Below are 56,519 nucleotides of genomic sequence, written 5' to 3' on the forward strand. Positions count from 1 at the left end.
CCCTGGCTTGGTCGGGCAGCAGGTCACCGGCGGCCAGGGCGTCGCGGACGGGGGTGTGTCCGTGGGTGAGGTTGGTGGCGAGGCGGGTCTTGCGGTGGGCTTCGGTGCGGGTCATCTGGGTGGCGTGTGCCCACCAGTTCGCGACCGAGGTGGCGCCGACCTGCTCGGCGACCCCCACGGTGTCGGCGTGGGCGGCGACCCGGGCCTCGAGCTCGGTGATCCGGGAGGCGATCCGGGTGAGGCGGACCAGCACGTCGGCGGTCTCGTCGGTCGGCATGGACCACAGGGAGGCGTCGGTGACCTGGTCGAGGGCGGCTTCGAGCTGGGTGACGGCGTGCGTGACCTGGTGGTGGGGGTTCGCTTGTGCGGTCATCGCCACTCCCGAGAAGCAGGGTCGTGGCGACAGTCTATCGAACAGGTGTTCGAGATATCAAGACGTTGGTGGGCCCGAGTTGTCGGGGCGTCGGTAGGGGAGCCGGCAGCGGCGGGCGACCCGTGGCGGACCTTCACCGCTTTGCTGCCAGGGACCGCAACCGTGAGCGGGCCTGAAGGCCGAGGATCACCGGCCCGGTGGTTTCGAGGCTCGCTGCGCTCGCACCTCAACCACCGGCGGAGGTGGCGGTCGGGGAGCCGGCAGTGGCGGGCGACCCGTGGCGGATCTTCACCGCTTTGCTGCCAGGGACCGCAACCACCGAGAATCTGAAGGCCGAAGGAGACCGGCTCGGTGGCGTCGAGGCGCCGTGGTCTCGACAGGTTCGACCACCGGACGTCGCTCGACCACCGACCTCAGCTCGGGCACCGGGCCCTGGTGGTTTCGCGACGGTTGCTGCGCAACCTCCTCAACCACCGGGCGGGGTGGCGGTCGGGAAGCCGGCCGTCGACGGCGACCAGAAGCGCGCCGTACCCGTCTTCGCTGCCAGGGACCGCAACCGCGAGCGAGCTGACGGCCGAAGATCACCGGCTCGGTGGTTTCGAGACGGTTGCTGCGCAACCTCCTCAACCACCGGGCGGGGTGGCGATCGGGAAGCCGGCCGTCGACGGCGACCCGAGGCGCGCCGTACCCGTCTTCGCTGCCAGCGACCGCAACCACCGAAGAACCTGAAGGCCGAAGGAGGCCGGCTCGGTGCTGCCGAGGCGCCGTGGTCTCGACAGGCTCGACCACCGACCTCTCCTCGGGCGCCGTACCCGGGTAGCCGCCAAGGAACCGAAACCACGGACTACCTGAAGGACGAAGAGCAACCAGCCGGTCCAGACCGGCGTATCAGCGCCGCCGACCACGCCTCCTGCCCGATGTCCGACCCCGACCTCAGCCTGGAGCGTGTGCCGCATGAGTCCCCTGACCGTGACCCCCGCCATCGCCATCGCGCACGTCCGCGACCGCGCCCGCGAGGAGGACGCGCGTCGGTGCTCGGGGCGCGTCGACCGGGCGATCCACGCGGCGCGGTCGGCCCGCTCGGCCTTGCAGCGCGCCGGAGCCTGACCGACCGAGCCCGGCCGGCCCGAGTAGGGCAGTCTTCTCCTCATGCACTACGTCGGCGTGGACCTCGCGTGGGGCGAGCGACGGCCGACTGGGCTGGCCGTGCTCGACGACGAGGCGCGGCTGCTGCACGTGTCGACCGTGCACTCCGACGACGAGATCGAGGCGCACCTCGCGCCGTACCTCGACGGGCCCTGCCTGGTCGCCTTCGACGCCCCGCTGATCGTCACCAACGCGACCGGCTCCCGGCCCGCCGAGCAGGAGCTGAGCCGGGACTTCCGCCGCTTCGAGGCCGCGACGCACCCGTCGAACACCAGCAAGCCGGAGTTCGTCGCCGGGTCCCGCGGCGCCCGGCTGTGCAAGCGGCTTCAGCTCGACATGGATCCGCGCTCGGGCCGCGACCGGCGCGCGATCGAGGTCTACCCGCACCCGGCGACGATCGTGCTCTTCGGCCTCGGGCGCACGCTGAAGTACAAGGACAAGCGCGGCCGCGACCTCGAGCTGCTGCGTGCCGAGCTGCTCACGCTGATGAGCCACGTCGAGCGGATCGTGACCACCGACCGCACCTGGCAGGCACTGCGCACCCAGGTCGAGGCGGCCACCCGCAAGAGCCACCTGCGTGAGGTCGAGGACCAGGTGGACGCCGTGATCTGCGCCTACGTGGCGCTGTTCGCGCAGCGCTGGCCCGAGCGGACCACGACCTACGGCTCCTTCGAGCAGGGCTACATCGTGACGCCGACGCTGCCCGACGCGCACGCCACGATCCGCAAGGCGGTGGAGGAGTACGCCGCCCGCCACCCCCAGCTCGTCGCCGCCGCGAAGGAGTACGTCGCGCTGGTGACCTCGATCCTCGACGAGGCCGGCATCAACTACCTGACCGTGACCGGCCGGGCCAAGACCGTGGACTCCTTCGCTGCCAAGGCCGGCCGGGCCGTCGACGGGGTCCCCGTCTACAGCGACCCGCTGCGCGACATCGGCGACCAGATCGGGCTGCGGGTGATCACCTACGTCCGCAGCGACGTGGCCGCGGTCGCCGACGTGCTGGGCAGCCAGCTGCGGGTCCTCGACGACCGCGACCTCGGGCAGGAGACCGCCAGCGAGGGCCGCTTCGGCTACGCCAGCCGGCACCTCCAGGTGGCCCGCGAGGACGGGCTCACCGCCCAGGTGCAGGTGCGCACCGTGCTGCAGCACGCGTGGGCGGAGTTCGAGCACGACATCCGCTACAAGGGCACGGTGCCCGAGGAGCATGCCCGCGACTTCGACCGCCGGTTCACGCTGGCCGCCGGGCTGCTCGAGCTCGCCGACCAGGAGTTCACCACGATCCGCGACCGCCTCCGCGGCAGCGCCCCCGAGGAGCCCGACACCGAGGCCGTCGGCGTGACCCCCCGCGAGCTGGCGGCGTACCTCGCCGGCCAGTACGCCGACGCCGAGTGGTCGCGCACCGACCACTACGGCTGGATCGCGAGCCTGCTGCCCGACCTGGGCGTCACCACGCTCGCGGAGCTCGGCCACGTGCTCGCCGAGGTCGACGACGACCAGATCGCGGCGCGCATGGACTACCGCTACCCGCCCGGCGCGGTCCGCCGCCTCGACGACGCGCTGCTCGCGGCGTTCGGGGAGCGGTACGTCGAGCTCCCCGGCAACGCCCACCGCGTCGCCGCGCTGCACGCGCGGCTGGAGAAGATGCGCGGCTGACCGGGTTCAGGGCACGTACGGCGGTGCCACGCCCCAGCCCCAGCGCGGCACCGATGCGTGCTCGACCGGCGTGGCCCGGGGCTGGGAGTTCTCCGCCGCCAGCCGCGTGCCCCACTCGAGGTAGCCGATGATCGCCGCCCGGAACTCCGGGTCGGCCGGCAGCTCCACCTCGTCGGCCGCCAGGCTCATCGTGCTGGCGAAGCGGTGCCGCTGCTCGGGCGTGATCGCGAGGCCGCGGTGGTGGGCGAGCATCGCCTCGTAGCCGCCGTGCCGCTCGGTGTAGGTCGCCGGCCCGCCGAGCACCTCGGCCCACCAGTCGGTGACGTGCGCGCGGTGGCGCTCGCTGACGCCGCCGGGGAAGAAGCCGGTGAGGAGCTCGTCGGCCTCGACCCGGTCGTAGAACGCGTCGATCATGCGGCGGAGCGGGTCGTAGCCGCCCGCCCACGAGAACAGCGTCGGCAGCCCGGGCTCGTCAACGCCCATGGGGGCCCTGCCCGATCGTCATGCGGCCGACGCTACCGATCTCAGGGCGCGGTGTCGCGGAGCTTTTCCAGCAGCGGTCCGGCGGCCTCGGCGAGGAACCGGTCCTGGCCGTCGTCGCCGATCTGCACGAGCGCGATGTCGGTGAAGCCGGCCTCCCAGTAGGCGCTCACCGCCTCGACGATCGCGTCGAGGTCCGGCCCGCAGGGGATGGAGCCGGCGACGTCCTCGGGACGGACGAACTGGGTGGCGCCCGCGAAGCCGGCCGGCGTCGGCAGGTCGGCGTTGACGCTCCACCCGCCCCCGAACCACCGGAACTGCTCGTGCGCCCGCGCCACCGCCGCGTCCTCGGAGGCGTCCCAGCAGATCGGAATCTGGCCGATCGCGCGGGCCTGCTCCCCGATCCGGGGCGCGCCGTCGACGGCGTTCCAGTTCTCGACCAGGGACGGATCGGGCTCCACCCCGATCAGGTGCTCGCCCAGTGGTGCGAAGGTCTCGATCGCCCGGTCGCCGGCGACGGCGAGCGCGACCTCGATGCCCTCGTCGGGCACGTCCCACAGCCGAGCCGAGTCGACCTCGAAGTAGTCGCCGCGGTAGTCGACGAGCTCTCCGGTGCGCAGCTCCTGGATGATCTCGACGGCCTCGCGCAGCATCGCCTGGCGGGTCTGGATGGCCGGCCACCCGTCGCCGACGACATGCTCGTTGAGGTTCTCCCCGCTGCCCAGCCCGAGCGTGAACCGGCCCTCGGAGAGGAGCTGCAGGGTCGCGGCCTTCTGCGCGACGACCGCCGGGTGGTAGCGCATCGTCGGGCAGGTCACGTAGGTCATCAGCCCGACCCGCGAGGTGGCCTGCGCGACGGCGCCCAGCGTGGCCCAGGCGTACGGCGCGTGTCCCTGCTCGGTCAGCCACGGCGAGTAGTGGTCGCTCATCACCTCGAAGTCGAACCCGAGGTCCTCGGCGGTCGCGGCGTACCGCACCAGCTCGCGCGGCCCGCTCTGCTCGGTCATCAGCGTGTATCCGAAGCGCGTCATGGGGGCCGAGTACCCGTCGGCGCTCGGGCGTAACGTCGGCGGCATGACCCCTGCGGACATCTTCATCGACTTCTTCGAGCGCATCCTCGAGAACGGCGTCGCCGCGGTCGAGGGCCTCGACAAGGACCAGCTCGCCCACCGTCCCGCGCCCGACACCAACTCGATCGCCTGGCTGATCTGGCACACCGCGCGGGTGCAGGACGCGCAGATCGCGCACCTCGCCGGCACCGAGCAGGTGTGGTTCACCGGCGGCTGGGTGGACCGCTTCGGGCTGCAGATCGACCCGGCGGACCACGGCTACGGCCACAGCAGCGACCAGGTGGGCAAGGTCCGGGCCCGCGCCGAGCTGCTCACCGGCTATCTCCGCGCCACCCATGAGGCGACCGTCGCCTACCTCCGCGGCCTGAGCGAGGCCGACCTCGACGAGGTGATCGACACCGACTGGGACCCGCCGGTCACCCGCGGTGTCCGGCTGGTGAGCATCGCCGACGACGACGCCCAGCACGTCGGCCAGGCGGCCTACCTACGCGGGCTCCTCCTCGCCCGATGACGACCGGCTGAGCCGGTAGCGGACGAACGACGGCACCACGATCGCCGCGACGACGGTGCCGACGACGACCAGCACGCCGCCACCGGCGGCGGCTGCGGCCGTGCCGACCGCGGCGGCGCTCGCGCCGTGGGCGACGTCCGCGATCCGCGGCCCGCCCGCGACCACGACGATGAACACGCCCTGCAGCCGGCCGCGGACCGCGTCGGCCGCCGCGGTCTGGAGCATGCTCGTGCGGAACGCGGCGGACGCCATGTCGGCGGCGCCGCCGACGACGAGCATCAGCACCGCCGCGACCAGCATCGGGCCCCGCCACCGGTCGGCGAGCGCGACGGACAGGCCGAAGCCGGTCATCGCGGCGCCCCACACGAGGATGCACACGACGACGGCGTACCCCTGCCGGTCGATCCGCGAGACCCACCCCGAGAACACCCCGCCGACGACGGCGCCGGCGGGGATCGCCGCGAACAGCGCCGCGAACACCAGCCCGCCCTCGTCGGGGCCGCCGAAGGAGACGTGCGCGATCTCGGGGAACAGCGCCCGCGGCATGCCGAACACCATCGCGATCAGATCGACGACGAACGACATCAGCAGCACGGGGTGGCCACGCAGGTAGGCGAAGCCCTCCACCACCGACCGCAGGCCGGGCGTCGTGGTGACCCCGGTGTCGACGGGCAGCCGGGGCAGCCGGGCCACGGCGCTGAGCGTCGCGAAGAGCGTGACGGTGTCGATGGCGTAGAGCCAGGGAAAGCCCAGCACCGGGATCAGCACGCCGGCGACGAGCGGGCCGGCGATCGCGCCGGCCTGGAACACCGTCATCGACAGCGAGTTGGCGGCCGGCAGCAGCTCGGGGGAGAGCAGCTTGGGCAGCACCGCACTGCGGGTGGGCTGGTTGACCGCGAAGAACGCCTGCTGCACCGAGAACAGCCCGAGCAGCAGCCACACGTCGGTGTTGCCGAGGGCGGCCTGCAGCCAGAACAGCGCGCTGGTGCCGATCAGGCCGGCGGTCGTCACCAGCAGCAGCGTGCGCCGGTCGAAGACGTCGGCGAGCGCCCCGCCCCACAGCCCGAACACCACCAGCGGCACCAGGCCGAACAGCCCGGTGAGTCCGACGTACGCCGAGGAGCCGGTGATCTGGTAGATCTGCGCCGGCACCGCGACGACCGTCAGCTGGGCACCGACGACCGTGATGATGTTGGCCAGCCAGAGCCGGCGGAAGTGCTCGTTGCGCAGCGGCCGGGTGTCGGCCACCAGGCCGCCGAGGCCGTCGCGGATGCTGCGCACGGTTGCCGAACCTACGGGGCCGATGAGTTCTTCCCGTCGCTAGGGTCTGAGCCGTCATGAGCGAGAGCGTGAAGGGCCCGGCGTCGTACTTCCCGTCGATCGAGCAGAAGTACGGGCAGCCGATCGAGCACTGGAAGCAGGTCGTGCGGGCTGCGCCCGGCTACGGCACGACCGCCAAGCACATGGACCTGGTGGCGCTCCTCAAGGAGCAGGGCCTGGGCCACGGCCACGCCAACGCGGTCGTCGCGCACACCCTCGCCGAGGACCGCTGAGCCGTTGGTTTCGAGGCTCAGGCCTGGCGGCCTTCACACCTCAACCAACGTCGAGTGCGGTCCTCGCCGAGGACGGTTGAACGGTGGTTTCGAGGCTCGCTCCGCTCGCACCTCAACCACCGTGCGGGCTCGCTCCGCTCGCACCTCAACCACCGTGCGGGCTCGCTCCGCTCGCACCTCAACCGCCGTCACGGTGGTTGAGGTGCGAAGGCCCCCTGGGGGCCTGAGCCTCGAAACCACCGCAGCCTGAGGTCAGCAGCTGGATGACTCGGGCTGTCCCAGCAGCCGGTCGGCGAGGAAGTCGCACCACTGGCCCGAGGGAGGCCCACCGTTGACCGTCCCGTCGGACTCGCCGGGATGCTTGACCCACAGCCTGCCGTCGAATGCGCGGTCGAACACCAGGCGCGGCCCCGGGCCGACCCTGGCCCAGGTCGGGTTGATGACGTCGTAGCCGTCGCTGCTCGGGGTCGCGCCATTGCGCGAGGTGTCGATCACGTAGCGCTTGCCGGTGATGCCCAGCCTGCGCAGCCCGGCGAGCATCTTCGCGGCGTAGGCCCTCTCGTCCGCGGTGGGGCGGAAGTTCGAGACGTTGGTGCTGAATCCGCGGGCGAAGCCGATGCCGGCGGCCTTGAGGTACGCCGGGCGGTCGTCGTACGGCGTCCAGTTGGAGTGGCCGGCGTCGAGGTAGACCCAGGCGCCGGCGTTGCTCAGCACCCGGCTCGCGAAGCGCAGCATGCCCTGCCAGCCATGGGGCTTCTCGGGGCAGTTGTGGAGGTCGCTGCTGAACAGTGGGAGGGCGTCCGGCTCCAGCACGAGCAGCACCTTCTGGTCACGCACGCCGTTCGCGACCTGCCGGATCCAGCTCCGGTACTGCGCGGCGGTCGTGAGCGGGTTGCCCGAGGAGTACATGCCGCAGTCGCGCCCAGGGATGCCGTAGACCGACAGCACGGGTGTCTTGCGCGCGGCCGCGGCGTCGCCGGTGTACTCGCGGATCTTGTCGCGCACGTGTGCGGTGTCGTACGCCTCCGGGATCACCCAGAACGCCTGGGCCTTGCTGCCGATCCGGTCGCGGTAGACGCCACCCTGCTGGTACGCCGGCATCTTCGGGTCGACGTACAGCCCCCGGGTCCGGCGCGGGTCGGCGGCCTTCGCCGCGGCCGTGGCGTGCCGTGATCCCGGGTCGGCGACGACCGGGGCCGCGAGGGCAGCACCGCCGAGCGCCAAGGCGACCACCAGCGTGGCGACGCGCAGGAGCTGGGACCGACAGGGCACCCGCTCAGGCTACGGGCTGGCCGTCCTCCCCGAGGCCGAAGCGGCGCGGTAGGCAGAGTGAGCCGTTTGCGGAAGGGTGTCGTATCGCGGCCCTCGCGTTCGTGGACAGGGTGACGGGGCCGGACGAGGCCCCCCGAACCAGGAGGTATCCCATGTCGCAGTACCTGCTCTCCGTGATCCACAACGCCGAGGACATGGCAGCGATGGACGCGATGACGCCCGAGGAGCTGCAGACCGTGTTCGCCGCGGTCGACACCTTCAACGAGAGGCTCCAGCGGGAGGGCGCGTGGGTGTTCGCCGGCGGGCTGCAGACCCACGAGGCCACCACCACGGTCGACAACACCGGGGCGGAGACGGTCGTGACCGACGGCCCGTTCGCGGAGACCAAGGAGTACCTCGGCGGGTTCTGGATCATCGAGGCGCCCGACCTCGACGCCGCGCTCCGGTGGGCCGCCGAGGGCTCCAAGGCCTGCGCCAACCGGGTCGAGGTGCGGCCGTTCCAGGAGGAGCCGGGCGCGTGAGCGACGCGCACGCGGCGATCGAGCGGATCTATCGCGAGGAGTACGGCCGGGTGGTCGCCTCGCTCGTACGACGGTTCGGCGACATCGACATCGCCGAGGAGGCCGCCGGCGAGGCACTGCTCGTCGCGATGGAGAAGTGGCCCCAGGACGGCGTACCGCCCAACCCCGGGGGCTGGCTCACCACCACCGCGGGCAACCGCGCCATCGACCGGATCCGCCGCGAGTCGCACCGCGACGCCAAGCACCAGGCGGCCCTCATGATCAGTGACGACACCCCCCACGAGCCCACCGGTCCCGTCGAGGACGACCGGCTGCGGCTGATCTTCACCTGCTGCCACCCCGCGCTCGCTCCCGAGGCGCGGGTGGCCCTCACCCTGCGGCTCCTCGGCGGGCTCACCGTCCCCGAGATCGCGCAGGCGTTCCTGGTCCCCGAGACCACCATGGCCCAGAGGATCACCCGCGCGAAGAAGAAGATCAAGGGCGCGCACATCCCCTACCGGGTGCCGGAGGCCGACGACCTGACCGCCCGGCTGCCGGGCGTGCTGGCGGTGATCTACCTGGTCTTCAACGAGGGCTACCTCGCCAGCTCCGGCGAGGCGGCGATCCGCGAGGACCTGACCGCCGAGGCGATCCGCCTCGGCCGGATCCTGCACGCGCTGCTGCCCGACGAGCCCGAGGTCACCGGGCTGCTCGCGCTGATGCTGCTCACCGAGGCGCGGCGTACGACGCGGGTCGCCGGCGGCGAGCTGGTCACGCTGCTGGAGCAGGACCGCGGCGGCTGGGACCGTGCCCTGATCGCCGAGGGGCACGAGCTGGTGCGCAGCTGCCTGGCCCGTGCCGCGCACACGGGCCGGCGCCCGGGGCAGTACCAGCTGCTCGCGGCGATCAACGCCGTGCACACCGACGCCCCCTCGGCGGCGGACACGCAGTGGGACCAGATCGCGGCGCTGTACGACCAGCTCTACGCGGTCGCGCCGAGCCCGGTCGTGGCCCTCAACCGGGCGGTCGCGGTCGCCGAGCTCGACGGGCCGGAGGTGGCGCTCGCGCAGGTCGATCGACTGCCGCTGAGCGGCTACCACGCCTGGCACGCGACCCGGGCCGACCTGCTGCGCCGGCTCGGTCGCAGCGGCGAGGCGCGGGCGGCGTACGACGCGGCGATCGCGGCCACGGACAACCCGGCCGAGCGGGCCTACCTCGCCCGGCGGCGCGGCAGCCTGGCGCCCACCGAACCCGGCTGATCCTCGGATGAACGGCGGGTGAACGTGGAACGATCAGCGGGTGGACGGGATCGCGGTCGTGGCTTGGCGCCTGGGGGTCTCCGGGTGCGCTGCGACCGGGGTCGTGCTCGCCGCGCTGCAGTACGACGTGTGGTGGACCGCGCTCAGCCAGCTCGTCAACCTGGCCGTGGCCGTGGGGTTCCTGGTGCTCGCGTTCGCGGAGCCCCGGTCGCCGTGGCTGCGGGGGGCGCTGACCACCGCGAGCACGCTCGTGTGCCTGGCCTACCTGCCGATGGCGAACGGCAACCTGGCCGCGCCGTGGTCGGTGCTCGAGCACATGGTGACGCCGGCGCTGGTGCTGGTCGACTTCCTGCTGGTCGGCACCAACCAGGCCGACGTGCGCTGGTGGCACCCGCCGACCTGGCTGGTGCCGCTCGCGGCGTACCTGGCCTGGTACGTCGGCGGTGACCTCGGCGTCTACGCGGCGCTCGACCCGGCCGGCGGTGCGGTCTTCGCGACCCGCCTGGCGGTGCTGGCCTCGGTCGCGCTCGCCGCCGGCTACCTGCTCTACGCCCACGGCCGGGCTCGACGGGCGCTCCTACCCTTGGCGGCATGACGACCGGACCCCTTGTCCTGCCCCCGGCCGAGGACGCCCAGCAGTGGGTGGAGACGCGCGCCCGCGACGGCCTGGCCGCTGCTCGGGCCCGCGCCGACGGGCTGCGCGACGCGCCGCCGCCCGGCGCGCTCGCCGTGCTGCGTGAGTGGGACGAGGTGGCCCGCGCGCTGTCCGACGTCGCCGCGGTCGCGTCGCTGCTCGCCAACGTGCACCCGCTCGAGGAGGTGCGCACGACGTGCGAGGCCGCCGAGGCCGAGGTCGACCGGCTGGTCACCGAGCTGCGCCAGGACCCGGGTCTGTACGGCGTCTTCGCGGGGCTCGACCCGGCCGGCCTGGACCCGGTGGCGGCGCGGCTCCTGGACAAGACGCTCGAGGACTTCCGGCGCGCCGGCGTCGACCTCGACGACGCCTCCCGGGCCCGGCTCACCGAGATCAACGCCCGGCTCACCGACCTCGGTCAGGAGTTCGGCCGCACCATCCGCGACGACGTGCGCACCGTCCGGGTGCCGCCCGGGCGGCTCGCCGGCCTGCCCCAGGACTGGCTCGACGCCCATCCTGCCGGGGACGACGGCCTCGTCACGGTCACCACCGACTACCCCGACGCTGTGCCGGTCCGGATGTTCGCCCACGACGCCGAGGTGCGCCGCGAGGTGACCGTCGCGTTCCTCGAGCGGGGCTGGCCGCACAACGAGCCGTTGCTGCGTGAGATGTTCGCGCTCCGCCACGAGCTCGCGACGCTGGTCGGCTACGCCGACTGGGCGTCGTACGACGCCGCCGTGAAGATGATCGGGGAAGGGCCGGCGATCCCGGCGTTCATCGACCGGATCGCCAGCGCGGCCGAGGGGCCGATGCGGCGCGACCTGGACCTCCTGCTCGAGCGCTTCCGGCGCGACGTGCCTGACGCGGCGGCGATCGACACGGCCGACTCGCTGTACTACGAGGAGCTGGTCCGCCAGGAGCGTCACGACGTGGACGCCCAGCAGGTGCGGGCCTACTTCGACTTCGCCCGCGTGCGCCAGGGGCTGCTCGAGGTGACCGGACGGCTCTTCGGGCTGGAGTACCGGCCGGTGTCCGACGCGCCGGTGTGGCACCCGGACGTCGCGGCGTACGACGTGGTCCGCGACGTGGGCTCCGGACCCGAGGCGATCGGCCGCATCTACCTCGACCTGCACCCGCGCGAGGGCAAGTACAAGCACGCCGCGCAGTTCACGCTGGTCGACGGCCTCGCCGGCCGGCAGCTGCCCGAGGGCGTGCTGGTCTGCAACTTCTCACGCGGCCTGATGGAGCACGACCACGTGGTCACGCTCTTCCACGAGTTCGGTCACCTGGTGCACCACGTGCTCGGCGGGCACGGTGAGTGGACCCGCTTCTCCGGAGTCGCCACCGAGTGGGACTTCGTCGAGGCGCCGAGCCAGCTGCTCGAGGAGTGGGCCTGGGACCCCGACGTGCTGCGCACCTTCGCGGTCTCCAGCGGCGGCGAGCCGATCCCGGCCGACCTGGTGGAGCGGATGCGGGCCGCCGACGAGTTCGGCAAGGGCTACCAGGCCCGGACGCAGATGTTCTACGCGGCGATGTCGTACTGGTTCCACACCGACCGGCCCGCGGACCTGACCACCGCGATGCGCGAGCTGCAGGCGCGCTACTCGCCGTTCCCCTACATCGACGGCACCCACATGTTCGCGAGCTTCGGCCACCTCGGCGGCTACTCCTCGGCGTACTACACCTACATGTGGTCGCTGGTGATCGCGAAGGACCTGTTCTCCGCGTTCGACCCCGCCGACCTGTTCGCCCCCGGCGTCGCCGGCCGCTACCGCGACCGGGTGCTCGCCCCCGGCGGCTCCCGCGACGCCGCCGACCTGGTCGCCGACTTCCTCGGTCGGCCGTACACGTTCGACTCCTACGCCGCCTGGCTGGCGCGCTAGGGGGCCGACCGCAGTTTCCCCGGTTCACCGGGGATGTTGGCGCTTGTCGGCTGTTGCAACCCCCGAGAAGCGGGAACTTACCCGGTACACCGGGGAAACCTGCTTGTCCCCGCCGACCCATCGACGTACGCTCACGATATATCGCGAGCCATCGGCGACAGTACGCCGGACGCGGTACCCGAACTGAGAGGAGTCCGGTCATGGGATACAGGGGATTCAGCCGGCAGTGGGCCGGCCATGTGGATCAGGAGTGGCAGCAGCACGGCGGGCGCCGCGGGGGTGGACCCTGGGGCGGGCCGTGGGGCGGTCCGGGCGGCTTCGGCCGGCCGGGGCACCCGGGACCGCCGCCGTGGGTGGCCGGCCTCTTCGGCCTCGCCCAGGGCGAGCGCCAGCGGGGCCCGCGGGTCCGGCGCGGCGACGTACGCACCGCGATCCTGGACGTCGTCCGGACCGCGCAGTGGAACGGCGAGCCCGTCAACGGCTACCAGGTCATCCAGCAGATCGCCGAGCGCAGCAACGGCGCCTGGCGACCGAGCCCGGGCTCGGTCTACCCGACGATCCAGCAGCTCGAGGACGAGGGGCTGCTCGTGACCGACGACAGCAGCGGCCGGCGCAGCCTCAAGCTCACCGAGGAGGGCGAGACGTACGCCGCCGAGCACGCCGATGAGCTGACCGCGGTCTGGGCGCCGTTCGAGGAGCCCGAGCGCGACGAGGAGGTCGGGTTCGCCGACCTCAAGCCCGAGATCGGCCAGGTCATGGGCGCGGTCTGGCAGATCGTCACCAACGGCAGCGAGCAGCAGCGGCGCGCGGCCGTCGAGATCCTGGTCGACACCCGGCGCCGGCTGTACGGCGTGCTCGCCGACGGCGACCCGGAGCAGGACCAGGAGACGGGAGGCGAGGCATGAACGACGACCAGCTCCGCATCGGCGACGCCGAGCGCGAGCAGGCCGCGGCCGCCCTGGGCGATCACTACGCCCAGGGCCGGCTGAGCGTCGAGGAGCACGCCGAGCGGCTCGACCGGATCTGGGCGGCGCGCACGCGCGCGGACCTCCGGCCGATCTTCCGCGACCTGCCGGGTTGGTACGGACCGGCGGCCCCGGCGCGGCCCGCGACGGCGCGCCGCTCGGGCTACTGGAGCACCGGGATGGCACCCTTCCACCGCGGTCTGCCCTCGCCGGTGCTGCTGATCCTGGCGGTCCTGCTGGTGCTGACGGTGCTGACCCACCTGCCGCTGATCCTGGCCGGCGCCCTGGTCATGTTCTTCGTCCTGGGCCGCCGCCGCAGACCGGCCCGCGCCCGGCACTGGTCCAGATGAGAGCGGTAGACCACCGTCGTAGACCACTGTCGTAGACCAGCTTCGCGCTGTGACGAGACCGACCTAGCCTGTGCCGAACCGGGCTGGGGGGGCCGGAAGAACGCTCTCGGGAAACGTGCTCACGCCCATTTCCTGTCTCAGCAAGGAGATCGTCATCATGGCGGCTCATTCCCGGCTTCGAAGTCTCGTGATCAGCGCCGCTGCCGCCGCGCTGGTCGCTCCGCTGGCCATCGTGGCCGCGCTCGCGAGCCCCGCCTCCGCCGCCGTGGGTCCGCGGCCGCACGAGGTCTACCTGTACAAGGTCGAGGCTCAGGTCGATCTCAGCGGCGAGTTCCCCGACAACTACGCCCACGAGCACCTCTACTGCAACGACGGTGACGACGCGCTCGACGGCATGTGGCGCGTCGACCACGTCGACCAGGCCAACCCGCAGCTCGACATGTACGGCGACGAGCGCGACGTGGTGTTCCACGCGTCCTACTCGGACTACAACGACCCGTCGATGTGGCACTTCCGGTTCGAGAACTTCGCCGACGGCAACGCCCAGGTGAAGCTCTTCCTGACCTGCATCCGCAAGCAGACGGAGCAGAACGCCGGGCACAAGCACGGGATCGGCTTCGACCCGCTGTACCGGACGTTCAGCGTGGAGCACGTCGCGTCGGGCGACACCATGGGCACGGTGGGCTTCCACGGCGACTCGCCGGCGGCGCAGCCCTGCCCGACCGGCTTCTACGCCGTCGCGCCCGGCTTCAACTTCACCGACGTCAACGAGGACCACGGCAACCGCCTGGTGGGCAGCTGGCCGAACGCGACCGGCACCTCCTGGCAGTGGCGGTTCCTCATCGGACACGACGACACGAAGGTCGACCTGGCCTTCCGGTGCCTGAGCTCCAAGGTCCTGCCGTTCGGCGGTCACCGGCACCTGCTGCCGATGAAGTGGCGCCCGAACGCGGCCAGTGGCGGCTTCCAGGACAACCTGTGGAGCAACGGCATCCAGGAGAAGCGCTACTCCTGCGACGACGGGGCCGACGGCGCGGCGTACCAGGCCTACAAGGCCATGGTGGGCGCGTTCTGGATCTACGACCCGTTCCACGTGTGGTTCCTCGGCATGGACCCGCGACCGAAGACCAGGGCCTACAAGTTCTGGTACGAGAGCGGCTCGCGTCAGATCGCCCTGGCCACGTTCTGCGTGAGGTCCCGGACGGGCAAGCAGATCGCTCCCTCCGCCTGAGCCTCCCCGTGAACCCGAGCCCGCCCCGCATCCGGGGCGGGCTCGGGCAGCCTGGGGCCGACCGTCCCCGACCGGGCGCGCGTGCCTGACAGGAGCACGCTCGCCCGGCGAGGTCTGATCCGCGGTCCATGCGTCGACGCCGACCAAAGTGGGTATGTGACCGCTGTCACGGTCGTTCGTCCATTTCGGGAGGTATCGCCATGGCGTCACGACGCCGTTGGATCCTGGTCTCTGCCTTGCTGACGCCTGCGGTGGTGCTGCCGCTCGCGGTGCCGCTCTACGACCGCGAGGACCCGGCGTTCCTCGGGTTCCCCTACTACTACTGGTTCCAGTTCCTGCTGATCGTGGTCGCGGTCGCGCTCACCGTGCCGGCGTACGTCGTCGCCACCGGCGCCGACCGGGCCCAGCGGGTCGCCCACGGCCTCCCGCCGGAGCCCGACGGCACCGGGGCCCACCGCGACGAGGGACGGCGGTGACGGGCCGATGATCGACAACGTGAACGGCGTCGTCCTCGGCGTCTTCGTGTTCCTGTTCCTGCTCGTCACCGTCCTCGGCTTCGCCGCCGCCCGGTGGCGCCGCGCCAAGACCCTGGACAGCCTCGACGAGTGGGGCCTGGGCGGGCGCGGGTTCGGCACGTTCATCGCCTGGTTCCTCATCGGCGGCGACATCTACACGGCGTACACCTTCATCGCGGTGCCCGCGACGCTGTACGCCGGCAGCGCGGTCGGGTTCTTCGCGGTGCCGTACACGATCGTGGTCTACCCGCTGATCTTCGTGTTCCTGCCCCGGCTGTGGTCGGTGAGCCACCGGCACGGCTACGTCACCCCGGCCGACTTCGTGCAGGGGCGCTACGACAGCCGACCCCTGGCGCTCGCCGTTGCGCTCACCGGGATCCTCGCGACGATGCCCTACATCGCGCTGCAGCTGGTCGGCATGCAGGTGGTGCTCGAGGTGATGGGCATCGGCACCGACAGCGACAACTGGCTGGTCAAGGACTTCCCGCTGCTGCTCGCGTTCGTGGTGCTCGCGGCCTACACCTGGTCCAGCGGCCTGCGGGCCCCGGCGCTGATCGCCTTCGTCAAGGACACGCTGATCTACCTGGTGATCATCGTCGCCGTGCTGTACCTGCCCACCCAGCTCGGCGGGTGGAGCCACATCTTCTCGACCGTGGGCGACAGCTTCACGACGTTCAACACCGAGAACGCCGACGCCATCGCCGCGGGTGAGAAGGCGCCCAAGGCGATGATGCCGCCCGGGCCGGCCCAGTGGGCCTACGCCTCGCTCGCGCTGGGCTCGGCGTTGGCGCTGTTCATGTACCCGCACTCGGTGACCGGGGTCCTGTCCACCCGCAGCCGCTCGGTGATCCGGCGCAACGCGGCGCTGCTGCCGGCGTACTCCTTCCTCCTCGGCCTGCTGGCACTGCTCGGCTTCGTGGCCATCGCGGCCGGGGTCAAGGTAGAGAACCCGCAGCAGTCGGTGCCGCAGCTGTTCGAGAACGAGTTCAGCCCGTGGTTCGCCGGCGTCGCGTTCGCGGCCATCGTGATCGGCGCGCTGGTGCCGGCGGCGATCATGTCGATCGCCGCGGCCAACCTGTGGACCCGCAACATCTACCGGGCCTTCATCAACCGCGACGCCACCCACGCGCAGGAGGCCCGGCAGAGCAGGATCGCCTCGCTGTTCGTGAAGTTCGGCGCGCTGGTCTTCGTGCTCGCGCTGTCGAAGGAGTTCGCGATCAACCTCCAGCTGCTCGGCGGCGTCTGGATCCTGCAGACCCTCCCGGCGATCGTGATCGGGCTCTACACGCGCTGGCTGCACCGGTGGGGGCTGTTCGCGGGGTGGGCGGTCGGCATGGCGTGGGGCACCTGGCTCGCGTACGGCGTCGCCTCGCCGCTCCAGCAGCACTTCGGCGGACCTCTCGTGAACTTCCCCGGCACCGAGACCAAGGTCTACATCGCGATGATCGCGTTCCTGGCCAACCTGCTCGTCGCGGTCGTGCTCACGGTCGTGTTCCGTGCGATGGGGCTCGCCGAGGGGGTCGACCAGACTCGGCCGCAGGACTACCACGCGGACGCCGGGGACCCGGGCGTCGAGGCGGAGCTGGAGCCGCACGAGCGGGCCCACGCGTAGGCCCGCCGTGGGTAGTGTCGGAGCGTGACGCCGTCGTTCGAGCTCGACCAGGACCACCTCGACGTGCGCGCCTGGGTCCACGACTTCGCCGCGGAGGTGGTCCGGCCCGCGGCCGCGGAGTGGGACGAGCGGGAGGAGTTCCCCTGGCCGGTGGTCGAGGAGGCCGCGAAGGTCGGTCTGTACTCGGTCGACTTCATCGTCACCCAGGCCCTCGACGAGACCGGCCTCGGATTCCCGATCACGATGGAGGAGCTGTTCTGGGGCGACGCCGGCATCGGGCTCTCGATCGTGGGCACCTCGCTGGCGGCCGCGGGGGTCCGCGCCAACGGCACCGACGAGCAGGTCGCCGAGTGGGTCCCGGCGATGTACGGCGCTCCCGGCGACCTCAAGCTCGGCGCGTTCTGCTCCTCCGAGCCCGACGCGGGCTCGGACGTCGGCGCGATGCGCACCCGCGCGACGTACGACGAGGCCACCGACGAGTGGGTGCTCAACGGGACGAAGACCTGGGCGACCAACGGCGGCATCGCCGACGTCCACGTGGTGACCGCGGTGGTCGACCCCGACCTGCGCACCCGCGGCCAGGCCAGCTTCGTGGTGCCACCCGGCACGAAGGGGCTCAGCCAGGGGCAGAAGTTCCACAAGCACGGCATCCGGGCCTCGCACACCGCCGAGGTCGTGCTCGACCGGGTGCGCGTGCCCGGCCGCTGCCTGCTCGGCGGCAAGGAGAAGCTCGACGCCCGGCTGGCGCGCGCCCGTGAGGGCACCCGGGCCGGCGGCAACGCGTCGATGGCGACGTTCGAGCGCACCCGGCCCGCGGTCGGCGCCCAGGCCATCGGCATCGCCCGGGCGGCGTACGAGGTCGCGCTGGACTACGCGAAGACCCGCGAGCAGTTCGGCAAGGCGATCATCGAGAACCAGGCGATCGCGTTCACCCTCGCCGACATGGCCACCTCGATCGAGGCCTCCCGGCTGCTGGTGTGGCGCGCGGCCTGGATGGCTCGCCAGGGCAAGCGGTTCGAGCAGGCCGAGGGGTCGATGTCCAAGCTGTTCGCCGGCGAGACCGCCGTCCGGGTCACCGGCCAGGCGATGCAGATCCTCGGCGGCAACGGCTTCACCCGCGAGTACCCCGTCGAGCGGATGGCGCGCGACGCGAAGATCTACACGATCTTCGAGGGCACCTCCGAGATCCAGCGCCTCGTCATCGCGCGGTCGATCTCGGGCGCGCCGATCCGGTGAGACGACGGTTCCGGGGCGCGATCGCCGGCGTCGGCACCACCAGCGGCGTTCGGGTCGTCCTGGGCCGCTGGGACCGGTCGCCCTACGGCGCGTTCGCGGACGCGATGGTCGAGACGGCTGCGGGTCACCGGGTGCTGCTCGCGCCGACGACCGAGGTTGCGGACTTCGTGGCGTCGACGTACTCCTTCGACGAGGTCCGCATCGAGCCGATCACGGTCGACGCCTGGGAGGTGAGCTCCCCCTCCCTCGGGCTGCGGCTCGAGGTCGGCCGGCGCACCGCCCTGGGGCGGCTGCTGAGGATCGTGCCCGGACCGCTCGCGCAGAGCCCCGCGTGGTGCTCGCTCACCGATCCTGCCGCGCGCCTGCTGCTGCGCGGGGTGCGTACCCGCGGCTCGGCCGGCAACGCCCGTCGCGAGTGGTACGGCGCCACCGACCACCACGCGGTCACCGCCGTCGCCGGGGCCTTCGACGGGGCCGACCTCGGCCGCCTCGCCCCCGTGAGCCCGTCGCCCCGGTTCGGCTTCTCGTCCACGCCGTCGCGGCCCTCGGTCACCACGGTGGTGACGACGGTCGCGAGCTGACCTCATCCCGGGTGGTCGACGGTTGCCAGCAGCGCGCGCGTCTCCGCCACGACCCGGTCGCTGAACGCCGGGTCGCGCACCTGCGCCGAGCCGAGCATCGGCCGGCCGCGCTCGTCGTAGTAGACGCCGGTCGCGCCCGACTCGGAGGTCAGCACCTCGGTGAGTACCCGAGCTGCGCGCCCGGGCGTGCTCCAGTACCTGACGAGCGGCGCGATCGGGGAGAGGACGTACCTCGACACGAAGCTGACGACGGGACCGGCGTCGCGACCCAGCCGGCTGCCGGGGGTGAAACCGGGCTCGACCGCGTTGAAGCGCAGCCGGGGCGTCTCCCGCGCGAGCGCCAGCACCGTGGCGAGGTTGCCCTGCTTGGAGGTCGCGTAGGCGTCGTACCCGGGCTTGGCCGAGCCGCCGGGTGCCCACTCGCCGCGGGCGCTCGCCTCGGCCGAGAGGTAGCGCGCCCCCCGGAAGCCGGCGACGACGGCCGGCCGGCGCTCGGGGTCCTCGACCCCGGAGCAGACGAACACCACGTGCGCGCCGTCGGGCAGGTGCGGGACCAGCGCCTCGGTGATCGCGAACGGGCCGAGATGGTTGGTCGTGTACGCCAGGTCCCAGCCCTGCGCGGTGGTGCGGGGGCCGAGCGGGAAGACGCCGGCGTTGTTGAGTAGGCCTGCGAGCGGCAGGCCGAGCTCGACGATCCGCTCGGCGGCCCGCCGTACCGATGCGAGGTCGGAGAAGTCCGCGACCACCGACACCGCCCGGCCGCCGAGCGACCCGATCTCGCGCTCGAGCTCGGCCAGCCGCTCCGGGTCGCGCCCGACGAGGACGACGGTGCCGTGCGCGGCAAGCTCCAGGGCGGTTCGCCGGCCGATGCCCGAGGTCGGGCCGGTGACGATCCATGTGCGGTCGGCCGGAGGCCGGGGTGAGTGGTGCTCGGTCATGCGGGCCAGTCTCTGTCGGCCCGCACCGCGCAGGCAGTGGTCCGATCGTCCTGGGACCGGCAGGGCCAGGGAGAGGTGGTCAGCCCCGCACCGCGGGCAGCACGGTCTCGCACACCAGCCGCAGGCTCTCCCACGACGGCTCGGCCGGCAGCCCGCCGCAGGCGGGGTGGCTGGTCACCAGCCGGATCTCGCCGGAGCGGCACCGGTCGACCAGCTCGTCGGCCGTGAGCACGACGTACACCCCGGCCGCCCGCATCTCCTCGACGGTCCGCGAGCGGTCGACGACGTACGACCCCGCCTCGCCGTGCCACTCCTGGTAGGCGACCGCGTCGGCGAGCAGGTGGTGGCCGTAGCGCTCCCAGAACTCCTCGGGCCGCTCGGCGCAGAAGACGTTGGCGGGTCCACCAGATGGCGCCTGCAGCACGAAGCCGGGCTCGCGGCCGGCGGCCTGGCAGGTCTCGTCGTAGAGCGCCTTGAGTGCCGGGTCCCCGTGCTGGGGCTGGAAGTTCAGGCCCAGCCGCGCGGCCCGGCGAGCGGCCGCCGGCGAGCCGCCGCCGTAGAAGAGGAACGGGTGGGGCCGGGAGTACGGCGCCGGCGTGACCGCGGCCGATGCCCACGCCTCGAGCACCCGGCCGATGCGCTCCTCGACGTCGCGCCCGCGGGTCTCCCACGACCGCCCGTGGAGGGCGTACTCGACCGGGCGGTAGCCCAGCCCGAAGGTGTAGCTGACCCGGCCCTTGCTGAGGTGGTCGAGCACCGCGATGTCCTCGGCGAGCCGCACCGGCTCGTACAGGTTGACCAGCAGCGCCGAGACCGTGATCGGGATCCGCGTGGTCACGGCGGCGAACGCCGACGCGACGAGCATCGGGCTGGGCAGGTAGCCGTCGTCCGCGGCGTGGTGCTCCGACACCATCAGCGCGTCCTGCCCGTGCCGGTCGACGTACGCCGCCTGCTCGACCGCCCGCGCATAGATCTCCTGCCGCGTCTCGGCGTCCGCGCCCGGCGCGCGGAAGTCGTAGCGGGTGGCGAACCGGGTCGTGGGCGGCATGGGCCCACCCAACCAGAGACCTGGAACGTGTTCTAGACGGTCGTCACGTCGATCGCACGGTTCACCCACCCAGGAGATGGCCGACGGGGCCGCCGGCTATCCGGCGGCCCCGTCAGGAGGAGCAGTACTGGTCGAGACCAGTGGTGGGGATCAGGCGTTGCGGATCGCGGAGACGTCGAACTCGAGCTTGACCTTCTCGGAGACCAGCACGCCGCCGGTCTCGAGCGCGGCGTTCCAGGTCAGGCCCCAGTCCTTGCGGTTGATGGTGGTGCCGCCCTCGAAGCCGATGCGCAGGTTGCCGAACGGGTCGCGCGCCGAGCCGGTGGGCTCGAAGGTGATCGTCACGGGCTGGGTCGCGCCCTTGATCGTGAGGTCGCCGGTGACGACCCAGTCGTCCCCGTCGCGCTCGACCTTGGTCGAGGTGAAGGTGAGCTCCTTGTTGATCTCGGCGTCGAAGAAGTCGGCCGAGCGGAGGTGGGCGTCGCGGTCCGCGACACCGGTGTCGATGCTGGCCGTCTGGATGGTGAGCTGCACGTGGGACGCGGCCGGGTTGGCGGTGTCGACGTGCGCGGTGCCGGCGAAGTCGGTGAACTGGCCGCGGACGGTGGTGACCATCGCGTGCCGGGTGCTGAAGCCGAGGCGGGTGTGCGTCGGGTCGATCGTGTAGTCGCCGGAGATGTCCTCGACGGCGGCGGTGGGGGCGTCGAAGGTCTCGGTGGACTTGCGGTTGAGGAAGGACATGGGTGGCTCCTGGTGGTCGTCGGGTTGTTGAACCTTTGATCACCGTAACCGGACCCTGGTCCGATTCATTCCCAGCAGCTCGCGAACTCCTGGAGAAATGCCGACGACCCGCCCGACGGGGTCGGGCGGGTCGTCGAGGTGTGGTTCAGGCTGCGTGCGCCGCGTGGTGCGTGTCGTGTGCCGGCACCCCGGTCTGCGTCGGGGCGGTCCATCGCGCTTCGAGGTGGGTCTGTCCGCGGGCGTCGGTCACGGGCACCCAGGTCTGCACGAGGCTGCTGGTCATCATGTTGTCGTTCATCGGATGCCTTTCGTTCACCTTCCGTTCACCTAGGCTACTCCACTTCCACCCAGGTGTCACAGAACCGCGGAAATCGGCTCCGGCGCTCCACTGCCGGGGGTTCGTCGCGGCGCGCCGTGGCGCTGACGCTCCACCCCTCGCTCGCGCGTGTCACTGGTGGGGCGGGTGGGGACGACGTCGGGCGGCGCGCGGGTGTCACGGCGGCACGGATGCGCAATATCTGCCCGATTCCGGGCAGGAAGTTGCTCATAGGTGCCTGAGGGCGCACGATCGACGGCGTGCCCGTGATCCCCGATCCCGACCTGGTGGGGCGTATCGCCGCGAGCACCGGCCTGACGGCCGAGGAGGCCGCGCGGGTGGTGGAGGACGTGGTGGCGTTCCACGCCGAGACCGTCGAGGCCTACGTGCGACGCCGGCACGCCCAGCTCAAGACCTACGGCGCCCGCAACGACGAGATCTTCGCGCGGCTCGCCGCGGAGCTCGACGGCCGCGTGGTCGCCGCCCCCGCGCTGAGCGAGCGGCAGCTCCGGCGCATCGTCTATGGATAGAGAGAAGGCAGCACATGTGCGGAATCGTGGGGTACGTCGGTGCCCAGCCGGCGGCGCCGATCCTGGTGGAGGGCCTGACCCGGCTCGAGCACCGTGGCTACGACTCGGCCGGCGTGGCCGTCCTCGGCCCGTCCGGGCTCAAGGTGGCCAAGCGGGCCGGCCGGGTGCGTGACCTCGCCGACGGGCTGCCGAAGCGGTTCGGCGGCAAGGTCGGCGTCGGCCACACCCGGTGGGCCACCCACGGCGCGGCCAACGACGTCAACGCGCACCCGCACAGCGACGCCTCGCGGACGGTCTCGATCGTGCACAACGGGATCATCGACAACGCGGCGGCGCTGCGGCACCGGCTCACCGAGGACGGGGTCGAGCTGGTGAGCGACACCGACTCCGAGGTGGTCGCGCACCTGGTGGCCCGCTCCACCGCCGACACCCTGGAGGGCAAGGTGAGCGAGGCGCTCGCCGCGATCGAGGGGACCTACGGCCTCGCGGTGCTGCACGCGGACTTCCCGGACCGGATCGTCGCGGCCCGCAACGGCAGCCCGCTGATCATCGGGGTCGGCGACCGGGAGATGTTCGTCGCCTCCGACCTCGCCGCGATCGTGCGGCACACCACGACCGTCGCGCACCTCGACGACGGTGAGATCGCCAGCGTCACCGCCACCGGGTTCACGACCTACCGCCAGGACCTCACCTCGACGGCCAAGAGCGCCGTCCAGCTGGACGTCGACCCGTCGTCGTACGACGCCGGCGAGCACGAGTCGTTCATGCGCAAGGAGATGCACGAGCAGCCGGCCGCCGCGGAGCGCGCGCTGCGCGGACGGCTCGACGAGCGCTTCGGCACCGCCCACCTGGGCGGGCTGAACATGGACGCCCGCGAGACCCGCGCGATCCGGCGGGTCAAGATCCTCGGCTGCGGATCGGCCTATTACGTCGGCCAGATGGGTGCGGGCCTGGTCGAGGAGCTCGCCCGGATCCCAGCGGACGCGGAGGCGGCCAGCGAGTTCCGCTACCGCAACCCGGTCATCGAGCCGGACACGCTCTACGTCGCGGTCAGCCAGTCGGGCGAGACCATCGACACCCTGCTCGCCGTCGAGGAGATCCGCCGCAAGGGCGGCCGCGTCGTCGGCCTGGTCAACGTGGTCGGCAGCGCGATCGCCCGCGCGTGCGACGGCGGCATCTACCTGCACGCCGGGCCCGAGATCGCGGTCGCCTCGACCAAGGCCCTCACGAACATGTTCCTGGGCTTCGCGCTGCTCGCCCTGCAGCTCGGCCGGGTGCGCGACCTGTCCATCGCCGACGGGCGCCGGCTGATCGCGGGGCTCGACCGGCTGCCGGCCCAGATCGAGGAGGTGCTCGCCCAGGAGGACACGCTCGCGGTGCTCGCCAAGCGGCTCGCCGAGGCCGAGAGCCTGTTCTTCGTCGGCCGGGTGCGCGGCTTCCCGGTGGCCAGGGAGGGCGCGCAGAAGTTCAAGGAGATCTCCTACCGGCACGCCGAGGCCTACCAGACCTCCGAGCTCAAGCACGGCCCGCTCGCGCTGATCTGCGAGCAGGTGCCGACCGTCGCGATCGTGCCCGCGGACGAGCTGACCGATCGCAACGTCGGTGCGCTGCACGAGATCGCGGCGCGGGGCGGCCCGCTGGTCGTGGTCACCCACGAGGACGTCGACCTCGGTGACCTCACGGCTCACGCGGACCTCCAGCGGGTCGACGTACCCCGCAACGAGCGCGAGCTCGACCCGATCCTGCTGACGATCCCCCTGCAGCTGCTGGCCTACCACGCGGCGCTGCACCTCGGCCACGACATCGACAAGCCCCGCAACCTGGCCAAGTCGGTGACCGTCGAGTGACGGTGTAGCGACGGCTGGCGGTCGCCCTCTCGATCCCCGGCGTTCACGCGCGCGCTCGGCGCGCTTGGTCGGATGGGGGACGTGAACCAGATCTCGGGCCCCTCCCGCCGCCAGGTCCTCGGGGCGGGTGCCGCCGCCGTCGGTGCCGCGACCGCCTCCTCCCTCCTCCCCGCCTCGCTGCACCGCGCCATGGCCGCACCCGTGCGGCCCGGTGGCCTCCGGGCCGTCGAGCACGTCGTCCTGCTCATGCAGGAGAACCGTTCCTTCGACCACTACTTCGGTCGGCTGCGCGGGGTGCGCGGGTACGGCGACCACGACCCGCTGCGCCGGCGGGCCGGTGGCAGCGTGTTCGCCCAGGCCGACGGCGCGCGCGACGTGCTGCCGTACTCCGTGCGGACCGCGGCGAGCGCCGCCGGCCGTCCGGCGACCGACATCCAGTACCTCGGCGGCCTGCCGCACGGCTTCTCGGACGCCACCCAGGCCTGGGCGGACGGCTGGTACGACCGCTGGGTCCCCGCCAAGACCGTCTCGACGATGACCTACTACGACCGCCGCGACATCCCGCTGCAGTACGAGCTCGCGGAGACGTTCACGACGCTCGACGCCTACCACTGCTCGGTCTTCGGGTCGACGAACCCCAACCGCAACTACTGGTGGACCGGCACCACCGGCCTCGAGCCGGACGGCGTGCGGCGTGCGGTCGGCAACGACGCCTACTCCTACGACCACGCCGGCTACGGCTGGACGACGTACCCGGAGCGCCTCGAGGCCGCCGGCGTCTCCTGGCAGATCTACCAGGAGTGGGACAACTTCACCGACAACGCGGTGGAGTACTTCAAGCCGTTCAAGGCGATCGGCACCAAGATGCTCCAGCACGTGGACGGCGCCTACCGCACCACCGAGGAGTTCTACGACTCGCTCCATGACAAGCCGGCCGCCGAGCAGGACGCGCTCCTGGACCAGCTGGCGAAGGGTCGCGATGCGCTGACCCCCGCCGAGCGGTCGCTGTTCGACCGGGCGATGTACCGCAGCCGCCCGGGCACCCTGCTCACCCGGATCCGCAGCGACATCCGCGCCGGGACCCTGCCGACCGTGGTGTGGGTGGTGCCGTCGGCGGCGCTGTCGGAGCACCCCGGCGCCTCGACCCCCGTGGGGAGCGCCAATCTCGTCCACGACCTGCTCGACGTGCTCGCCGCCGACGTCGACACCTGGTCGCGCACCGCGCTGCTGCTGAACTTCGACGAGAACGACGGGTTCTTCGACCACGTCCCGCCCCCGATGGCGCCGCGTCCGGCGTCGGGCAGCGACGACGACTGGTACCTCGGGCAGCCGGTCGGCCCGGGTCCGCGGGTGCCGATGACGATCGTCTCGCCCTGGACCGTAGGCGGGGTCGTCGACTCGTCCCTGGCCGACCACACCTCGACGCTCCGCTTCCTCGAGCGGGTGACTGGTGTGCGGGAGCCCAACATCTCCGACTGGCGGCGCCGGACGCTCTCGGACCTGACGTCGGCCTTCGACTGGGACCGCGCCGGGCGTCCGCCGCGCACCCAGCAGCCCGACCCCATCCCCGCACCGATCACCCGCTGGCACCCCGACCCGCCGGCCGAGCAGGCGATGCCGACGCAGGAGCCCGGGCGCCGTCCGGCCCGGGCGCTGGGCTACCAGCCGACGGTGTCCGGTGGCGTCGCCCGCGGAGCGCTCTCCCTCGTGCTCGGCAACGCCGGCGACCGGGCCGCGGCCTTCACCGTCTACCGGTACGGCGACCTCGGGGCCCGGCCGACCTTCCACCTGGTCGACGCCGCCGCACGGGAGCTGGTCAGCGTGCCGGCCCTCGTCGACTGGGACGTGGTCGTGCAGGGTCCGAACCGCTTCTGGTGCGAGCTGGTCGGCACCGCGGCCGGGTCGGCGGCCGGGGTCGACGTACGCCCCACGATCGTGCGCCGGCGCGCCACGCTCGGCCTCGACCTCGTCAACACCGGGCGCGAAGAGGTGACGCTGGTGGTGGCCGCGCGCCGCTACGCCGGCGACCGCCGCACCGTGCGGGTGCCGGCCGGCGCCCACCGCGCCATCACCTGGCCGACCGACCAGGGCTGGTACGACGTCGAGGTGACCGCGACCGGCGACGACACGTTCCGGCGCCGGCTGACCGGGCGGGTGGAGACCGGGCGCACCACCGTCACCGCATGACCGCGGGGTGACCTCGGGGTGACCTCGGGGTGATCGCGGGTGATCGGAGGTGAAGGTGACCCAGCCCACCGCGACGACGAATCAGCCGTCCGCGCCCGGACCCACTACCGTTGACGGGTGAGCAGTGACGAGAACGACGAGACGACCACCCCCGAGGTGACGTTCGCCGACCTCGGGCTCAGCGAGCCGGTGCTGAAGGTGCTGGCCGACGTGGGCTACGAGACGCCGTCGGCGATCCAGGCCGCGACGATCCCACCGCTGCTGGCGGGCCGCGACGTCGTCGGCCTCGCGCAGACCGGCACCGGCAAGACCGCGGCGTTCGCGCTGCCGATCCTGTCGCGACTCGACCTGTCGCAGAAGACCCCCCAAGCGCTGGTGCTGGCCCCCACGCGTGAGCTCGCGCTGCAGGTCTGCGAGGCGTTCGAGCGCTACGCCGGACGGATCAAGGGCGTCCACGTGCTGCCGGTCTACGGCGGTCAGGGCTACGGCGTGCAGCTCAGCGCGCTGCGCCGCGGCGTGCACATCGTGGTGGGCACGCCGGGCCGCATCATGGACCACCTGGAGAAGGGCACCCTCGACCTCTCGCACCTGCGCTTCCTGGTGCTCGACGAGGCCGACGAGATGCTCAACATGGGCTTCGCCGAGGACGTCGAGACGATCCTCGCCGACACCCCCGACGACAAGAACGTCGCGCTGTTCTCGGCGACGATGCCCTCGCAGATCCGCCGGATCTCGAAGAAGTACCTCAAGGACCCGGCCGAGATCACCGTCAAGAACAAGACGACGACGTCGGCCAACACCACCCAGCGCTACCTGATGGTGTCCTACCCCCAGAAGGTCGACGCGCTCACGCGCATCCTCGAGGTCGAGAACTTCGAGGGCATGATCGTGTTCGTCCGCACCAAGAACGAGACCGAGACGCTCGCCGAGAAGCTCCGGGCCCGCGGCTTCTCCGCGATGGCGATCAACGGCGACGTGCAGCAGACCCAGCGCGAGCGCACGGTCAACCAGCTCAAGTCCGGCAAGCTCGACATCCTGGTCGCCACCGACGTCGCCGCGCGCGGCCTGGACGTCGAGCGGATCAGCCACGTCGTCAACTACGACATCCCCACCGACACCGAGTCCTACGTCCACCGGATCGGCCGCACCGGCCGCGCCGGCCGCAAGGGCGACGCGATCTCGTTCGTGACCCCGCGCGAGCGCTACCTGCTCAAGCACATCGAGAAGGCGACCCGCCAGCCGCTCACGCTGATGCAGCTGCCGACCGTCGAGGACGTCAACGTCACCCGCCTGTCGCGGTTCGACGACGCGATCACCGAGGCGCTCGCCAACGCCGAGCGCATCGAGCGGTTCCGCGACATCGTCCAGCACTACGTGCGCGAGCACGACGTGCCCGAGGCCGACGTCGCCGCGGCGCTGGCCGTGGTCGCCCAGGGGGACACGCCGCTGCTGCTGGACCCGAGGGACGAGGTCCGGCAGCCCCGCGACGACCGACCCGCACGCACCGACCGTCCCGACCGGGGCGCCCGCCCCGAGCGCGGGGAGCGCCGGCCGCGCGGCCGCACCGACGTCCCGATGGCGTCGTACCGCATCTCGGTCGGCAAGCGGCACAAGGTCGAGCCCCGCCAGATCGTCGGCGCGATCGCCAACGAGGGCGGGCTGTCGCGCCAGGACTTCGGGCACATCGACATCCGCGCCGACCACTCGCTGGTGGAGCTGCCCGCCGACCTGCCCCCGGGCACGTGGGACAAGCTGCAGTCGACGCGCATCTCGGGCAAGCTCATCGAGCTCACCCGCGACGGCGGCGGTCCGCCGGCGCGCAAGCCGCGGCACAAGGACTGATCTGGATCAGCCCAGGTATGCCGCGAGCGAGCCCGCGGCGACCTGGCCGGCGGCCGCCGCGCTGAGCACCGAGGCGAGCGGCCCGGGTAGGGACGCCTGGTGCGCGAGGTCGCCGGCGGCGTGCACGCCCGCGAGGCTGGTGCGCCCCATCGCGTCCACCTCGACGCATCCCGACGGCAGCATCGTGAGCCCGAGCTGCTCAGCGAACGGTGCCGCCTGGGAGAGCTCGGTCGACACGAAGACCCCGGCGACCTCCTCGTCGGGACCACCGTCGAACGAGACCCGGGCGCCGGCGGCCGTGCGGCACAGTCCGGTCACCGGCTCCCGGCGTACGTCGACGCCTGCAGGTACGTCGTCGGGGGCACCGTCGGTCAGCACGGTGATGCGGGACGCGATCGGGGCGATCAGGCCGACGAGATGGGCCGCCCGCGGACCTGCGCCGAGGATCGCGACGGGCCGGCCTGCCAGCTCGTGGCCGTGGCAGAACGGGCAGTGGACGGCGACGTCGCCGAACAGCTCGGCCAGGCCTGGCTTGTCGGGCAGGAGGTCGCGCAGCCCGGTTGCGAGCACGAGGCCGCGCGCCGAGATGGCCTCGCCGCCCGCGTCCACGTGGAACCCGGTGCCCACTGCTCGGACCGCGGTCGCCGGCAGGTCCCGGACGGCGACGGTCGCGTAGGCCGCCAGCTCCGCGCGAGCGGCCGCACGTAGCTCGGAGGGTGGGGTGCCGTCGTGGGTGAGGAAGTTGTGGAGGTGCGTCGCCGGGTCGTTGCGGTAGGACTGCGAGTCGAGCAGCAGCACCCGCCGGTGCACCCGGCCCAGCGTCAGCGCCGCCTGCAGGCCGGCCGGTCCGCCCCCGAGGACGATCACGTCGTACGTGGATTCGTTCATGTCATTTGCCATGCACACGAGCATGTGACTTCATGTTGACATGAAGTCAAGTGGTTCCTTGTCGATCGGTGAGATGGCCTCGCGTGTGGGCCTAGAGACCCACGTCCTGCGCCACTGGGAGGACGTGGGCCTGCTGCGGCCGGGTCGCGACGCGGCCGGCCGGCGGCGGTACTCCCGCGACGACCTGGTGCGGATCGCGGTCATCCAGCGGAGCAAGGCCGCCGGGATGACCCTCGACCAGGTGCACGTGCTGCTCGACGCCGAGGCGGTCGACCGGCACCGCGTCCTGGAGGCGCACATCGCCGACCTGGACCGCCGGATGGAGGAGATGCGGCGCTCCCGGGCGATGACCGAGCACGCGCTGCAGTGCCGAGCGCACGACATCGCGACCTGCCCCCGGTTCAAGGCCGCGGTCGACGACATCGTGGGTGATGTGGTCGGTGCCGACTGGTAGAACCGACACCATGCGTCTCGGCCGCCGACTGTCCCTCGCCACCGCCGCGCTCGCGATCGCGAGCACCGCGCTCGCCGCGTGCGACGCGGCCGACAAGGTGACACACCCCGACCCCGACCCGGACGAGGCCGCCACCGCGCTGGCCGCGGCGCTCGTCTCGGGCGACTTCGGCGACGTCGCGTTCACCGACGAGACGCCGGAGGACGTGGCGGCCGAGTACGCCAAGGTCGTCGAGGGCATGGGCGACCTGACCCCGGCCGTGACCGCCGGTGACACGACCGACAAGGCCGCGACCCTGACCTGGACCTGGCCGATCGCCGGTGAGGAGTGGACCTACACCACGCAGGCACCGCTGACGCTCGCCGACGACGAGTGGCAGGTCACCTGGTCGCGCGAGGTCGTCGAGCCGAGCCTGCGGCCCGGGACGGTCCTCGACGTGACCCCGATCGGAGGCGGGCGCGGGCCGGTGCTCGGCGCCGACGGGGTCGCGCTCGTGACGGACCGGCCGGTCGTGCGCTTCGGCATCGACCGCTCGCAGGTGCCGGCGGCGCGGGCCGGCAGGTCCGCCCGCCGGCTCGCGCAGCTGGTGGACGTCGACGCGGCGCCGTACGCCAAGCAGGTCGAGGCCGCCGGCGAGAAGGCGTTCGTCGAGGCGATCGTGTTCCGCAAGGACGACGTGCCGGTCGCCGTGGCACGGGGCTACCAGGCGATCCCGGGAGCGCTGGCCGTCCCCGACGACGTCCCGCTCGCGCCGACCCGCGACTTCGCCGCGCCGATCCTCGGCACCGTGGGCGACGTGACCGCCGAGATGGTCGAGAAGGACCCCGACCGCTACCAGCCCGGCGACCAGGCCGGGCTCTCCGGACTGCAGGCGAGGTACGACGAGCAGCTCCAGGGCACCGACGGTGCGGCCGTGGACGCGGTGGCCTCCGACGGCCGGGAGCGCGAGCTGTTCCGGGTCGACGCGCGGCAGGGCGAGCCGTTGAAGCTCACCCTCGACGAGCGACTGCAGCTGGCGGCCGAGGATGCTCTCTCGTCGGTCCGCCCGGCCAGCGCGCTCGTGGCGATCCGGCCCTCCACGGGGGCGATCGTGGCCGCGGCCAACGGCCCCGGCAACGACGGGTACAACACGGCGACCTTCGGGCAGCTCGCCCCGGGCTCGACGTTCAAGAGCGTGAGCAGCCTGGCGCTGCTGCGCGCCGGACTCGCGCCCGAGACCGTGGTGCCGTGCACAACGGCGATCGTGGTCGACGGCAAGCGCTTCGAGAACTACGACGACTACCCGGCCGGCGCGCTCGGCAACATCCCGCTGCGCACCGCGATCGCCAACTCGTGCAACACCGCCGTGATCTCCCAGCGCGGCAAGCTGGGAGACGGCGACCTTGCCGCGGCGGCCGCCTCGCTGGGCCTCGGTATCGACCACGACCTCGGCTTCCCGGCCTACTTCGGCAGCGTCGAGCCCCCGGCGTCGGAGACCGAGGCGGCGGCGGACCTGATCGGCCAGGGCAAGATCCTCGCGTCGCCGATGGCGATGGCCACCGTGATCGCGTCGGTGCAGGCCGGTCACACCGTGGTGCCGCGGCTCGTGAGGTCCGTGGACGTGTCGGTGCCCGACGAGGCCGAGCCGCTGACCGGCCGCGAGACCGCGGCGCTGCGGTCGATGCTGCGCGCGGTCGTCACCTCCGGCAGCGGCCGCGTCCTGCTCGACGTCCCCGGCCCGCCGGTGATCGCCAAGACCGGCACGGCCGAGTTCGAGCGCGGCGGCAAGCTGCTCACCCACGCCTGGATGATCGCGGCGCAAGGCGACCTGGCCGTGGCCGTGTTCGTCGACCTCGGCTCCTCCGGCTCCGGCACCGCCGGCCCGATCCTCGAGGCGTTCCTGCGCGCCGCGCGCTAGGTCGGCGGAGGATCCCCGGTACACCGGGGATCCTTGCGCTTGTCGGCCGTTGCAACAGCCGACAAGCGCAAGGACCAGCCGACCAGTCCGGTGGAGGCGCCGGTCAGACCTCCCGGGTCGTCACGTTGCGCGCGACCTCCTCGGGCATCGGCTCGTAGTGCGCGAACGTGCGGGTGAAGACCCCGGCGCCGTGGGTGGCCGAGCGCAGGTCGACGGCGTAACGGACCAGCTCGGTCTGCGGCACCTCGGCCAGCACCTGGGTGCGGTCCTCCCCGACCTTGTCGGTGCCGAGCAGCCGCGCCCGCCGTGCCGACAGGTCGCTCATCACGCTGCCGACCAGGTCGTCGGGGATGACGACCGTGACGGTGTCGTACGGCTCGAGCATGGTCACCGTGGTGGCCGCGGCCGCCTCGCGCAGCGCGAGCGCCCCGGCCATCTGGAAGGCCATGTCCGAGGAGTCGACCGCGTGCGCCTTGCCGTCGAGCAGCGTCACCCGCAGGTCCACGACCGGGTAGCCGTGGCGCACCCCGCGCTCCATCTGGGCCCGGACGCCCTTCTCGACGCTCGGGATGAACTGGCGGGGTACGGCGCCGCCGACCACCTTGTCGAGGAACTCGAAGCCACCGCCCTCCGGCAGCGGCTCGACCTCGATCTGGCACACGGCGTACTGCCCGTGGCCACCGGACTGCTTGACGTGCCGGCCGAGCCCGGCGGCCTTGCCGGCGAACGTCTCGCGCAGCGACACCACGAACGGCACCTGGTCGACGTGCACCGCGTAGCGCTCGCTGAGCCGCTCGAGGGTGACCTCCGCGTGGGACTCACCCATGCACCACAGCACCAGCTGGTGGGTCTCGGCGTTGTTCTCGATCCGCAGCGACGGGTCCTCCGCCGCGAGCCGCGACAGGGCCTGGGAGAGCTTGTCCTCGTCGGCCTTGCTGCGCGCCACGATCGCGATCGGCAGCAGCGGCTCGGGCATCGACCACGGCCGCAGCACCCGCGGCTGGTCGGCCGCGGACAGCGTGTCGCCGGTCTCGGCGCGGGAGAGCCGGCCGACGGCGCACAGGTCGCCCGCGACGACCCGCTCGGTGGGGAACTGCTGCTTGCCGAAGGCGTGCCCGAGGTTGCCGACGCGCTCGTCCTCGTCGTGGTCGGCGTGCCCGGCGCCGTCCCCGAAGAACGACGTGAAGTGCCCCGAGACGTGCACGGTCTGGTCGGGCTCGAGCGTCCCCGAGAACACCCGCACCACGCTGAGCCGCCCGACATACGGGTCGCTGGTCGTCTTCACGACCTCGGCGACCAGCGGTCCGTCCGGGTCGCAGGTGATCGGGTCGGCCGTGGCGCCCGACGGCAGGAAGACGTCGGGGGAGGGGTGCTCGGCCGGCGACGGGAACGCCCGGACCGCGAGGTCGAGCAGCTCGGCGCAGCCGACGCCGGTCATCGAGCAGACGGGGACGACCGGGAAGAACGTCGCCCGGGCGACGGCCCGCTCGAGGTCCTCGATGAGCACCTTCTCGTCGATCTCCTCGCCGCCGACGTAGCGGTCCATGAGCGTCTCGTCCTCGGACTCCTCGATCACCGCCTCGATCAGGTCGCCGCGCAGCCCGGTGGCCTCGGCCTCGGCGCTCGGCGACAGCAGGCCGGTGAGCGCAGTGACCTCCGCACCGCTCCGCACGGGCACGTAGAGCGGCATCACCCGCTCGCCGAAGGCGTCCTGGGCCTGGCGCAGCACGCCGTCGTAGTCGGCGCGTGCCTGGTCGAGCTTGGTGACGACCACCGCGCGCGGCATGCCGACGGCCGCGCACTCGCGCCACAGGGCGCGGGTCGAGTCGTCGACGCCGTCGTTGGCGGCGATCACGAACAGGGCGCAGTCGGCGGCTCGGAGGCCGGCGCGCAGCTCGCCGACGAAGTCGGCGTAGCCGGGGGTGTCGACGAGGTTGACCTTCACGCCCTCGTGGACGAGCGGGGCGACACTGAGGGAGTTCGTGCGCCCGTGGGCGTGCTCGGACTCCTCGTGGTCACAGACGGTGGTCCCGTCGCGGACGGAGCCGGCGCGGGGTATCGCGCCTGAGGCGGCGAGCAGAGTCTCCGCGAGGGTGGTCTTGCCGGACCCGGCGGGTCCTACCAGCACCACGTTGCGGATCCGGTCCGGGCTGCTCGCCGCCAGATCCTGTCCCGATGCTCTCCGGTTCGTACCGCCCTTGTCTGCCATGACCACTCCTGCTGCCACGGGTCTCGCTGATGGGACCTCCGTGCTCCGACAAAACCCCTCATCGGTCCCGGGCACAAGGGCTGTTGGTCACGGTTTGCGTCGCCTACCCTGGAGGCTCCATGTCTCGGGTGGTGGGTCGTCTCACCCTGCTCTCGGAGGTTCGGGTCCTCCTCGGGCGGGGCCTTCCGATCGCCCTCCACGGGCCGACCGGCATCGGCAAGAGCGCCCTCCTCGACGCCCTCGAGAACGAGGCCCGGTCCGGGCCGGGCCCAGGGGGGCTGGTGCTCCGGGCCGCCGCCACCCCGACCGAGCGGTCGCTGCCGTTCACGGCGCTCCAGGACCTCCTCGACCAGCTCCCGCCCGAGCTGCGCGGGTCGCCCGGCACCCCGTCCACGCGGCCCGCCGAGCGGCTGGCCGGCGGCCTCGCGACCGACGCCCTGCGCTCGGTGCTGTGCGCGGAGTTCCGGTCCCTCCTCGAGGAGCTCTCCGCCCGCCGCCCGGTCCTACTGCTGCTCGACGACGCGCAGTGGCTCGACGCCGACTCCGCGTGCGTGATCGGGTACGCCCGCCGCCGGCTCCCCGGCCGGGTCGGCCTGGTCGCCACCGTCGGCCCGGACGCCGGCACCCCCGCGATCCCCGACCTGCACCGTCTCGAGGTCCCGCCGCTGGACGTCGGCGACACCATCGACCTGCTCGGCCGGCACGGACTGCCCGCCCACCTCGCGCAGCGCGTGTACGCCGAGTCCGGGGGCCTCCCGTCCGTCGCCCTCGCGCTGTGCGGCGCGATCGGGGCGCATCCCACGCTGCTGGGGCGCCCCACGCCGCTGCCGGCGAGCATCGAGCGGGTGCTCCGGGCCCGCTTCCTCGCGCAGGGCGACGAGGTCCGCGAGACCCTGGCCTGTGCGGCGCTGCTGCACCGGCCCACCGTGCGCCAGCTCGAGCGCGCGGGCCGGATCGGCGCCGACGACGACGTGCGCGCCGCCGCCGCGGCGGGGCTGGTCGCGCGGCCCGAGGAGGCGGTGCGGTTCACCCCGCCCGTGCTGCGCCGGGTGATCGCCGACGCGACCCCCGCCGTACGCCGCGCCGAGCTGCACCGCGCCCTCGCCGACGCCGCGCCGAGCGCCGCTGAGCGGATCCGGCACCGGGCGCTCGCGGATCCGCGACCGCACGCCGACCTCGCCCGCGATCTCGGCGTGATGGCCCGCGAGGCGGCCGCCGCCGGCGGCCGCGAGCTGGCCACCGAGCTCTACCTCCTCGCCGCGGACCGCTCCCCGGCCGAGCTCGCCACCGAGCGGACGGAGTGGCTCGCGACCGCCGTCGAGACCGGCGCGCCCGGCAACCACATCGAGCTGGTCCACCGGGCGCTCGGCGACCTGCTCGAGCTCGCGGCGACCCCGGCCCAGATGGTGCGGGTGCGGCTGGCCCTGCTGGAGCTGGCGGGCTCCGGGATCGCCGCGATGGACGAGGTCCTCGCGGCCGCGCTCGCCGACGCCGGCGACGACGACCGGCTCGTGGCGATGGTGCTGCTCCAGCGGGCGCGGGTGGCGCTGATGGAGTCCCGCCCCGCCGAAGCGGCACGCTGTGCCGAGCGGGCCGCCGGCCTGCTCCGCCGCGCGGGCGACCGTGCGGGGGAGGCCGCGGCCCTGACGACGCTGGCCGTCGCCTCCCGGTGGACCGGCAACGGCCGTCACGAGGAGCACCTGGCGGCGGCGCTGGCGTTGGCCCCGGCATCCGAGCCGGCCCCGCCGGGCATGACGCACGTGTCCGCGGCGTACCTCGAGGCCCGCTTCGCGTTCTACGACGACCGGCTCGAGGAGGCGTGGACGGCGTTCCTGTCGATGCTCGCGCAGGTGGAGCGCGGCGCGGGCATGGACCAGGTGCACGTGCTGCGCTGCCTGGTCGAGGTCGGCACCCGGCTCGGCCGCTGCCGGGAGGCGCTCGCGTACGCCGCCCGCGCGGCGGAGGTCGGCGAGGAGTTCGGCCTCGATCCCCACACCGGGTGGTTCATCGCCGCCCTCGCCGAGCTCGCCGGCGGCGACCTCGCCACGGCCCGCCGGCTGGCCCAGCGGGGTGCCCTCGCGGCGGAGGAGCGGGGCGACACCCGCTACCAACAGCGGCACCTGCTGCTGCTCGGCCAGGCCCACCTGCGCAGCGGCGACGCGCTCGCGGCGAGCACCGTGCTCAGCCGGATCCGCGACATCGAGGCGAGTCACGCGATCAGCGACCCGACCGTCAACCGCTGGCAGCCCGAGCTGGTCTCGGCGCTGGTCGCGCTGGGGTCGGTGACCGAGGCGGAGCGACTGGTGGCGGACGCCCGCCGGGCCCTCGACGGCCGGGCCGGCACCGACGGGGTCGGAGCCCAGCTCGACCGGGCCGAGGCGGAGGTGCTCGCCGCCCGTGGCGACGTCGACGGCGCCCTGGTGCTGCTGGACCGGTCCGCGAAGGTGTGCGCCGACCTCGGCATGCGCCTCGACCTGGGCCGGGCGCTGCTGACCCGTGGCCACGTGGAGCGCCGCAGCCGGCGGGCCGCCGCCTCCCGGGCCGCGCTGGCCGCGGCGGAGGCCTGCTTCGCCGAGATCCACGCCCGGTCGTGGCTCGACCAGGTCCGCGCCGAGCTCGCGCCGGGGCCGGTCGCCGCGACCGACGACCCGCTGCTGTCGCGGCTCACCGAGACCGAGGCCCGGATCGCCCGGCTGGTCTGCCAGGGCGCCAGCAACCGCCAGATCGCCGAGCGCCTCTACCTCAGCGTGAAGACGGTCGAGGCCACCCTCACCCGGATCTACCGCAAGCTCGACGTGCGCTCGCGCACCCAGCTCGCGACGCTGCTGGTCCCCGGACCCGCCGAGTAGCCGCGTCTGGCGTGTCGGGGCTCCGCCCCGCCACGCCGGCCGCGGGTGCGACTTGCGTGGGTCGTCCGACGGTGTGGTTGCGGTAAGTGCGTGGGCTGCGGGCTGCGGGCTGCGGGGGTCCGACAAGGGTTTCCCCGCTACCCCTACCCCCGGGGGGTTCCTACGTTGCTCTCACTCGCCACGCGCCGGCACCACCGGGACGGCGGGCTCCCATCCCCCACATCCACAAGGGAGCACCACCCACATGAGAACCAGAACGCTGCTCGGAGCGGCTCTGGCGGCCTCGGTCTCGGGCGTCCTCGCCCTGGCCCAGGTGCCGTCGTCGATCGCGGCCCAGGCCCCCTCCCACACCTCCACCACGGCCGCCACCCCGGCCCACACCGCTCCGCACGCCGACAAGCGGCAGGCGAATCGGGTCGCGGCCGACTACGTCGTCGACCACCGAGGCGCCTTCAAGGCGAGCCGCCACGACGCCTTCCAGCGGGTCGGCACCACCGCCGCCACCGACGGCACCCAGTACGTCGCCTACGACCGCACCTACCGCGGCCTCCCGGTCGTCGGCGGCGACTTCGTGCTCGCCGTCGACCGCACCGGCAAGGTCACCGGCCGCAGCGCCACCCAGCGCCAGGTCATCGGGCTGCGTTCGGTGACGCCGCGGGTCAGTGCGGCCGCCGCCCAGCGCCGGGCCCGCGGTCTGGTCGGGACGGTCAGCGGCACGTCCAAGCCCGAGCTCGTGGTGCTCGCCCGGCACGCTCCCCGGCTCGCGTGGTCCACGCTCGTCACCGGCACCACGAAGAACCGGCCGACCAAGCTCACCGTCTACACCGACGCGCGCACCGGCACGGTGCTGGGCAGCTGGGACCGGGTGGTCGACGGCAGCGGCAACGGCTACTACTACCCCGGCGTCACGATCGGCACCTCGCTGAGCGGCTCGACGTACCGCATGTCCGACGCGAGCCGCTCCGGAGTCTCCTGCGCCAACCAGGCCGGCACCATCTACACCGGCTCGGACGACGTGTGGGGCAACGGCTCGGGGACCAACCTCGAGACCGCGTGCGTCGACGTGCTCTACAGCGTCGACAAGGAGGTCGACATGCTGTCGTCCTGGCTCGGGCGCAGCGGCGTCAAGGGCAACGGCTCGACGTACCCGGCGCGAGTCGGGCTCGCGGACGTCAACGCCTACTTCGACGGCACCAAGGTCAACTTCGGGCACAGCCAGGACAACGCCCGTCAGCTCACGGCGATCGACATCGTCGCCCACGAGCAGGGCCACGGCGTGTTCGAGACCACCCCGGGCGCCTCGACCGGCGACAACGAGACCGGCGGCATGAACGAGGCCACCGGCGACATCTTCGGTGCGCTCACCGAGGCGTACGCCGCCAACCCCAACGACCCGGCCGACTTCATGGTCGGCGAGGAGGCCGACCTGGTCGGCAACGGCCCGATCCGCTACATGTACAACCCGAGCCTGGTCGGCGACCCGAACTGCTGGTCCTCCAGCATCAAGAACACCGAGGTGCACGCGGCCGCTGGCCCGCTCAACCACTGGTTCTACCTGCTCTCCCAGGGCTCGAACGGCTCCCCGGCCTCACCGACCTGCAACGGGTCCACGGTCACCGGCGTCGGCATCCAGACCGCGGGCAAGATCTTCTACAACGCGCTGTTGATGAAGACGACGTACTGGACCCACGGCAAGGCGCGGGTCGCGTCGCTGACCGCGACGAAGAACCTGTACGGCAGCACCGACTGCACGACGTTCAACCGGGTGAAGTCGGCCTGGGACGCCGTCTCGGTCCCGGCCCAGTCCGGTGAGCCGACCTGCGGGTCGGGCGGCGGTGGCGGCGGCACCTGCACCGAGGTGACCGCGACCGGGACCGCGAGCTCGGGCTACTCGACGTACAAGCCCTCGTCGACCGGCTTCTCGGTCACCACCTCGGGCGCCATCAACGGCTGCCTGACCGGGCCGAGCGGCACGGACCTCGACCTGTACCTGCAGAAGAAGAACAGCAGCGGCAGCTGGGTCGACGTCGCGGCGAGCGAGAGCTCCACCTCGACCGAGTCGATCGCCTACTCGGCCACGGCCGGCACCTATCGGTGGGACGTGTACGCGTACTCGGGCTCCGGCTCGTTCACGCTGAAGTACGACACCCCCTGACAGAGGCCGGACATGCGCGGGGGCCTCGGCGATGCCGAGGCCCCCGCCCCTTTGTCCGTTCGGCCGCGTTGCGAGGGGGTGCCCCGGGCCGGCGTACAAAGGGTGAACCCCTCGCTGCATGGGGTCAGCAAGGGGTTCTTGCCGACATCACGAAGTGCTCCCTCCGAAGTCGACGAACCCAGGGTGGCATGACCCGGTCGGCCTGTCAGCGGTTTGCGTCAAGGCGGCTCCGGCGTGACGGGCCGGAACCGGGGTGCAAGGCTGGGCGCATGAACGGACTGGACCTCCTCGGCCCCCAGCAGCGGGGCCTCTTCATCGGTGGCACCTGGCGCGACGCGGCGGGTGGCAAGCGCCTGGACGTGATCGACCCCGCGGACGGCTCGGTGCTGACCGACGTGGCCGACGGCTCGGTGGCCGACGCGGTCGACGCGCTCGACGCCGCGGTCGCCGCACAGGCCTCCTGGGCCACCACCCCGCCGCGCGAGCGCGGCGAGATCCTGCGCACCGCCTTCAGCCTGGTGACCGGCCGGGCCGAGCAGTTCGCGCACCTGATGAGCCTCGAGATGGGCAAGACCGTCGCCGAGGCCGAGGGCGAGGTGGCGTACGGCGCGGAGTTCTTCCGCTGGTACTCCGAGGAGGCGGTGCGCATCCACGGGCGCTGGATGCAGGCCCCTGGAGGCGGCAGCCGGCTGCTGACCATCAAGAAGCCGGTCGGTCCCTGCCTGTTCATCACGCCGTGGAACTTCCCGCTCGCCATGGGCACCCGCAAGATCGGCCCCGCGATCGCGGCCGGCTGCACGATGGTGGTCAAGCCCGCCAGCCAGACCCCGCTGACGATGCTCGCGCTGGCGGCGGTGCTCGAGGAGGCCGGCCTGCCGGCCGGTGTGCTGAACGTCGTCACCACCAGCCACACCGGCGAGTTCAGCCAGACGCTGCAGGCCGACGACCGGCTGCGCAAGGTCAGCTTCACCGGGTCCACCGGGGTCGGCCGGGTGCTGGTCCGCCAGTCGGCCGACCAGCTCCAGCGGCTCAGCATGGAGCTGGGCGGCAACGCACCGTTCCTGGTCTTCGAGGATGCCGACGTCGACGCCGCGGTCGACGGTGCGATGGTCGCGAAGATGCGCAACATGGGCGAGGCCTGCACCGCCGCCAACCGGTTCCTGGTGCACCGCTCCGTGGCCCAGGAGTTCGCCGACAAGCTCGGCAAGCGGATGGGCGGGCTGACCGTCGGCCGCGGCCAGGACACCGGCGTCGATGTCGGGCCGCTGATCGACGAGCGGGCGGTCGAGACCGTCAGCCAGCTGGTCACCGACGCGGTGCACGACGGCGCGACCGTCGTGTGCGGGGGAGCGGTGCCGGACGGCCCGGGCTACTTCTACCCGCCGACCGTGCTGCTCGACGTGCCGGTCGAGTCCGAGATCAACGTGCAGGAGATCTTCGGCCCCGTCGCCCCGATCACCACCTTCGAGGGCGAGGCCGACGCGATCCGGCTGGCCAACGACACCGAGTACGGCCTGGCCTCCTACGTCTACACCCGTGACCTCGCCCGCACGATCCGGCTGGCGGAGGCCCTGGAGTTCGGGATGGTCGGGGTCAACACCGGCCTGATCTCCAACCCGGCCGCGCCGTTCGGGGGCGTGAAGTCCAGCGGGTTCGGGCGTGAGGGCGGCTTCGAGGGCATCGAGGAGTACCTCGAGACGACGTACGTCGCGCTGCCCGGCGGCTGACCGGCGTCGGCACACCCGGGGGGTCAGCCGGTGCGGTGGGGCCGGGCCAGGGCGGCGAGCCACCGGTCCCAGCCCCGCATCAGCCGGTCACGCCCGCGGACCGGGTGCTGGTCGGACACCCAGTAGCCGAACAGGTCATCGGTTGTGTCGGTGCGGTGGTGCAGGCGCAGCCACACCGGCCGGTCGTCGGCCCGGACGGCGCCGAGCGCCGCCTCGACCAGCCGCGCCACGTCGGGGCCGTACCGCGCGATCGTGAGCCGCTCGGGCTCGACCGGCCCGGGGAGGCGGACGTCGAGGTCGAGCAGCAGGTGGTCGGCGCGCCGCTCGAACCGCCAGGTGGGGGCCGGCGCCGGCAGCGCCTCCGAGGACACCGAGCGCTGCACCGCCTGGAAGAGCACCACGTCGGTGGGCGACACCCGCCCCGCGACCACGAACGCGGTGCCGCCGTTGCGGAACGTCCACGTCGTGTCGTGGAAGCCGTAGCCGATCCGGCTGGCCTCTCCGACATCGTGGCCGACGCCCGGGCCGGAGTCGACGACGATCGTCTCGTTGCCCGGCTGGTAGGAGTAGGTGACGTCGCCGAGCAGCGCGGACCCGACGCTCAGCCAGCTGGCCAGCACGGTGGGCTCGGCCTCGCTGCCGATGAAGGCGTCGTCGACCACGAGCGTGTCCGTCCCGGCGTCGGCGGGCGCCAGGTCGAGCCGGTACGGCGGGTAGTCGGCCTCGTCGGCGACCCGGTCGATCTCGGTGAGCAGCCGGGTGAGCTCGCGCTCGGTGGCGACGCCGGTGTAGGTGACCGCGATCGCCGCGGCGCGGTCCTCGGTGGGCGTGGTGACGGTCGCGTCGCCGACCTGGTGGAGGCGGCCGAGCCGGGTCTGGACGCTGTGCGCCTGGTCGAGCGCGGTGCTGCAGCCCGCGAGCAGGGGCCCGGTGAGCAATGGGACGGAGAGCACGGCCAGGGCGGAGGCGCGCGCCACCGCCCTTCGCCCCCCGAAGGTTCCCATGCCCAGCATGGTGGCCTATCGCGCGTTCGCCCGGGCGAGAACCGGTGATGATGTGACCATGGACGTCTTCGGGGACACCGTGTCGCAGTACGTCGAGTTCGCCGCGGACGCGGCCCCGACCTCGCCGTGCTTCGCGGACTGGGCCGCGCAAGTGGCCGTCGACGAGTCGGTGCTGGCCTGGTTGGAGACGCTGCCGGTGCCCAAGCGCCAGCCGAACCTGGTCTTCGCCGCCGCCCGCTGGCACGGCGTGCCGGCCCCGGGCCCCTACCCGGCACTGCGCGAGGCGCTGCTCGGCGACGACGGCGCGGTCCGCCGGACGATCCTCGAGCGCTCGACGCAGACCAACGAGGTGGGGCGGCTGGCGACGTTGGTGCCGGCGTTCGCGCTGGCCGCCGGGACCGAGCCGATCGCGCTGCTCGAGGTCGGCGCGAGCGCCGGGCTGTGCCTGTACCCCGATCGCTACCGCTACGCCTGGCGGACCGCCGACGGCGTACGACGGGCGGGCGCCCCCGGCCTCCCCGAGCTCGGGTGCGACGTGCTCGGTGACGGACCGCTCCCCGCCGCCGCTCCCGTGGTCGCCTGGCGGGCGGGCATCGACCTGAGCCCGGTCGACGTCGCCGACCCCGACCAGGTGCGCTGGCTGACCACGCTGGTCTGGCCCGAGCACGACGACCGCCGGGCCCGGCTGGAGCGGGCCGTCGAGATCGCGCGCCGGGATCCGCCGCACCTGCACCGCGGGGACCTGCTCCAGGAGCTGCCCGCTCTCGTCGACCGGGCGGCCGAGCACGGGCCCGTCGTCGTGTTCCACAGTGCGGTGATCGCGTACCTCCCCGACGAGGGGCGGGCTCGCTTCCAGGGGCTGATGTCCGACCTCGTGGCGGCCGGCCGGTGTCACTGGGTCAGCAACGAGGGGCCGCGGGTGCTCCCCGAGGTCACCGCGACCGCGCCCCAGGCGGCGCCCGAGGCCCAGCCGCCCGAGGACGAGCACGGCTTCGTGCTCGGGGTCGACGGCCGCGCGGTCGCCCGCACCCACGGCCACGGCCGCAGCCTCCGCTGGCTCCCCCACGTCGAGTCGTGACTTCTGCACGTCGAGTCGTGACTTCTGGCAGCCCCACCAGGCCCGAACTCCCGACTCAACCGTCGGAAATCCCGACTCAACCTCGGGTGGGAGGGCCGGGAGGGGCGGGAGGGTCAGGCGGTGACGGGCTCGGGGCCGAGGCTGCCGCGGAGGCCGGTGCGGGAGCGGATGCCGAGCTTGCGGTAGACGTGCGAGAGGTGCCACTCGACGGCCTTGACCGTGACGACCAGGTGGTCGGCGATCTGCCGGTTGGTCAGCCCGTCCGCGGCCAGGCGCGCGATCCGGCGCTCGGCGGCGGTGAGCGCGGCGAGCGCCTCGCCACGCACCGGCCGGGCCGGCTCACCCATCCGGTCGAGCAGCCGGCGGATCCGGCTCTGCAGCGGCCACAGCTCCTCGCCGCCGGCGTACGTCTCGGCCGAGCGCAGCAGCGCGAGCACCTCGTCGCGGTCGGGTCCGCGCGTGAGCAGCAGCAGCCCGGCGAGGTCGGTGGCGGTCTGCGCCGCCAGCCGCGCCGCGGGGACGCCGGCGAGCACCGCCCGGGCCTCGTACACCATCGCGATCCGGTCGCTGCTCGCGTCGACGCTCGCGAGCGTCCGCAGCCCCTGCGCGATCGCGTACGGCGCCTCCGCGGCGCGCGCCATCGCGAGGTGCTCGCGGGCCAGGGCGGCCCCCTCGCGCCGGTGTCCGAGGTGGATGGCGGCGAGCGCGGCCCCGAGCCGCCACGGGACCAGCGTCGGGTCGTCCTGGTCCTCGCTGACCAGCCGTCCGGCGCGCCCGAAGTGCCCGGCCGCGAGGTCCGAGTCGCCGGCCGCGGCCGACAGCTCGCCGCGGCCGTGGTGCGCGATCGCCCCGGTCCGGCCGGGCCGGTCGAGGAACGCGCCCAGTGCCTCGCCGAGCGTCATCGCCGCCGGCAGCTCGCCGCGGGCGAGCCGGCATTCGAGTGCGGTCGTCAGCACGGTGGCCCGGTCGAGATCATCGAGCTCGTCCCACCCGGTCGAGCGGACCTGGTCGAGATCGTTCAGCGCGGCCCCGATCCGGCCGGCCAGCGCACGGGCGCCGCCACGCGCGGCCAGGGCCCGCGCGTCGGTGAGATGGTCACGGGCCGAGGCCTCGGCGAGGTCGGCTCGGATCATGTCCGACAGCCTAGGAAGGCCGGGCGTCCGGGGTGGGCGAATCCCTCGGATCCGAGCAGTGGACCAGTCAGGTCGGGGTCAGGTCCGGCCGAGGAATCCCAGCAGCCGTTGGTCGTACGGCGCCATCGCGCGACCCCGGCGTGCCGCGGCGAACCGCACGCCGCGGTCGGCCGGGCCGACCAGCCGGTGCGCCACGGGCAGCAGCTCCTGGGCCAGCGCGGCCGGGATCGGGGCGCCCTCGCCGGTGCCCTGCCCGACGTCCCACCCGTGCACGGTGACCTCGAGCGCGGCGGTGGCGACCAGCAGCGGCATCCCGAGGTCGAGCCGGGCGGCGGCGCCCTCGATGACCACGTCGCCCGGCGCCGGCCGGCACCACACGCTGAGCAGCGCGCACGCCTTGGCCTGGATGGCCTCGACCCGGCCGGCGGACCGGCTGCCGGCGCGCACCTCCACCGCGCCCCCGGCGGCCTCGGTGAAGGCGTCGAGCCCGTCCTCCATGTGCGCGAGCAGGTCCGCGAGCGTCCACGCCTCGCACGGGGTGGGCCGGCCCAGCAGGTCGTCGCGCACGACGGCCAGCCGGGCTCGCGTGTAGCCCAGGGCCCGGTCGAGCAGCTCGACGGACCCGGGGAGGGTCTGGATCATCTGAGGCCGGCCGGTCAGGCCCCGCCGGGGCGGTGGTCGGCCGGCAGCCGGTCGGGCAGGCCGAACTTCGAGAACAGCCGGTGGTCGAAGAACGCGGTCACGTGGCGGACCCGGTCGCCGTCCAGCTCGAGCACCTGCAGCTGGAACGGCGTGAAGTCGCCCTGCGGCGTGCGCATGTAGAGCCCGTAGGCCGGCTGGCCGTTGGCCCGCGTCGGGAGCATCGGCATGTCGTGGGCGCCGCCGGGGCACTCGTTCCCGATCAGCCAGCCGATGCTGTCGGGGCCGCGGAACCAGCTGGTGAACGGCGGCATGTCCCAGGTGGCCTCGGCCGTGAGCAGGCCGACGATCGCGTCGACGTCCTTGCGCCAGAACGCGTCGACGTACCGCTCGAGCAGCTGCTGCTGCCCGGGGTCGAGGTCCGGCTCGACGGTCTCCTCGGTGAGACCGCGGTCGGCGAGCTGGGCGTGGGCACGCTGGAGGGCGGAGTTGACCGCGGCCGAGGTGGTGTCGAGCGCCTCGGCGACCTCGGCGGCCGACCAGCGCAGCACGTCGCGCAGGATCAGCACCGCGCGCTGCCGCGCGGGCAGGTGCTGGAGCGCGGCGACGAACGCCAGCCGGATCGAGTCGCGCTCGGCGACCACGACCGCGGCGTCGGGCACCGGCTCGAGCCAGGCGATCTCGTGGTTCTCCTCCAGCGCGTCGCCGGCCATCGCGTCCGGGGTGCCGAGGCCGGCGGGCAGCGGGCGCCGCGGGCGGCCCTCGAGGTTGGTCAGGCACACGTTGGTGGCGATCCGGTAGAGCCAGGTGCGCACCGACGAGCGGCCCTCGAAGTCGGCGGAGGCCTTCCAGGCGCGCAGGAACGTCTCCTGCACCAGGTCCTCGGCCTCGTGCACCGACCCGGACATCCGGTAGCAGTGGGCGAGCAGCTCGCGCTGGTAGCGCTGCGTCAGCGTCGGGAAGTCCCCGAGCTCCGACCTGCTCGTCTCGGCGCCGCTCGCCTGGGTCTGTGCCACGTCGCCCGCCTCCGGTGCCACCGCCGTCATCGTCTGCTCCTCGCCGTCGTCCAGTCTGCCTGTCCTACGGACCGGCGTCGACGGCGAAACTCATCGGTGCAGCCTCATCGGTGTGCGGGGGCGCCGATCTCGAGGGCCCTGCGGGCGGCGGGTACGGCGAGCTCGCGGTCGGCCGCCACCAGTCCGACCCGGGTGCGCCGGTCGAGCAGGTCGTCGACGTCCGCGGCGCCCTCGTGGGTGACCCCGAACAGCAGCTCGGCGAGGGTGACCGGCACCCCCGCGGCGACCGGTGCCAGCAGCTCCTCGTCGGACAGCCCGCTGACCTGGCGTGCGCTGTCGAGCACGAGCGCGGCGTCGGTGCCGTAGCGGCGCACCAGCCGGGCGGGCAGCTCGAGCGCGGCCAGCTCGCGGCGCGGCGCGGCGCCCAGCAGCGGGAGCGTGCGGGTCCGGCAGGGCCCGGCCGGCAGCCCGGCGGCCGCGACCGCGGCGTCGACGGCGTCCTCGGCCATCCGGCGGTACGTCGTGAGCTTGCCGCCCACGACCGTGACGACGCCGGTGGGGCTGGTGACCACGGCGTGCCGGCGGGACAGGTCGGCGGTGCGGGTCCCGTCGGCCCCGTCGACACCGAGGTCGAGCAGCGGCCGCAGCCCGGCGAACGCACCGACCACGTCGCCGTGGTGCAGCTGGTGGGAGAACGCCGCCGAGACCACGTCGAGCAGGAACCCGACCTCGGTCGCCGAGGGCTCGGGCACGTCGGGGATCTCGCCGTCCACCGGCTCGTCGGTGAGGCCGACGTAGACGGTGCCGTCGGGCTGGGGCAGCACCATCACGAACCGGTTGGTCTCGCCGGGCACCGGGCAGAACACGGACACGGCGAGCCCCGGCAGCGACTCGGCCCGCAGCACCAGGTGGGTGCCGCGGCTGGGCCGCAGCGTGATGCCCTCGACCAGCCCGCCGGCCCAGACGCCGGCGGCGTTGACCACGCTGCGGGCGGTCACGGTCGTGGTCTCGCCGCCCCCCGAGGGCAGAGTCTCGTCGCGGAGCCGGACCGAGGTGCCGGTGGCCTCGAGCACGCGGGCGTGGGTGCGCACGTGCGCGCCGTACGACGCCGCGGTGCGCGCGATCGTGATGACCAGGCGGGCGTCGTCCTCGAGCTGGCCGTCCCAGCCGAGCACCGCGCCGCGCAGCCCCGCCGGGCGCAGCGCGGGTGCCAGGCCGAGGGTCTCGGTCGCCGAGAGGTGGCGCGGCTTGGGGAGGGTCTCGGTGGGCGTGCGGGCGGCCCGGCGCAGCAGGTCGCCGGCCCAGAGGCCGCCCCGGGTGACGTACGACTGGAGCCGCGTGACGCTCGAGCCGAGCGGGATCAGCATCGCCATCGGGTGGGTGAGGTGGGGGGCGGTGACGTCCATGAGGATGCCGCGCTCGACCGCGCTCTCGTGGGCCACGCCCACCTGGCCCTTCGCGAGGTAGCGCAGGCCGCCGTGGACCATCTTGGACGACCAGCGGGAGGTGCCGAAGGCGAGGTCGTGCGCGTCCACGGCGAGCACGGAGAGGCCGCGGCTGACCGCGTCGAGGGCGACGCCGGCGCCGGTGACGCCGAGGCCGATCACGACCAGGTCGACGTCGCTGGGGGCGCCGGCGAGTCCGGGGGTGATGCGGGTGGCGGTCATAGCGGTGTTCGTGGTGGGGCTGGTGGTGGTGTTCATGGCTGGAGGCTCCGGGTCAGGGCGAGGGCGAGCTCGGCGTCGAGGTCGCCGAGCGAGACCTGGTCGTCGACCATCGTGTGCGCGGACAGCACGAACCCGTGGGTGGCGAGCAGCATCGCCCGCGCCATCGAGACCGGGTTGCCGGGCCGGGCGGCGCCCTCGGCCTGGGCCTCGCGGAGCGCGGCGACCGTGCGCTCGAGGATGCCGTCCTGGGAGCGGCCGCGCCGGGAGAACAGGTAGGGCAGGATCAGCTCGGGGTCGAGGTCGACGATGCGCACGAACAGCTCGTTCTCGCGCAGCCGCTGCACGGTGCCGACGATGTCGCGGACCAGCCGCTCGACGGTCGGGGCGTCCGGGTCGTCGTGGGCGAGCGAGTCGGCGACCACGTCGCCCCACTCGCGGGTCATCAGGTCGGCGAGCAGCCGGGGCATGTCCGCCCAGGTGCGGTAGATCGTCATCCGGGAGACCCCGGCCCGGCGGGCCACCTCGGTGAGCGTCGTACGCCGCCAGCCGACGTCGAGGATGCAGTCGCGGGCGGCGTCGAGGTAGGAGTCCCGCGGCTCGACCCGGTCCGGCTCGTTGTGACGAAGTGACGTCATGTGTCACACTGTAACACGTGAGCGCGAACCAGACCGAGATGCATCCGTCCCGCTGGGGCGACCCGACCCGCGCCCGGCCGCTCCCCGACGAGGCCCGCGGCCTGGTCGAGATGGTGTTCGGGGTCGACGACCGGCCCGCGGTCGAGCACCCCCCGCTCGCGCCGTCCACGCTGCCCGCCGACCTGGTCGCCGCCCTCCGCGAGGTCGTCGGCGCCGAGCACGTGCTGACCGACGACGAGACCCGGCGGCTGCGCACCCGCGGCAAGTCCACGCCCGACCTGCTGCGCGCCCGGGCCGGCGACCTGACCGACGCACCCGACGCCGTCGTCCGCCCCGGCAGTCACGACGAGGTCGCCGCCGTGCTGGCGTTCGCCGTCGAGCACCACCTGGCCGTGGTGCCGTTCGGCGGCGGTACGTCGGTGACCGGCGGCCTGGTCGCCCGGCGCGAGGGGTTCGCCGCCGTGCTGAGCCTCGACCTGGTGCGGATGAAGCGGCTGCTCGCGGCCGACCCCGTGTCGATGACCGCGACGCTCGAGCCCGGGCTGCGCGGTCCGGAGGCCGAGGCACTGCTCGCGGCCGAGGGGATGACGCTCGGCCACTTCCCGCAGTCCTTCGAGTACGCCAGCATCGGCGGGTTCGCCGCGACCCGCTCCAGCGGCCAGTCCAGCGCGGGCTACGGCCGCTTCGACTCCGTCGTGGTCGGCCTCACGGTCGCCACTCCCCAGGGCCGGATCGACCTCGGCACCGCACCGGCCAACGCCGCCGGGCCCGACCTGCGCCAGCTCTTCCTCGGCTCGGAGGGCACCCTCGGCGTGATCACCGCGGTGACCGTCCGGGTCCGGCCCGTGCCGGCCGTGAAGGCCTACGAGGCCTGGCGCTGGCCGTCGTTCGCCGACGGCGCCACCGCGATGCGGACCCTCGCCCAGGCCGGCCTGCTGCCGACCGTGCTGCGGCTCTCCGACGAGTCCGAGTCGGCGATCAACCTCGCCGACCCGGCCGCGATCGGGGGCGAGTCGAGCGGCGGCTGCCTGATGGTGGTCGGGTTCGAGGGCGAGGCGACGGCGGTCGAGGCCAAGCGGGCCGCGGTCACGGCCGTCTTCGAGGGCCTCGGCGGCACCAATGCGGGCACCGCGCCGGGGGAGAGGTGGGAGCACGGGCGGTACGACGCGCCGTACCTGCGCGACTCGCTGCTCGACGCCGGCGTGCTCGCCGAGACCCTCGAGACCGCGACGTTCTGGTCCAACCTCGACCGCGTCTACACGAGCGTGAAGTCGGCGCTCGAGGGTGCGCTCGGCCAGCCGTCGCTGGTGCTCTGCCACATCTCGCACGTCTATGAGACCGGGGCATCGCTGTACTTCACGGTCGCGGCCAAGGAGACCGACGACCCGCTCGGGCAGTGGCGCGCGGCCAAGGCCGCCGCCAGCGACGCGATGCTCGCGTCCGGCGCGACGATCACCCACCACCACGCGGTCGGCACCGACCACAAGCCCTGGTTCGCGCGCGAGATCGGGCCGGTCGGCGTCTCGATCCTGCGCGCCGTCAAGGCCGACCTGGACCCCACCGGGGTGCTCAACCCGGGGGTGCTGATCCCGTGACTGCCCAGAGAGACGGCAGGGCGTACACGTTCCTGGTCAACCCGTCCTCGGGCGGCGGCGCCGCGCCCGAGGCCGTGGTGCCGGTCGCCCGGCTGCTGCGCGAGGCCGGCTCGGAGGTCGACGTGACCTACTCGCCCGGCCCGCACGCGATGGTCGAGCTGGTCGGCGCGGCCGTCGACCGCGGCGACGTCGTGGTGTCGGTCGGCGGCGACGGGATGGTGTCCTCGCTGGCGGGTCTGGTGTCGGAGCGCGGCGGCACGCTCGGGCTGGTGCCCGCGGGCCGGGGCAACGACTTCGCCCGGATGCTCGGCGTCCCCGACGACGCCGCCGGCCAGGCGCGGCTGCTGCTCGGGAGCGCCGTACGCCGCATCGACCTGCTCTCGGTCACCGGTCTCGGACCGGTGCGGCAGGTGGTGGCGGGCTCGGTCTACGCCGGCGTCGACGCCCGCGCCGCCGAGATCGTCGACCGCGCGACCTGGCTGCCGCGGCGGCTGCAGTACCCCTACGCCGCGCTCCGCTCGCTGGCGACGTACCAGCCCGGGCGCTACCTCGTGTCCGTCGACGGCATGGAGCACACGTACGCCGCCGCCACGGTCGTGGTCGCCAACTCGGCGTACTACGGCAGCGGCATGAAGATCGCCCCCGCCGCCTCGGTCGAGGACGGGCTGCTCGACGTCGTGGTGATCGAGGCCGCGTCGCGGCTGGAGCTGATGCGGTCGCTGCCGAAGGTCTACGACGGCTCCCACGTCGACCTGCCCGAGGTCACCGTGCTCACCGGCACCCGCGTCGAGCTGCGCGGCTCGGCCCGCCACCCGATCCCGGCCGGCGGCGACGGCGAGCCGCTCGGCCCGCTCCCCGCCCTGGGCTCCCCACCCGCCGTCCTCAAGGTGCTCCCCTGGGCGCTCGCCGTCCTGGCCTGAGGGAGCCGAGGAAGGCCGACAGCTCCCCGGTGATCTCCCGGAGGATCTCGGCGGAGCGGTCGGGGTCGGAGGGGACCTCCATCAGGTGGTCGGCGTCCGGCACCTCGAGCACCTGCGCGCGGGTCGACCGGGCGGCCTCCCCGGACCACAGCTCGTCCTGGCCGCCGCCGACGAGCAGCACGGGCACCCCGTCGGAGACCAGCCGGGTGATCGAGTCGAGCACGCCGGGCAGGGTCACGAGCGGGGTGAGCAGCACGTAGGCGTCGGCCCGGGGGCCGGATCGTACGACGCGGGTGCCGAGCGACTTCGCCGCGAACAGCCACCGCTCCGGGGTCGGCGGCAACGCGCTCTCCTCGGCGACCGCGGCCGCGGCGTGCTCGGCGACCCAGCCGTTGATCCCCTCCAGCGACTCGGGCACCTGCCACCAGACCTCGCGCACCGACCACCCGTGGTCCTCCAACACCCCCCGCGTCCGCTGGAGGAGCGGCAGCGCCGGCGTGTAGAGCCGCCCCGGCAGGATCAGCGCCCGCCGGGAGGAGCGGTTCAGCGGAACGTCCACACCATCAGCTCCGTCGGCACCGCGGCGGTCACGGCCAGGCCGGGCCGGTCGGTGATCCGGAACGCGTCGCCGTCGGCCAGCGGCTCCGCCATCGACGACCGCCTGAGCGCGCCGCCCGCCACGAACACGTGCTGCAGCCGCTCGTCGGGCAGCGTCACCGTGTCGCCGGCGCCGAGCCGCGCGACCCGCAGGGTCGCGTCCCCGAGGGTCACGACCTCGACCAGCTCGCCGGGGGCGAGCTCGACCGCGCGCACGGAGTACGCCGGCGGCGTCCCGACCTCGTCCGGGGTCAGCCACGCCTGGACGAAGCGTGCCGGCCCGTCCGGGCCCGCGACCTCGGAGTGGGTCACGCCGCTGCCTGCGGAGAGCACCTGCACCATGCCCGGGGTGACGACCGCGGAGTGCCCCTCGGAGTCGTCGTGGACCAGCGACCCCGACAGCACCCAGGTGACGATCTCGAGGTCGCGGTGCGGGTGGGCATCGAACCCGGCGCCGGCGGCGAGCCGGTGGTCGTCGTGGCACACCAGCCGACCGAAGGCGACGTTGTCGGCGTCGTAGCGCTCGCCGAAGGAGAACGAGTGCCGGGTGAAGAATCCGTCCCCTCGCACGAGGTAGCGATCAGTTCCCCGGCGGATCTCGACGCTCACCGGCATCATTGTGCCGTGCCCGACCCTTCCCCTGACACCTCGCTCCCTCAGCTCCCGCCCGGCTTCCGCTTCGGGACCAGCACGGCGTCGTACCAGATCGAGGGCGCCGCGACCGAGGACGGCAAGGGGCCGAGCATCTGGGACACGTTCACCGCGGAGGAGGGCCGCATCGTCGACGGGTCCACAGGTGCGGTCGCGTGCGACCACTACCACCGGTACGCCGAGGACGTCGCGCTGATGAAGCGCCTCGGTGCCGGCGGCTACCGCCTCTCGATCTCGTGGCCGCGGATCCAGCCCACCGGGTCCGGCGCCCCCAATGCGCGCGGCCTGGACTTCTACGACCGCCTCATCGACGAGCTGCTCGCCAACGGCGTGCAGCCGATGGCCACGCTCTACCACTGGGACCTGCCCCAGGCGCTCGAGGACGACGGCGGCTGGCTCAACCGGGCCACCGTCGACCGGTTCGCGGAGTACGCCGCGATCGTCGGCGAGCGGTACGCCGACCGCGTCGAGCACTGGATCCCGGTCAACGAGCCCAACGTCGTGATGATGATGGGCTACGCGATCGGCATCCACGCGCCGGGGCGCAGCCTGATGTTCGACTCGATGCCGGTCGCCCACCACCTGCTGCTCGCCCACGGCCGCGCCGCGGTCGAGCTGCGCGCCGCCGGCGCGACCAGCATCGGCTGCGCCAACAACCACGCGCCGATGTGGCCGGCCAGCGACGACGAGGCCGACGTCGGCGCGACCAAGCTGTTCGACGCGCTCTGGAACGGCATGTTCACCGAGCCGATGCTGCTGGGCCGCTACCCGGTGGACCTGCAGCCGCTGATGGCCGACGTGGTGCAGAACGGCGACCTGTCGGTGATCCGGCAGCCGCTCGACTTCTACGGGGTCAACTACTACAACCCGTTCAAGGTCGGCGCCGCCCGCGAGGACGCGGAGATGCCGTTCGAGTTCCGTGAGCTCGTGGGCTACCCGACCACCGACTTCGGCTGGCCGGTCGTCCCCGACGCGCTGCGCGAGTGGCTGATCACGCTGCGGGCGCGCTACCGCGCCGCGCTGCCGCCGATCTACATCACCGAGTCGGGCTGCGCCTACAACATGGGCCCCGACGAGCATGGCGTGGTCGACGACCAGGCGCGCATCGACTACCTCGACGCGCACCTGCGCGCGGTCGCCACCGCCTGCCAGCGCGGGGTCGACGTCCGCGGCTACTACACGTGGTCGCTGATGGACAACTTCGAGTGGTCCGAGGGCTTCACCCAGCGCTTCGGCCTCGTGCACGTCGACTACGACACCCAGGTGCGCACCCCGAAGCGGTCGTTCCAGTGGTACGCCGACGTCATCGCGGCCCAGACCCGCTCCCGGGGTTGACGGCTCAGACGCTGTGACGGACGGCCAGGGTGGCCCGGACGGCGTCCTCGTCGAACTCCTCGCCGAGCCACGCGAAGAGTCCCCGCAGCGCGGCCGGATTCGCGACGTAGTCGTCGTAGTGGACGTGATAGGCCGACTCGCCGAGTGAGTCTGCGAGGTCGAGCAGCCGCCGCTCGATCGTGGCGAGGTACTCCGACTTGTCGCCGTCCTTGGCCCACCACTTGCTCGTGAGCACGGCTGCGTGGTCGCGGGTGTTGACCAGGAACCGGGCCCCCGGGAACACCTCGCGCAGCCACGCGACGTACTCCTCGAGGTCGGGCTGATACCACCGGATCTCCTTGAACCCGGTCACCCGCGTGTCCTCCTGCGGGCGCAGCAGCGTGTCCAGCGCGAGCTGGCGGCACCAGTCGAGGGCGCGCACGGTGGGGAATCCGGCGGCGCCGAAGAAGGGGTGGGTCGGCTCGGCCAGGCGCTCGCGCCCGTAGCGGCGGACCATCTGGCGTCGCGTCGACGCGCCTGTGCGGTGGAAGAGGAACAGGTGATGCAGCGCGTCGCGGCTCTCGCCGCGGATCAGGTAGCCGGGCAGGGTGTTGAGCACGCCCATCAACAGTGTGGAGCCCGAGCGGCCGTACGTGACCACGAACAGGTACCTCAGGTCGGGCCGCGGCATGGCCCGGAGTCTAGGGGCGGACCGGCGGCCGGCGGGTGTCACAATGGCCGCCATGTCCGCCCGCGTCCGGCTCGCAGCCGCCGTCCTCGCCGTCGTCGTGGTGGCGGTCCCGATCGTCTTCGGCCTGGTCGACGGTACGGCCGGGACGCTGGTCGGCCTCGCGTTCTCGGGCCTCGCGATCCTGGTCGCCGGCTGCGCCTACGCCGTCCTGGGGCTGGTGACCCGTCGCCTCGACCGGCTCGAGCGTCGGCTCCGCAAGGCTCGATCCGGCAAGCAGTCGCGCAGGGAGTCGCCCAGGGGAGCGACCGCCGCCGACCAGCTGCGCCGCGAGCGTGACCAGATCGCCAAGCGGGTCCAGGACCTCGCCACGCTCTTCGAGATGGTGCCGATCCGCGCCGGACTCCCGGCGCTCGGGCTGTGGACCGCGTCGGCGGACCTGCTCGTCGAGCTGGTCGGCCGGCTCGTCGAGGAGCGGCCGGCGACCGTGGTCGAGGGCGGCAGCGGCGCGTCGACGGTCGTCTTGGCCCTCGCAGCCCGCGAGCACGGCATCACCACCCGCATCGTCGCGCTCGAGCACGACGCGGCGTGGGCCGAGACCACGCGCGCGCTGCTGGCCCGCCACGGCGTCTCGGACTACGCCGAGGTCCGGGTCGCCCCGCTCGGCCCGACCTCGCTGGAGGGCCACCACACCCCGTGGTACGACGAAGCCGCCCTGGCGGACCTCAGCGACATCGGGCTGGTGCTCGTCGACGGACCGCCGGAGGGCACCGGCCCGAGTGCCCGGTACCCGATGGCCCCGCTGTTGCGGGACCGGTTGGCGCCGCGGTGCACCATCCTCGTCGACGACACCGACCGTCCCGGTGACGCCGACGTCGTCGCCCGGTGGCGCTCGGTGCTCCCGGACTTCGAGTTCGACACCCTCCACCTGGACAAGGGCGCCACAGTCGTGACCCGGAGCTGAGCGTGATGGACGACCTGGCTACCCCGGCCCTGGTGCTGGGCGCCGATCCGGGCCCCGTGCCCGCAGGCGTCACCTACGCCCGACCCGGCACTCCGGTGCCCGACCAGCGCTGGGTGACCGTGCTGCTCTCGGTGGCCGACGAGACCGAGCTTCGCCTGGCCGTGTCCGGCCTGCCGAACCTCGGTCGGGCCAAGCACGTCTCGTGCGAGCTGGCGAGCGCCGCTGGTCCGGTGACCACCGTCTTGCGACCGGAGTGGCCGCCGCTGATGCAGCTGGTGGCCGAGACGCGTGGCGGTGGCGCCCAGACCCGGATGACCTTCAGGCGACCGGTCCCGGCAGCGGCGGTGCTCGTCGAGCTTGCCCGCCACACCGGCACCCCGGCGGCGTCCGGCAATCGCGGCCTGGTCGTCGACCGGCTCGCGGTCCCCCTGGACCCGACCGCGGTCACCCAGGAGGTTCCGGCGGCCGTCCTCGGCGCGGGGCCGGTGGCCGCCACCGAGGTCCTGGCCCGTCCCCCGGTGGTCGTCGATCCGGGCGTCGGACCCCTGGACGAGGCGCTGCTCAACCCGGTCGGGTTCCGGCGCGACTGGGACCGAGGCCCGGTCCCGCTGCCTGACGGTGATCCGACGCCTGCACTGGTGGCCTCGCTCCGCGACGCCCAGGCCGTCGTCGTCGGCCCGGAGGCCGAGCCCCGTCTGGTGGCCGGCCTGTCGATGGCGGGCGTCCCGCTGGTCGGCGAGGGCTTCGCGGCGGTCGACCTCGACGACGCGATGCGCCGCGAGGAGCACTCCGTGCGTCTGCGTCGAGCCGCGCTGCGGGAGCACTCGTCCCTCGGCTGGCGACGGCGCATCGGCGCCGCGGCCGGGATCCGCACGGCGGCGTACCCCTCGGTGAGCGTGCTGCTGACGACCCGGCGCCCGGAGATGCTGGAGTTCGCGCTGCGCCAGGTCTCTCGCCAGCGCGGCGTCGAGCTCGAGCTCGTGCTGGCCGCCCACGGGTTCGAGCCCGACCCTGGCCTGGTCCGCGACCACCTCGGCGCGCGAGCCTGCACGGTCCTGCACGTCGAGGAGAGCACGGTGTTCGGCGACGTCCTGCGGGCTGCCGCCGACGCCGCCGGGGGCGACGTGGTGGTCAAGATGGACGACGACGACTGGTACGGCCCCGACGTGATCGCCGACCTGCTCCTGGCCCGGCACTACTCCGGCGCCCAGCTCGTGGGGATGCCCGCCGAGCTGGTCTACCTCGAGCCGATCGCCACCACCGTGCGCCGACGCGGCCCGAGCGAGAACTACGGCGCCGTCGTCGCCGGCGGCACCATGGCCCTTGACCGGGGGCTGCTGCGCGAGGTCGGCGGCTTCCGGCCCGTCCCGCGCCACGTCGACGCGCGGCTGCTCGAGGACGTCCGCGCCGCCGGCGGTCTGGTCTACCGCACCCAGGGCCTCGGCTACGTGCTGCGGCGCGCGGCTGGCGGCCACACCTGGGACACCGGCCTCGGCTACTTCCTCACCCGGCAGAGCGTCGCCGCGCAGTGGCGCGGCTTCCGCCCCAGCGAGCTCCTGGAGGAGACATGAGCCAGCCCCGCGTGGCCCGCAACGACTGGGGGACGCTGGAGGTCCCGGCGGTCGGCGCCTGGCAGCCGACGCTCTCGGTCTCGGTCGTCGTCCCGGCGTACGACGCCCAGCGGCTGCTGCCCTACGTCCTCGCCGGCCTGGCGGCCCAGACCTACCCCGCCCACCTGCTCGAGGTCGTGGTCGCCGACGACGACCCGCGGAGCCCCCTCGAGCTGCCCGAGGTGCGACCCGAGCGGACCCGGATCGTCCGGGTCGACCACGGCTGGGGCCGTGCGAACGCCTGTCACACCGGCGCGCTGGCCTCCGACGGCGACGTCGTGCACTGGCTCGACGCCGACATGCTCGTCGAGCCGGACGAGGTCGAGGCCCAGCTGCGCTGGCACCACCTGCTCGACCATGCGGTGGTGCTGGGGCACAAGTGGTTCGTCGATCCCGAGCCGCTGCTCGCCCGCGCCCCTTCCGGCGACGGGCGCCTGCACGAGGCGTTCGCCGGGGCTGAGCGCCAGCGGCACTGGGTCGAGGACGTCTGGGACAAGACCGAGGACCTGCGCTCCGCCGGCCCGCGGGCGCTGCGCACCCACGTCGGCGCCACGGC

50 protein-coding genes and 1 pseudogene (1 of these 51 running past the window's edge) are annotated in these 56,519 nt (G+C 73.2%); 31 read left to right on the forward strand and 20 right to left on the reverse strand.

The genetic code is table 11. The features are described 5' to 3' along the window. Positions 1-373, reverse strand: a pseudogene (locus QQZ14_RS07395) (HNH endonuclease signature motif containing protein); the annotation flags it as partial. Between the two features lie 954 nt (positions 374-1,327). On the opposite strand from QQZ14_RS07395, the gene QQZ14_RS07400 reads away from it, so the two are divergent. Next, a complete protein-coding gene (locus tag QQZ14_RS07400; RefSeq protein WP_284533593.1) occupies positions 1,328-1,480 on the forward strand; it encodes a hypothetical protein in 153 nt (50 codons plus the stop codon). Positions 1,481-1,522: 42 nt separating this feature from the next. After that, the gene (locus QQZ14_RS07405; protein WP_284533594.1) at positions 1,523-3,172 is read left to right on the forward strand and encodes a DUF429 domain-containing protein; all 1,650 of its coding nucleotides are present in this window, start codon (positions 1,523-1,525) and stop codon (positions 3,170-3,172) included. 6 nt (positions 3,173-3,178) lie between these two features. On the opposite strand, the gene QQZ14_RS07410 is transcribed toward QQZ14_RS07405, so the two are convergent. Then, positions 3,179-3,655, reverse strand: a complete 477-nt coding sequence (locus QQZ14_RS07410; protein ID WP_284533595.1) for a group II truncated hemoglobin — start codon at positions 3,653-3,655, stop codon at positions 3,179-3,181. 41 nt (positions 3,656-3,696) lie between these two features. Then, on the reverse strand, positions 3,697-4,683 hold the full coding sequence (locus QQZ14_RS07415; RefSeq protein WP_284533596.1) for an LLM class F420-dependent oxidoreductase: 987 nt from the start codon (positions 4,681-4,683) through the stop codon (positions 3,697-3,699). Between the two features lie 43 nt (positions 4,684-4,726). On the opposite strand from QQZ14_RS07415, the gene QQZ14_RS07420 reads away from it, so the two are divergent. Further along, positions 4,727-5,233, forward strand: a complete 507-nt coding sequence (locus tag QQZ14_RS07420) for a mycothiol transferase (protein ID WP_284533597.1) — start codon at positions 4,727-4,729, stop codon at positions 5,231-5,233. Here QQZ14_RS07420 and QQZ14_RS07425 read toward each other — a convergent pair. Next, positions 5,207-6,514 carry an MFS transporter gene (locus tag QQZ14_RS07425; RefSeq protein WP_284533599.1) on the reverse strand — a complete coding sequence of 436 codons (1,308 nt, stop codon included), beginning with the start codon at positions 6,512-6,514 and terminating at the stop codon, positions 5,207-5,209. The two genes, QQZ14_RS07420 and QQZ14_RS07425, sit on opposite strands and share 27 nt — an antisense overlap. A 56-nt stretch (positions 6,515-6,570) precedes the next feature. Between QQZ14_RS07425 and QQZ14_RS07430 the strand changes: the two genes are divergently transcribed. Next, positions 6,571-6,786, forward strand: coding sequence for a DUF4287 domain-containing protein (locus tag QQZ14_RS07430; protein ID WP_284533600.1), 216 nt, complete (start codon positions 6,571-6,573; stop codon positions 6,784-6,786). A 252-nt stretch (positions 6,787-7,038) separates the two neighbouring features. Here QQZ14_RS07430 and QQZ14_RS07435 read toward each other — a convergent pair whose 3' ends face one another. Beyond that, positions 7,039-8,058: a glycoside hydrolase family 6 protein gene (locus QQZ14_RS07435; protein WP_284533601.1), complete on the reverse strand. Its 1,020-nt coding sequence runs from the start codon at positions 8,056-8,058 to the stop codon at positions 7,039-7,041. A gap of 152 nt (positions 8,059-8,210) precedes the next feature. Here QQZ14_RS07435 and QQZ14_RS07440 point away from each other — a divergent pair, with 152 nt between their 5' ends. The 11 genes from QQZ14_RS07440 to QQZ14_RS07490 all read left to right on the forward strand — a co-directional run bounded on the left by QQZ14_RS07440 (position 8,211) and on the right by QQZ14_RS07490 (position 18,824). Beyond that, positions 8,211-8,579 carry a YciI family protein gene (locus QQZ14_RS07440; RefSeq protein ID WP_284533602.1) on the forward strand — a complete coding sequence of 123 codons (369 nt, stop codon included), beginning with the start codon at positions 8,211-8,213 and terminating at the stop codon, positions 8,577-8,579. Next, a complete protein-coding gene (locus QQZ14_RS07445) occupies positions 8,576-9,817 on the forward strand; it encodes an RNA polymerase sigma factor (RefSeq protein ID WP_284533604.1) in 1,242 nt (413 codons plus the stop codon). Before QQZ14_RS07440 ends, QQZ14_RS07445 begins: the two co-directional genes overlap by 4 nt. Positions 9,818-9,857: 40 nt before the next feature. Next, a complete protein-coding gene (locus QQZ14_RS07450) occupies positions 9,858-10,412 on the forward strand; it encodes a hypothetical protein (RefSeq protein WP_284533605.1) in 555 nt (184 codons plus the stop codon). Then, positions 10,409-12,334 (forward strand): M3 family metallopeptidase, encoded by a 1,926-nt coding sequence (locus QQZ14_RS07455; RefSeq protein ID WP_284533606.1) that lies wholly within the window; start codon positions 10,409-10,411, stop codon positions 12,332-12,334. The genes QQZ14_RS07450 and QQZ14_RS07455 overlap by 4 nt, the downstream gene beginning before the upstream one ends. 200 nt (positions 12,335-12,534) lie before the next feature. Next, entirely contained in the window at positions 12,535-13,239 is a 705-nt protein-coding gene (locus QQZ14_RS07460) for a PadR family transcriptional regulator (protein ID WP_284533607.1), read from the forward strand. After that, positions 13,236-13,649, forward strand: coding sequence for a DUF1707 SHOCT-like domain-containing protein (locus tag QQZ14_RS07465; RefSeq protein WP_284533608.1), 414 nt, complete (start codon positions 13,236-13,238; stop codon positions 13,647-13,649). The genes QQZ14_RS07460 and QQZ14_RS07465 overlap by 4 nt, the downstream gene beginning before the upstream one ends. Positions 13,650-13,806: 157 nt before the next feature. Beyond that, positions 13,807-14,880, forward strand: a complete 1,074-nt coding sequence (locus QQZ14_RS07470) for a hypothetical protein (protein ID WP_284533609.1) — start codon at positions 13,807-13,809, stop codon at positions 14,878-14,880. 200 nt (positions 14,881-15,080) lie between these two features. Next, on the forward strand, positions 15,081-15,356 hold the full coding sequence (locus QQZ14_RS07475) for a DUF3311 domain-containing protein (protein ID WP_284533610.1): 276 nt from the start codon (positions 15,081-15,083) through the stop codon (positions 15,354-15,356). A gap of 7 nt (positions 15,357-15,363) precedes the next feature. Next, a complete protein-coding gene (gene mctP / locus QQZ14_RS07480; RefSeq protein WP_284533611.1) occupies positions 15,364-17,007 on the forward strand; it encodes a monocarboxylate uptake permease MctP in 1,644 nt (547 codons plus the stop codon). A 24-nt stretch (positions 17,008-17,031) separates the two neighbouring features. Continuing rightward, positions 17,032-18,243: an acyl-CoA dehydrogenase family protein gene (locus QQZ14_RS07485; protein ID WP_284533612.1), complete on the forward strand. Its 1,212-nt coding sequence runs from the start codon at positions 17,032-17,034 to the stop codon at positions 18,241-18,243. Further along, positions 18,240-18,824 carry a hypothetical protein gene (locus QQZ14_RS07490; protein ID WP_284533613.1) on the forward strand — a complete coding sequence of 195 codons (585 nt, stop codon included), beginning with the start codon at positions 18,240-18,242 and terminating at the stop codon, positions 18,822-18,824. Before QQZ14_RS07485 ends, QQZ14_RS07490 begins: the two co-directional genes overlap by 4 nt. Before the next feature lie 2 nt (positions 18,825-18,826). On the opposite strand, the gene QQZ14_RS07495 is transcribed toward QQZ14_RS07490, so the two are convergent. The 4 genes from QQZ14_RS07495 to QQZ14_RS07510 form a co-directional block, all read right to left on the reverse strand. Further along, entirely contained in the window at positions 18,827-19,762 is a 936-nt protein-coding gene (locus QQZ14_RS07495; RefSeq protein WP_284533614.1) for an SDR family NAD(P)-dependent oxidoreductase, read from the reverse strand. 79 nt (positions 19,763-19,841) lie between these two features. Beyond that, complete coding sequence (locus QQZ14_RS07500; RefSeq protein WP_284533615.1) at positions 19,842-20,810, reverse strand: LLM class flavin-dependent oxidoreductase; 969 nt, start codon at positions 20,808-20,810, stop codon at positions 19,842-19,844. Positions 20,811-20,960: 150 nt separating this feature from the next. Next, positions 20,961-21,551 (reverse strand): YceI family protein, encoded by a 591-nt coding sequence (locus QQZ14_RS07505; protein WP_284533616.1) that lies wholly within the window; start codon positions 21,549-21,551, stop codon positions 20,961-20,963. Positions 21,552-21,696: 145 nt separating this feature from the next. Further along, complete coding sequence (locus tag QQZ14_RS07510; RefSeq protein WP_284533617.1) at positions 21,697-21,849, reverse strand: hypothetical protein; 153 nt, start codon at positions 21,847-21,849, stop codon at positions 21,697-21,699. Positions 21,850-22,127: 278 nt separating this feature from the next. Between QQZ14_RS07510 and QQZ14_RS07515 the strand changes: the two genes are divergently transcribed. From QQZ14_RS07515 to QQZ14_RS07530, 4 genes are all read left to right on the forward strand, one after another. Next, the gene (locus QQZ14_RS07515; protein WP_284533618.1) at positions 22,128-22,397 is read left to right on the forward strand and encodes a hypothetical protein; all 270 of its coding nucleotides are present in this window, start codon (positions 22,128-22,130) and stop codon (positions 22,395-22,397) included. A 14-nt stretch (positions 22,398-22,411) separates the two neighbouring features. After that, positions 22,412-24,244 (forward strand): glutamine--fructose-6-phosphate transaminase (isomerizing), encoded by a 1,833-nt coding sequence (gene glmS, locus QQZ14_RS07520; protein ID WP_284533619.1) that lies wholly within the window; start codon positions 22,412-22,414, stop codon positions 24,242-24,244. 81 nt (positions 24,245-24,325) lie between these two features. Further along, positions 24,326-26,431 carry a phosphocholine-specific phospholipase C gene (locus tag QQZ14_RS07525; protein ID WP_284533620.1) on the forward strand — a complete coding sequence of 702 codons (2,106 nt, stop codon included), beginning with the start codon at positions 24,326-24,328 and terminating at the stop codon, positions 26,429-26,431. A gap of 117 nt (positions 26,432-26,548) precedes the next feature. Next, a complete protein-coding gene (locus tag QQZ14_RS07530; protein WP_284533622.1) occupies positions 26,549-28,273 on the forward strand; it encodes a DEAD/DEAH box helicase in 1,725 nt (574 codons plus the stop codon). A 6-nt stretch (positions 28,274-28,279) separates the two neighbouring features. Here the strand turns inward: QQZ14_RS07530 and QQZ14_RS07535 are convergent, their stop codons facing one another. Continuing rightward, entirely contained in the window at positions 28,280-29,161 is an 882-nt protein-coding gene (locus tag QQZ14_RS07535; RefSeq protein WP_284533624.1) for an NAD(P)/FAD-dependent oxidoreductase, read from the reverse strand. Positions 29,162-29,234: 73 nt separating this feature from the next. Between QQZ14_RS07535 and QQZ14_RS07540 the strand changes: the two genes are divergently transcribed. Together QQZ14_RS07540 and QQZ14_RS07545 are read left to right on the forward strand one after the other, a co-directional pair. Further along, positions 29,235-29,615 (forward strand): MerR family transcriptional regulator, encoded by a 381-nt coding sequence (locus QQZ14_RS07540; protein ID WP_284533625.1) that lies wholly within the window; start codon positions 29,235-29,237, stop codon positions 29,613-29,615. A gap of 10 nt (positions 29,616-29,625) precedes the next feature. Then, complete coding sequence (locus tag QQZ14_RS07545; protein WP_284533626.1) at positions 29,626-31,512, forward strand: penicillin-binding transpeptidase domain-containing protein; 1,887 nt, start codon at positions 29,626-29,628, stop codon at positions 31,510-31,512. A 103-nt stretch (positions 31,513-31,615) separates the two neighbouring features. Here the strand turns inward: QQZ14_RS07545 and QQZ14_RS07550 are convergent, their stop codons facing one another. Continuing rightward, the gene (locus QQZ14_RS07550; RefSeq protein WP_284533627.1) at positions 31,616-33,721 is read right to left on the reverse strand and encodes an elongation factor G-like protein EF-G2; all 2,106 of its coding nucleotides are present in this window, start codon (positions 33,719-33,721) and stop codon (positions 31,616-31,618) included. A 119-nt stretch (positions 33,722-33,840) separates the two neighbouring features. Between QQZ14_RS07550 and QQZ14_RS07555 the strand changes: the two genes are divergently transcribed. From QQZ14_RS07555 to QQZ14_RS07565, 3 genes are all read left to right on the forward strand, one after another. Continuing rightward, on the forward strand, positions 33,841-36,570 hold the full coding sequence (locus QQZ14_RS07555; protein ID WP_284533628.1) for a helix-turn-helix transcriptional regulator: 2,730 nt from the start codon (positions 33,841-33,843) through the stop codon (positions 36,568-36,570). 244 nt (positions 36,571-36,814) lie between these two features. Continuing rightward, a complete protein-coding gene (locus QQZ14_RS07560) occupies positions 36,815-38,725 on the forward strand; it encodes a M4 family metallopeptidase (protein ID WP_284533629.1) in 1,911 nt (636 codons plus the stop codon). Positions 38,726-38,994: 269 nt separating this feature from the next. Beyond that, positions 38,995-40,452 (forward strand): NAD-dependent succinate-semialdehyde dehydrogenase, encoded by a 1,458-nt coding sequence (locus QQZ14_RS07565; protein WP_284533630.1) that lies wholly within the window; start codon positions 38,995-38,997, stop codon positions 40,450-40,452. A 23-nt stretch (positions 40,453-40,475) separates the two neighbouring features. On the opposite strand, the gene QQZ14_RS07570 is transcribed toward QQZ14_RS07565, so the two are convergent. Next, the gene (locus QQZ14_RS07570; protein WP_284533631.1) at positions 40,476-41,456 is read right to left on the reverse strand and encodes a hypothetical protein; all 981 of its coding nucleotides are present in this window, start codon (positions 41,454-41,456) and stop codon (positions 40,476-40,478) included. 58 nt (positions 41,457-41,514) lie between these two features. On the opposite strand from QQZ14_RS07570, the gene QQZ14_RS07575 reads away from it, so the two are divergent. Then, on the forward strand, positions 41,515-42,534 hold the full coding sequence (locus QQZ14_RS07575) for a DUF2332 domain-containing protein (protein ID WP_284533632.1): 1,020 nt from the start codon (positions 41,515-41,517) through the stop codon (positions 42,532-42,534). 113 nt (positions 42,535-42,647) lie between these two features. Here the strand turns inward: QQZ14_RS07575 and QQZ14_RS07580 are convergent, their stop codons facing one another. The 5 genes from QQZ14_RS07580 to QQZ14_RS07600 all read right to left on the reverse strand — a co-directional run bounded on the left by QQZ14_RS07580 (position 42,648) and on the right by QQZ14_RS07600 (position 47,624). Beyond that, positions 42,648-43,667, reverse strand: a complete 1,020-nt coding sequence (locus QQZ14_RS07580) for a LuxR family transcriptional regulator (RefSeq protein ID WP_284533633.1) — start codon at positions 43,665-43,667, stop codon at positions 42,648-42,650. A gap of 78 nt (positions 43,668-43,745) precedes the next feature. Next, positions 43,746-44,309, reverse strand: a complete 564-nt coding sequence (locus QQZ14_RS07585) for a TIGR03086 family metal-binding protein (protein WP_284533634.1) — start codon at positions 44,307-44,309, stop codon at positions 43,746-43,748. A gap of 14 nt (positions 44,310-44,323) precedes the next feature. After that, a complete protein-coding gene (locus QQZ14_RS07590) occupies positions 44,324-45,352 on the reverse strand; it encodes a sigma-70 family RNA polymerase sigma factor (protein ID WP_284533635.1) in 1,029 nt (342 codons plus the stop codon). Between the two features lie 74 nt (positions 45,353-45,426). Next, on the reverse strand, positions 45,427-47,025 hold the full coding sequence (locus QQZ14_RS07595) for a glycerol-3-phosphate dehydrogenase/oxidase (RefSeq protein ID WP_284533636.1): 1,599 nt from the start codon (positions 47,023-47,025) through the stop codon (positions 45,427-45,429). Next, positions 47,022-47,624, reverse strand: a complete 603-nt coding sequence (locus QQZ14_RS07600) for a TetR/AcrR family transcriptional regulator (RefSeq protein ID WP_284533637.1) — start codon at positions 47,622-47,624, stop codon at positions 47,022-47,024. Before QQZ14_RS07600 ends, QQZ14_RS07595 begins: the two co-directional genes overlap by 4 nt. A gap of 17 nt (positions 47,625-47,641) precedes the next feature. Between QQZ14_RS07600 and QQZ14_RS07605 the strand changes: the two genes are divergently transcribed. Beyond that, positions 47,642-49,219 carry an FAD-binding oxidoreductase gene (locus QQZ14_RS07605; RefSeq protein WP_284533638.1) on the forward strand — a complete coding sequence of 526 codons (1,578 nt, stop codon included), beginning with the start codon at positions 47,642-47,644 and terminating at the stop codon, positions 49,217-49,219. Continuing rightward, a complete protein-coding gene (locus QQZ14_RS07610; RefSeq protein ID WP_284533639.1) occupies positions 49,216-50,139 on the forward strand; it encodes a diacylglycerol/lipid kinase family protein in 924 nt (307 codons plus the stop codon). The genes QQZ14_RS07605 and QQZ14_RS07610 overlap by 4 nt, the downstream gene beginning before the upstream one ends. Here QQZ14_RS07610 and QQZ14_RS07615 read toward each other — a convergent pair. Together QQZ14_RS07615 and QQZ14_RS07620 are read right to left on the reverse strand one after the other, a co-directional pair. Further along, positions 50,102-50,698 (reverse strand): hypothetical protein, encoded by a 597-nt coding sequence (locus QQZ14_RS07615; RefSeq protein ID WP_284533640.1) that lies wholly within the window; start codon positions 50,696-50,698, stop codon positions 50,102-50,104. The genes QQZ14_RS07610 and QQZ14_RS07615 overlap by 38 nt on opposite strands. Beyond that, positions 50,683-51,345 carry a pirin family protein gene (locus QQZ14_RS07620; protein WP_284533641.1) on the reverse strand — a complete coding sequence of 221 codons (663 nt, stop codon included), beginning with the start codon at positions 51,343-51,345 and terminating at the stop codon, positions 50,683-50,685. The genes QQZ14_RS07615 and QQZ14_RS07620 overlap by 16 nt, the downstream gene beginning before the upstream one ends. A gap of 15 nt (positions 51,346-51,360) precedes the next feature. On the opposite strand from QQZ14_RS07620, the gene QQZ14_RS07625 reads away from it, so the two are divergent. Further along, the gene (locus QQZ14_RS07625) at positions 51,361-52,722 is read left to right on the forward strand and encodes a GH1 family beta-glucosidase (RefSeq protein ID WP_284533642.1); all 1,362 of its coding nucleotides are present in this window, start codon (positions 51,361-51,363) and stop codon (positions 52,720-52,722) included. Positions 52,723-52,726: 4 nt separating this feature from the next. Here QQZ14_RS07625 and QQZ14_RS07630 read toward each other — a convergent pair whose 3' ends face one another. Continuing rightward, positions 52,727-53,392, reverse strand: a complete 666-nt coding sequence (locus tag QQZ14_RS07630) for a sulfotransferase (protein WP_284533643.1) — start codon at positions 53,390-53,392, stop codon at positions 52,727-52,729. A 52-nt stretch (positions 53,393-53,444) separates the two neighbouring features. Here QQZ14_RS07630 and QQZ14_RS07635 point away from each other — a divergent pair, with 52 nt between their 5' ends. The 3 genes in view from QQZ14_RS07635 to QQZ14_RS07645 are tightly spaced (at most 5 nt apart) and all read left to right on the forward strand, a layout consistent with a single transcriptional unit that may run on beyond the window. Beyond that, a complete protein-coding gene (locus tag QQZ14_RS07635; RefSeq protein ID WP_284533644.1) occupies positions 53,445-54,353 on the forward strand; it encodes a class I SAM-dependent methyltransferase in 909 nt (302 codons plus the stop codon). A gap of 5 nt (positions 54,354-54,358) precedes the next feature. Continuing rightward, positions 54,359-55,924 carry a hypothetical protein gene (locus QQZ14_RS07640; RefSeq protein WP_284533645.1) on the forward strand — a complete coding sequence of 522 codons (1,566 nt, stop codon included), beginning with the start codon at positions 54,359-54,361 and terminating at the stop codon, positions 55,922-55,924. Beyond that, a protein-coding gene (locus QQZ14_RS07645; protein ID WP_284533646.1) for a glycosyltransferase family 2 protein crosses the window boundary here: on the forward strand, positions 55,921-56,519 show its start. 988 nt of this gene lie beyond the right edge of the window; the window shows 599 of its 1,587 coding nt (coding positions 1-599); the start codon lies at positions 55,921-55,923; its stop codon lies beyond the right edge, outside the window. The genes QQZ14_RS07640 and QQZ14_RS07645 overlap by 4 nt, the downstream gene beginning before the upstream one ends.

This window comes from Nocardioides sp. T2.26MG-1 (assembly GCF_950101795.1).
Lineage (GTDB): Bacteria > Actinomycetota > Actinomycetes > Propionibacteriales > Nocardioidaceae > Nocardioides.

What these genes read in the sequence shown, in the direction of transcription:
- QQZ14_RS07400 (WP_284533593.1), top strand. Translation starts at nt 1,328, where the DNA reads ATGAGTCCCCTGACCGTGACCCCCGCCATCGCCATCGCGCACGTCCGC.
- QQZ14_RS07405 (WP_284533594.1), top strand. Translation starts at nt 1,523, where the DNA reads ATGCACTACGTCGGCGTGGACCTCGCGTGGGGCGAGCGACGGCCGACT.
- QQZ14_RS07410 (WP_284533595.1), bottom strand. Translation starts at nt 3,655, where the DNA reads ATGGGCGTTGACGAGCCCGGGCTGCCGACGCTGTTCTCGTGGGCGGGC.
- QQZ14_RS07415 (WP_284533596.1), bottom strand. Translation starts at nt 4,683, where the DNA reads ATGACGCGCTTCGGATACACGCTGATGACCGAGCAGAGCGGGCCGCGC.
- QQZ14_RS07420 (WP_284533597.1), top strand. Translation starts at nt 4,727, where the DNA reads ATGACCCCTGCGGACATCTTCATCGACTTCTTCGAGCGCATCCTCGAG.
- QQZ14_RS07430 (WP_284533600.1), top strand. Translation starts at nt 6,571, where the DNA reads ATGAGCGAGAGCGTGAAGGGCCCGGCGTCGTACTTCCCGTCGATCGAG.
- QQZ14_RS07440 (WP_284533602.1), top strand. Translation starts at nt 8,211, where the DNA reads ATGTCGCAGTACCTGCTCTCCGTGATCCACAACGCCGAGGACATGGCA.
- QQZ14_RS07455 (WP_284533606.1), top strand. Translation starts at nt 10,409, where the DNA reads ATGACGACCGGACCCCTTGTCCTGCCCCCGGCCGAGGACGCCCAGCAG.
- QQZ14_RS07460 (WP_284533607.1), top strand. Translation starts at nt 12,535, where the DNA reads ATGGGATACAGGGGATTCAGCCGGCAGTGGGCCGGCCATGTGGATCAG.
- QQZ14_RS07465 (WP_284533608.1), top strand. Translation starts at nt 13,236, where the DNA reads ATGAACGACGACCAGCTCCGCATCGGCGACGCCGAGCGCGAGCAGGCC.
- QQZ14_RS07470 (WP_284533609.1), top strand. Translation starts at nt 13,807, where the DNA reads ATGGCGGCTCATTCCCGGCTTCGAAGTCTCGTGATCAGCGCCGCTGCC.
- QQZ14_RS07475 (WP_284533610.1), top strand. Translation starts at nt 15,081, where the DNA reads ATGGCGTCACGACGCCGTTGGATCCTGGTCTCTGCCTTGCTGACGCCT.
- mctP (WP_284533611.1), top strand. Translation starts at nt 15,364, where the DNA reads ATGATCGACAACGTGAACGGCGTCGTCCTCGGCGTCTTCGTGTTCCTG.
- QQZ14_RS07495 (WP_284533614.1), bottom strand. Translation starts at nt 19,762, where the DNA reads ATGACCGAGCACCACTCACCCCGGCCTCCGGCCGACCGCACATGGATC.
- QQZ14_RS07500 (WP_284533615.1), bottom strand. Translation starts at nt 20,810, where the DNA reads ATGCCGCCCACGACCCGGTTCGCCACCCGCTACGACTTCCGCGCGCCG.
- QQZ14_RS07505 (WP_284533616.1), bottom strand. Translation starts at nt 21,551, where the DNA reads ATGTCCTTCCTCAACCGCAAGTCCACCGAGACCTTCGACGCCCCCACC.
- QQZ14_RS07510 (WP_284533617.1), bottom strand. Translation starts at nt 21,849, where the DNA reads ATGAACGACAACATGATGACCAGCAGCCTCGTGCAGACCTGGGTGCCC.
- glmS (WP_284533619.1), top strand. Translation starts at nt 22,412, where the DNA reads ATGTGCGGAATCGTGGGGTACGTCGGTGCCCAGCCGGCGGCGCCGATC.
- QQZ14_RS07535 (WP_284533624.1), bottom strand. Translation starts at nt 29,161, where the DNA reads ATGAACGAATCCACGTACGACGTGATCGTCCTCGGGGGCGGACCGGCC.
- QQZ14_RS07540 (WP_284533625.1), top strand. Translation starts at nt 29,235, where the DNA reads ATGGCCTCGCGTGTGGGCCTAGAGACCCACGTCCTGCGCCACTGGGAG.
- QQZ14_RS07545 (WP_284533626.1), top strand. Translation starts at nt 29,626, where the DNA reads ATGCGTCTCGGCCGCCGACTGTCCCTCGCCACCGCCGCGCTCGCGATC.
- QQZ14_RS07550 (WP_284533627.1), bottom strand. Translation starts at nt 33,721, where the DNA reads ATGGCAGACAAGGGCGGTACGAACCGGAGAGCATCGGGACAGGATCTG.
- QQZ14_RS07555 (WP_284533628.1), top strand. Translation starts at nt 33,841, where the DNA reads ATGTCTCGGGTGGTGGGTCGTCTCACCCTGCTCTCGGAGGTTCGGGTC.
- QQZ14_RS07560 (WP_284533629.1), top strand. Translation starts at nt 36,815, where the DNA reads ATGAGAACCAGAACGCTGCTCGGAGCGGCTCTGGCGGCCTCGGTCTCG.
- QQZ14_RS07565 (WP_284533630.1), top strand. Translation starts at nt 38,995, where the DNA reads ATGAACGGACTGGACCTCCTCGGCCCCCAGCAGCGGGGCCTCTTCATC.
- QQZ14_RS07570 (WP_284533631.1), bottom strand. Translation starts at nt 41,456, where the DNA reads ATGGGAACCTTCGGGGGGCGAAGGGCGGTGGCGCGCGCCTCCGCCCTG.
- QQZ14_RS07575 (WP_284533632.1), top strand. Translation starts at nt 41,515, where the DNA reads ATGGACGTCTTCGGGGACACCGTGTCGCAGTACGTCGAGTTCGCCGCG.
- QQZ14_RS07580 (WP_284533633.1), bottom strand. Translation starts at nt 43,667, where the DNA reads ATGATCCGAGCCGACCTCGCCGAGGCCTCGGCCCGTGACCATCTCACC.
- QQZ14_RS07585 (WP_284533634.1), bottom strand. Translation starts at nt 44,309, where the DNA reads ATGATCCAGACCCTCCCCGGGTCCGTCGAGCTGCTCGACCGGGCCCTG.
- QQZ14_RS07590 (WP_284533635.1), bottom strand. Translation starts at nt 45,352, where the DNA reads ATGACGGCGGTGGCACCGGAGGCGGGCGACGTGGCACAGACCCAGGCG.
- QQZ14_RS07595 (WP_284533636.1), bottom strand. Translation starts at nt 47,025, where the DNA reads ATGAACACCACCACCAGCCCCACCACGAACACCGCTATGACCGCCACC.
- QQZ14_RS07600 (WP_284533637.1), bottom strand. Translation starts at nt 47,624, where the DNA reads ATGACGTCACTTCGTCACAACGAGCCGGACCGGGTCGAGCCGCGGGAC.
- QQZ14_RS07630 (WP_284533643.1), bottom strand. Translation starts at nt 53,392, where the DNA reads ATGCCGCGGCCCGACCTGAGGTACCTGTTCGTGGTCACGTACGGCCGC.
- QQZ14_RS07635 (WP_284533644.1), top strand. Translation starts at nt 53,445, where the DNA reads ATGTCCGCCCGCGTCCGGCTCGCAGCCGCCGTCCTCGCCGTCGTCGTG.
- QQZ14_RS07640 (WP_284533645.1), top strand. Translation starts at nt 54,359, where the DNA reads ATGGACGACCTGGCTACCCCGGCCCTGGTGCTGGGCGCCGATCCGGGC.